The organism is Sphingomonas sp. 8AM (assembly GCF_902506455.1).
Classification (GTDB): domain Bacteria; phylum Pseudomonadota; class Alphaproteobacteria; order Sphingomonadales; family Sphingomonadaceae; genus Sphingomonas.
The window spans coordinates 125,133-179,117 of the sequence record NZ_LR733844.1; the positions used below are offsets into that span (position 1 = coordinate 125,133).

Here is a 53,985-nt window from a genome sequence, read left to right on the forward strand (position 1 = left end):
GGACGGGGTCAACCGGGCGCGTCATCGATAACGCCCGCACGCGCGGCCTCAAGCATCCGGCGCCGCGAGGATCAGCGCGAGGGCGAGGCACAGGATGGCTAACCCCCCTGCGCCGATCATCCTGAGGTCGACTACAGCGCGCGTGCCTCACCATCGGCGAGGAAGTGCGTGCAGACCTGCGCCTCGGGCGTGTCGCCCGCAGCGAGCGCCGCCACCGTGACCCAGCCCGCCGCGCGCATCCGCGCTGCTTCCGCTGGAGGCGTGTCGATCGGGAGGAACAGGCGGCGGCGGTCATGCACCGGCGGATCGCCGAGCAACCGGTCGGCGTAGAGCGAGAAGCCGGTCGCCGCTTCCTCCGCGCCGCCTTCATGGACCACCGCATAGGTGCCGCCGCGCCCGATCTCGGTCCCCGAGCCGCCGCCGAACAGCGAGAAGCCGAGCCACGTCTGATATTCGAAGCCGTGCCGCTCGGTGGGGTCTAGCGTCATCGCTACACGGTCGCCGACCGCCGCCGCGATCGCCGCCAGCCCGTCCAGCCGCGTCGCGAGCACGCCGGTGCGATCGAACGCGCGCAGCCGTGCCAGCGCCTGCTCGAAGGGGCCGGCCGCCTCGATCAGCGGCAGATAGTCGGGCGCGACCGCCGCGACGCCGCCAGCATCCTTCGCGTCGAGCCGCTGGCGGAGCGTGTCGAGCACGTCGGGCGCGATCGGTAGCGGCCCGGCGGCGAGCGTGTCGACGAGGTCGGGGAGCGTGAAGTCGATCGAGGCGCGCGTCACCCCGGCCGCCTCCAGCGCGTCGATCGCGACGGTGACCACCTCCTGCGCGGCGGCGAGCGAGTCGAGCCCGAACAATTCCGCGCCGATCTGCCGCGTCTCGCGCGCCGGCGACAATTGGCTCGCGCGCAGCTTGAGCACCGCGCCGGCATAGCTGAGCCGCACCGGGCGCGGGTGGTGCCCCATCCGCGTCGCCGCGATCCGCGCGATCTGCGCGGTCAGGTCGGGGCGGATCGCCAGCGTCCGCTGCGACACCGGATCGACGAAGCGCACCGCATCGTGCAGCGCGCCGGCCTTCAGCCGCGTGCCGAGCCCGTCGGCGAATTCGGCGAGCGGCGGATCGACCCGCTCATAGCCGTGCGCGCCGATTGCGGCGAGCACCCGCGCCTCGATCGCGGCGGCGGCATCGGCGAAGGGCGGCAGGCGGTCGCGAAGACCTTCGGGCAGGAGCGCGGTCATGCCAGCCCTCTGCCGCGCGGACAGAGGGCTGGCAACTGTTTCAGAACGACAGCCCCATTGCGGTCTTCACGCCCGGCAGCGCCTTGACCTGTGCGAGCAGCTCCGCATCGACCCGCTGGTCGACCGACAGCAGCAGCACCGCCTCGCCGCCCGCTTCCCGGCGACCGAGGTGGAAGGTGCCGATGTTGACCCCCGCCTCACCGAGCAGCGTGCCGATGCGACCGATGAAGCCCGGCGCGTCCTCGTTGACGACGTACAGCATCGCGCCGGTCAGATCGGCCTCGACCTTGATCCCGAACAGCTCGACCAGCCGCGGCGCGCTGTCGCCGAACAGCGTCCCCGCCACCGAGCGCTCGCCATCGGCGGTGCGCACCGCGACGCGCAGCAGCGTGTGGTAATCGCCCTCGCGCTCGGTGCGGATCTCGCGCACCTCCATGCCGCGGTCGCGCGCCAGAACGGGCGCGTTGACCATGTTCACCGTGTCGGTCTGCTGGCGCAGGAAGCCGGTCAGCACCGCGCTGGTCAGCGGCTTGGGATTGAGGTCCGCCGCCGCGCCCTCGCGGTGGATCGAGATGCGGTCGATCGCACCGGTCGCCAGCTGCCCGACCAGCGAGCCGAGCTTTTCGGCGAGGCCCATGTACGGGCGCAGCTTCGGCGCTTCCTCGGCAGACAGGCTGGGGACGTTGAGCGCGTTGGTAACGCCGCCCGAGACCAGATAATCGGCCATCTGCTCGGCGACCTGGATCGCGACATTGACCTGCGCCTCGGTGGTCGACGCGCCGAGGTGCGGGGTCGAGACGAAGTTCGGGGTGCCGAACAGCGGGCTTTCCTTGGCCGGCTCCTGCACGAACACGTCGAGCGCCGCGCCCGCGATATGGCCCGAATCAAGCCCTTCCTTGAGCGCCGCCTCGTCGATCAGCCCGCCGCGTGCGCAATTGACGATCCGCACGCCCTTCTTCGTCCTGGCCAGGTTCTCCGCCGACAGGATGTTGCGGGTCTGGTCGGTCAGCGGCGTGTGGAGCGTGATGAAGTCGGCACGCGCCAGCAGTTCGTCGAGCGTCACCTTGGTCACGCCCAGCTCGATCGCGCGTTCTTCGGTGAGGAACGGGTCGAAAGCGACGACCTTCATCTTCAGCCCCAGCGCGCGGTCGGCAACGATCGAGCCGATATTGCCCGCGCCGATCAGGCCGAGCGTCTTGCCGGTGACCTCGACGCCCATGAAGCGGTTCTTCTCCCACTTGCCGGCCTGCGTCGAGGCGTCGGCCTCGGGCAGCTGGCGCGCGAGCGCGAACATCAGCGCGATGGCGTGTTCGGCGGTGGTGATCGAATTGCCGAACGGCGTGTTCATCACGACCACGCCCTTGGCGGAGGCGGCGGGGATGTCGACATTGTCGACGCCGATCCCGGCGCGGCCGACCACCTTCAGGTTGGTGGCGTGTTCGAGGATCTCCCTGGTGACCTTGGTCGAGCTGCGGATTGCGAGCCCGTCATAGTCGCCGATGATCGCCTTCAGCTCATCGGGGGTCTTGCCGGTGATCACGTCGACCTCGACTCCGCGCTCGCGGAAGATCTCGGCAGCGCGCGGGTCCATCTTGTCGGAAATCAGTACCTTGGGCATGTTCATTCCCTTTCGGAAACGGCCGTCATCCCCGCGAAGGCGGGGATCCAGAACCTCTGACGTTGCGGCTCTAACGACGACCTGCGTGTCTGGATTCCCGCCTTCGCGGGAATGACGAAGTTAAGGATCAGGCCGCCTTGGCGGTCGCGTAGGCCCAGTCGAGCCACGGTCCGAGCGCCTCGATATCGGCGGTGTCGACCGTGGCGCCGCACCAGATGCGCAGCCCCGCCGGCGCATCGCGGTAACCCGCGACGTCATAAGCGGCGTCTTCCTTTTCGAGCAGCGCGGCGAACTTCTTGATGAAGTCGGCGTCGGCGCCCTCGACTGTCAGGCACACGCTGGTCTTCGAGCGCGAGGCTTCGTCTTCGGCGAGATGCCCGAGCCAGTCGCGCTCGGCGACGATCCTGTCGAGCGCGGCGGCGTTCGCGTCGGAGCGCGCGATCAGCCCGCGCTCGCCGAGCCCTTTGGCCCATTCCAGCGCCCAGATCGCATCCTCGACCGCGAGCATCGACGGGGTGTTGATCGTCTCACCCTTGAACACGCCCTCGGTGAGCTTGCCCTTGGAAACGAGGCGGAACACCTTCGGCAACGGCCACGCCGGCGTGTAGCTTTCCAGCCGCTCGACCGCGCGCGGCCCGAGGATCAGCACGCCGTGCCCGCCCTCGCCGCCCAGCACCTTCTGCCAGCTGAACGTCGCGACGTCGATCTTGTCCCACGGCAGGTCGTAGGCGAACACGCCGCTGGTCGCGTCGGCGAAGCTCAGCCCGGCGCGATCGTCGGGGATCCAGTCGCCGTTCGGCACGCGCACGCCGCTGGTGGTGCCGTTCCAGGTGAACAGCACGTCGTTCGACCAGTCGATCTGCTGCAGGTCGGGGAGTTGGCCATAATCGGCGCGGATGACGGTCGGATCGATCTTCAGCTGCTTGACCGCGTCGGTCACCCAGCCTTCGCCGAAGCTTTCCCATGCCAGCGCGGTGACGGGGCGTGCGCCGAGCATCGTCCACATCGCCATCTCGAACGCGCCGGTGTCCGAACCGGGGGCGATGCCGATGCGGTGCGTGTCGGGCAGGTTCAGCAATTCGCGCATCAGGTCGATGCAATATTGCAGGCGCTGCTTGCCGAGCTTCGAGCGGTGCGAACGCCCGAGAACATCGGTCGCGAGCCTGGCGGGATCGTAGCCGGGGGGCTTGGCGCACGGGCCGGACGAGAAATGCGGACGCGCCGGTTTGGTGGCGGGCTTCGTCGGCGCAAGAATGGCGTCGGCGGCAGTCGAATCAGTCATGTCTGTCTCTCCTTACAGAGAGCACGCGCGGCGTTGGGACCGCGTGGCCCGTCGATCGCGCTACAGACGCGCAGCCCCGCTGGCAAGCCGCGCGATCGTCTAAAATGGATCAAGGCATGAGTGAGCGGGGGTGACATGACGAACGACGACGCCTTGCGGCGGGACCCGACCCGCACCGGGAAGATCGCGATCGCCGCGATCTGGCTGTGGTTTGCCGCGGCGGCGGCCGAAGGGCTTGGCCGGCTTGGCGAAATCGGCGTGCTGGGCGGTTTCGGCGGAGTGATCGCGAGCCATGACGCCCTGGTCCGGTCCGACAATGCCACCGCGGCTTTGTCGGCGCTGAGCATCATCGGTCTGGCGATCGCTGCGGCGGCGGTGTTGCGCTGGGTCTACATGACGAACCGCAACGCCCATGCGCTGAGCGATCGGATCGTGTGGGGACCGCGCACCTCCCCCTTCTGGTCAGTGGCGTGGTTCTTCGTTCCCGTCGCGGGGCTGATCCGCCCGTTCAGCGTGTTCAGCGCGACGTGGCGGATCTCGGCCAGCCCGGACGCGTACGAGATGGTCGGCGTTCCGGCCCTGCTCCGCTGGTGGTGGGGATTGTGGCTGGCCAACGCCGCGGTGGGCAAGGTCGCGTCGACTCTCCACGACAGCGGCAAGGTGCCCGGCGACATGATCGGCGCCGATTACGTCCTGTTCGCCAAGGTGCTGATCGACCTGCCGCTCACGATCGTGCTGACCGTCATCATCCTCCGCCTGTCGCAGTGGCAACGCGCGGCTTTAGCCCGGGGCGAAGCGCCGCTACATCAGGACGATGAGGTCATGGCGTAACCGTCCGTCCCGCGCGCTGCTGCCCGCGCTGCTGCTCGTCGGCTGCGGGCGCGCCGAACGTCCGGCAGCCCCGACCCAGCGTGCGCGGGTCGACCTGCCGTCGGCGCGCGAGACCCGGCAATGTTTCGCCGACCTGCGCGCGCTCGGCGTCGATTTCCAGCCGTTGCCCGACAAGGACAATGGCGGCGGCTGCGCGCTGGTGGGGACGGTCAAGCTGCTCGACATCGGCGTGCCGACCGCCAATCTCGGCGCGGTGCGCTGCGGCGAGGCGCGCGCCTATGCCGCCTGGGCACGCAACGGCGTGGCGCCCGCGGCGTATCAGATCCTCGGCTCGGAACTGTCGCGCGTCGTCAGCATGGGCAGCTACGCCTGCCGCAACACCGTCGGCACCAGCGGCCCGGCGCGCCGCTCCGGCCACGCGACCGCCAATGCGATCGACATCGGCGCGTTCGAGTTGAAGGACGGCCGGCGCATCTCGATCCTGCGTGACTGGAACTCGTCCGATCCGGCGGTGCGCGACTTCCTCAAGGTCGTCCACGCCTCGGCGTGCCGGCGGTTCGGGACGGTGCTGTCGCCCGATTACAATGCGGTGCATCGCGACCACCTGCATCTGGAGGACGACGACGCGCGCTTCTGCCGCTAATCTTGCGGGTGTCACAGCGGCGCTCTATCTCACGATGAATGAGTGATACCCGAGTACCGAGCCGCGTCTTCCCACGTGCCAAGCAGGATGCCGAGGTCGCCAAGACCAACGTCTCCACCCCGCAGACCGAGAGCCCGGCCTACCGCCTTGCCTTTCAGGATATGGACTTCCTGCTGCGCGAGGATCTCCGCCCGGTCCGCTTCCAGCTCGAACTGCTCAAGACGCAGCTGATCTTCGAGGAAGCGCATATCGACTCGACGTTCGTCTTCTACGGCTCGGCGCGGATTCCCGAGCCCGCCAAGGCGCAGGCGCTGCTCGATCTCGCCACCGACGAGAAGAGCCGCAAGATCGCGCAGCGGCTGGTCGACAAGAGCAAATATTACGACATGGCGCGCGAACTGGCGCAGCTCTGCTCGAACTTCCCGCGCGACGAGGCGGGGAAGCGGCATTTCGTGGTCTGTTCGGGCGGCGGCCCGTCGATCATGGAGGCCGCCAATCGCGGCGCGGCGGACGTTCACGCCGAATCGATCGGGCTGAACATCGTGCTGCCGCACGAACAGGCGCCCAACCCGTACGTCACCCCGGCGCTGTCGACGCAATTCCACTATTTCGCGCTGCGCAAGATGCACTTCCTGCTCCACGCGCGCGCGCTGGCGGCGTTCCCGGGCGGGTTCGGGACATTCGACGAATTGTTCGAGCTGCTGACGCTGATCCAGACCGGCAAGGTCGAGCCGATCCCGGTGCTGCTGTTCGGGCGCGAATTCTGGCAACGCGTCATCAATTTCGAGGCGCTGGTCGAGGAAGGCGTGGTGTCGGAACGCGACCTCGGCATCTTCCGCTATGTCGAGAGTGCCGCGGAAGGCTGGGCGGTGGTGCAGCAATTCTATCGCGACCGGCAGGCGGCGCGCGAGGCGGCGGGAAAGTAAGCCCCTTCGTCATCCCGGACTTGATCCGGGATCCCGCTTCTCACCAACCTGGCGAAGAAGAAGCGGGCCCCGGATCACGTCCGGGGCGACGGACGCCGGGAGGGCGCGCCGCCTACGCCGCCGCCGGCTCGTACACAAGCTCGGCGGGCTCGCGCTTCGGCAACGGCGGCATGCCCAGGCGGCGCATGTCCACTGCGGTCAAACGGTTGAGCACCACCGCGCCGAGGCGGCGGTCGCGTGTCTCGATCAGCACGCCGCCGTCGATCAATCGTAGCATCGGCCATTGTACGCGTCGCGCGCGCACCCGCGACCCGCGCGCGACGACCAGCGCGAGCTGTCCTTTCCCGTCGATCGTCAGCGCGGCGCGACCGTCGTCACCGATCGCGGCATCGAAGGCTACAAAGCCGGGCAGCGCCTCCGCCACCGCTTCGATGGCCTCGTCGACAGTGTGAATCAGCCGCTCTTCCCGACCAAAGCCGAGCAGCCGCCCCAATCGCACCGAGGTCAGCCCGCGTGCGCCACCGCGTCCAGCGCGGGGCGCAACCCGCGCAGGTCGTAGCCGGCCTCCGCTGCCTTGGCCGTAAGCGCGTCGGCATCGTCGCCCTGCGCGGCGCGCGCGAGCGCCCAGAGATTGCACGAGCGCGTGCCCGAGCGGCAATAGGCCAGCACCGGCCCGTTCGCCGCCGCCAGCGCTGCGCGCATCGCATCGACCTGCGGCCGGGAGAAGCCGGCGTGGGTGATCGGGATCGCGGTATAGGCGAGCCCCGCCGCCTCCGCCGCGATACGGATCGCGTCGCCCGCGGGCTGGCCGGGCTCTTCATCGTCGGGACGGTTGTTGACGATCGCGACATAGCCGGCGGCGGCGAGCGCGGGGACATCATCGGGGCTGATCTGCGGGGCGACCGCGATCGTCGGATCGAGAGGACGAAGCATCGCGCTTCCGTAGCGAAACACGCGCCGGTCGTCAGCCGGAAACATCATCCATGGGCGCGGATCGCATCGAGAAATGCTTGCCCATAGGCGTCGAGCTTGCGCTGTCCGATCCCCGCGATCCGCCCCAGCGCGGCAAGCGAGGTCGGGCGCAGCGCCACCATCTCGCGCAACGCCGAATCGTGGAAGATCACGTACGGCGGCACGCCGGCCTCCTTCGCCAGTTCCCGGCGGGTGGCGCGCAGCGCCTCGAACAGCGGATCGTCGACCGGATTGTCCGACGCGCCCGCACCGCGCCGCCGCCGCTCGCGCTTCGGCGGCTCGACCAGCGGCAGGGTCGCCTCGCCCTTGAGCAGCGCGCGCGCCGCGGGGCCAAACTCCAGCCCGCCGTGCGGATTGGTGCGCAACGCATCCTTGAGCAGCAGCGCGCGCCCGACCGGCTTGAGCATCGCCGTCTCGGTGCCGTCGACGATATTCCACACCGACAGCGCCTCGTGCCCGTTCATCAGGCTGCGCTCGCTCGACTTTCCGGTGAGCACTTCCTCGATATAGGTCGCGCCGAACATCTGTCCGGTGCGGAACACCGCCGACAGATATTTGCGCGCCGTCTCGGTCGCGTCGATCGCGGCGGGCGGTGACAGGCAATTGTCGCAATTGCCGCAGGTTTCGGGCGGATGCTCGCCGAAATGGCGCAGCAGGATCGCGCGGCGGCACCCCGCGGTCTCGACCAGCGCGCCGAGCGCCGCCAGCCGCTGCCGCTCGCCGGGCTGGCGATGTTCCTCGACCTCGCCGATCCGCTGCCGGGCGCGCGCGAAATCCTCCGCGCCCCAGAACAGATGCGCGACCGCCGGATCACCGTCGCGCCCGGCGCGGCCGGTTTCCTGATAATAGGCCTCGATCGACTTGGGCAGCCCGGCATGCGCGACGAAGCGGACGTCGGGCTTGTCGATCCCCATCCCGAACGCGACCGTCGCGCACATCACCATATCCTCGGACGCGACGAAATCGGCCTGGTTCCGCGCGCGCACCGCCGGATCAAGCCCGGCGTGATAGGCGCGCACCGGGCGTCCGGTGATCTGCGTCAGTTGCGCCGCCATCTTCTCGGTCGCGGCGCGGGTCTGGACATAGACGATCCCGGGGCCGGGCGTGTCGCGCACCACGTCGGCGATCTGCCGCGTGCTGTTGTCCTTGGGGCGGATCGTATAGCGGATGTTCGGGCGGTCGAACCCGGCGACGATCATCCCCTCGTGCGGGATGCCGAGCTGTTCGAGGATGTCGGCGCGGGTATGCGCGTCGGCGGTCGCGGTCAGCGCGAGCCGCGGCACGTCCGCAAACGTGTCGAGCAGCGGGCGCAGCAGCCGGTAATCGGGGCGGAAGTCGTGCCCCCATTCGCTGACGCAATGCGCCTCGTCGATCGCGAAGAGCGCCGGGCGGCCGCGCGTCAGCAGGTCGCGGAAGTCGGCGGTCGAGGCGCGCTCGGGCGCGACGTACAGCAGGTCCAGTTCGCCATCGAGATAGCGCCCGCGCGTCTCGGCCTTGTTCTCGTCCACGCTGGTCAGCGTCGCGGCGCGCAAGCCCACCGCGGTCGCGGCGCGCAACTGGTCGTGCATCAGCGCGATCAGCGGGCTGACGATGACGCACGTCCCCTCCAGCATCGCCGAGGGTAATTGATAGCACAGCGACTTGCCCGCACCGGTCGGCATCACCGCCAGCGTCCGCTCGCCCGCCAGCACGCGCGTCACCACCTGCTCCTGCACGCCGCGGAACGCAGGAAAGCCGAAGATGCGGTGAAGGTCGGGAAGCGGATCGCGCGCCATGTGCACAGGCGCACCTAGGCGCGCGGCTCCGCTTCCGCAACCGCGGCGGGAACGGCGGGCGACGGTGGCGCGTAGTGCGCGGGTCACAGACCTGCGAAAGACCGCGATGCGCGTGCGCCCCAATCTTGCCCTGTTCACTTTCGCGGCAGCGACCGCGCTCTCGGCGTGCGAACGTCAGGCGCCGGAGGCTGCCGGTCAGGCCGACAAGCCGCGCCCGATCGCCCCGGTCGCCAAGGGCGTGGACGCGCCGCCCGAAGCGCCGGCGGCGGCGCGATGACCGTCGAGCGCGTCGTCGACCATCGCTCCGAGCAGGAGTTCACGCTGGCGGTCGGCGACCGCCGCGCGGTGGCCGCCTACCAGCTGGAAGGCAACACGATCGTCTTCACGCACACCGTCGTGCCGCCCGAGATCGAGGGGCGCGGCGTCGGAACGAAGCTGATCCGCGGTGCGCTCGATATCGTGCGCGACCGCGGGTGGAAGGTGGTCCCGCAATGCCCGTTCGTGCGGGCTTATATCGAGAAACATCCCGAGATGCGGGATTTGCTGGCCTGACCCGCCGTCATCCCGGACTTGATCCGGAATCCCGCTTCTTCCTCGCTCACCAGAAAGAAGCGGGGCCCCGGATCAAGTCCGGGGCGACGGACACAGAGGTGTTACTCCGCCGCCACGCGGCTGCCGTCGGCGTTCAGCCCCAGATCGTGGAGCAGCGGCCCGACTTCCGGGTCCTTGCCGTTGAAGGCGCGGAACATCGGCGCGTAATCCTCGGTGTGGCCTTTCGACAGGATCATGTCGCGGAAGCGCTGACCGTTGGCGCGCGTCAGCCCGCCGTGATTCTCGAACCACGCATAAGCGTTCGCATCGAGCATCTTGGTCCACTGATACGCGTAATAGCCGGCCGAATAGCCGTTCCCCCAGATGTGCAGGAAATAGCTTGAACGATAACGCGGCGGCACGTCGTCGGTGTCGAGCCCGGTCGCGGCGAGCGCTTTCGGCTCGAACACATTGACGTCCTGCCGCCCGGCGGTCGCGGACAGCGAATGCCAGCTCATGTCGAGTTCGGCCGCCGCCAGCGCCTGACCGAAGCTGCTCCCGGTGTTGAAGGTCGCGGCACGCTTGATCTTGGCGACGAGTTCGGGCGGGATCACCTGACCCTGCCGGTTGACCGCGTAATGCGGCAACACCTTGGGATCGAGCGCCCAATGTTCGTTGAACTGCGACGGGAATTCCACGAAATCACGCGCGGTGTTGGTGCCCGAAACCGACGGATAGGTCTGGTTCGCGAACAGCCCGTGCAGCGCGTGGCCGAACTCGTGGAACATCGTCGTCACGTCGTCGAAGGTGATCAGCGCGGGCTGGCCCGCCGCCGGCTTGGTGAAGTTGCCGACGTTATAGATCACCGGCTTGGTGCCGAGCAGCTTCGACTGGTTGACGAAGTTCGACATCCACGCGCCACCGTTCTTGTTGTCGCGCTTCCAATAGTCGAAATACATCAGCCCGATCGGCGTGCCGTTCTCCTCCGACACCTCATAGACCATCACGTCGGGCTGATAGACGGGCAGGTCGGTGCGGCGCTTGAAGGTGATGCCGTACAGCTGGTTGGCGGCGTAGAACACGCCGTCGGTCAGCACCTTGTTGATCTCGAAATACGGCTTCAGCTCGTCCTGGTTCAGATCGTACTTCGCCTTGCGCAGCTTCTCCGAATACAGATCCCAGTCCCACGGCTTGAGCTGGAAATTGCCGCCTTCGGCCTTGATCTGCTGCTGCAATTCGGCGGCCTCGCGGCGCTGCTCGGCGCCGACCGGCTTGCCGAGCTGCTGCATGAAGCCGAGCGCGGTGGTCGGGTTCTTCGCCATCTGGTCGGACAGCACATAATCGGCCCAGGTCGCGAAGCCGAGCAGCTTCGCCTTCTGCGCGCGCAGCTCGGCGAGTTGGCCGATCGTCGCGCGCGTGTCGTTGGCGTCGCCCTTTTCGGCGCGCGTCCAGCTGGCGTTGAACAGCGCCTCGCGCGTCGAGCGGTCGGTGAGCGCGGCGAGCGCCGGCTGCTGTGTCGTGTTCTGGAGTGTCAGGACATATTTGCCCGTCAGCCCGCGCTCCTTGGCGGCATCGGCGGCGGCGGCGATCTCCGCCTCCGAGAGCCCGGCCAGCTTGGCGCGATCGTCGACGACCAGCGCGCCGGCCTTGGCGGCGGCGAGCAGCTTCTGCTGGAACGCCGTCTCCAACGTCGAGAGCTGCGCGTTGAGCGCGCTCAGCTTGGTCTTGTCCGCGGGCGACAGCTTGGCACCGGCGCGGACCATGTTCTCATAGGTAAGCGTCAGCACCTGCAACTGCTCGGGCGCCAGCTTCAGCGTCTGGCGCGCGTCGTACAGCGTGCGGACACGCGCGAAGAGCTGCGGGTTGAGCTGGATCGCATCCTGATGCGCGGCGAACTTGGGCGCGAGCACTTCCTGCGTCTTCTGGAGCACGTCATTGGTGTTCGCGCCGTTGACGCCATAAAAGGCGAGCGCGGCGCGCTCCAGCAGGCGGCCCGACCGCTCAAGCGCGGCAATCGTGTTGTCGAACGTCGGCATCGAGCGGACGCGGACGATGTTGTTCACCTCGGCCAGCTGCGCGGCCATCCCGGCCTCGAGCGCCGGCTGATAATCGGCGTCCTTGATGCGGTCGAACGGCGGCGCCTCGAACGGCAGCGTGCTCGGTTTGGCGAAGGGATTGCTCGCGGGCAGCGGCGCGGCGGTTTGCGCGGCGGCGGCGAACGGCACGGCGGCAGCGGTCGTCATCGCCGTCAACAGGACGGCAGCGAAAGACAGACGCATCGGAACTCCTCGGGAACGTAACCTGCGCGCGGTGATGCACCCGCACGCAGGTTGGGGCAAGGTGGCTGCCCTTTTTCCCGGACTATCAGACCGAGTCCTTCACCTTCTTGCCAGCGACGACTCCGAGCACGAGGAAGATCAGGAACAGCGCGAGCGCGATGAAGAACAGGATCTTGGCGATGCCGACGAACGCGCCGCCGATCCCGCCGAAGCCGAGGGCGCCGAGCACCAGCCCGGCGATGAGGAAAATGACGGCAAGTTTCAGCATGACTGGTCTCCGCTTCGATCGTGGACGGGTGTCAGCCCTTGCGGCTGGCTTCGAACAGGAACCAGGCGCGCTCCTCGGCCTGATCAGTCCAGTCGTCGACGATCCCGCTGGTGGCGTTGTCGCCGGCATCCTCCGACGCCTGCTTCACGTCGCGGAAGCGCTCGACCAGCGTCAGGTTGTCGTCGCGCAGTTCGGCGAGCATCTCGCCCGCGGGGACGAAGTCGCGGTCATTGTCCTTGATCGACTGCCGGCGTGAGATGTCGCCGATCGAACGCAGGGTGGTGCCGCCGGTCTTGCGGACGCGCTCGGCGATCGCGTCGGTCACACCCAGGATTTGCGCGGCCTGATCGTCGAGCAACAGGTGATAGTCGCGGAAGTGCGGCCCGCTGACGTGCCAGTGAAAGTTCTTGGTCTTCAGATACAGCGCATAGCTGTCTGCCAGTGCCGCGTTGAGCGCGTCGGCGACGGTACGCGTGTCGTTACGCGCCAGATCGGTCGGCGTGTCGAGAGCAGGGTTGGTGTCGGTCACGATTCGCTCCGTACGGATCAGGTGTCGGAGGCGAAACGATCGATGCAGGCTTTTGCTCCCTGCCGTGCGCCTGCGCTCAGGCGGCGCGGCGCGGCGCCTCCGCGCGGTCGGTGACGACCGCCTGCCCCAGCAATTGCAGCAGGCGATGCACCGGAACGCCGCGCTCGCCACGCGCCAGCGCGAGCCGGAGCTGATTCGCGGCATCGACTGCGGCGGGCAGATGATGGTGGCGTGCCAGTTCGCGGATGCGCTCGATGTCGGGCGTGAGTTGGGTCGGCCCGGCGCGCCATTCGATCGCGGCGATTCGGCGGGTCAGTTCGGCACGGGCGGTGATGATATCGTCGTTGCTCATGACGGCTATCTCCTCTTGCGCGCCTTGTAGCGGCACGCGCGTTACCGAGGGCTTAACCGCGCCGATGCTTGACTCCGTGCGCCACATGGGCCAAGCGCCCCAGCCTGACGCGGCGGAGGAGCCTTCGCCGCATTTTTCGTTTTTCATTCGCTAGGAACTGGTCATGGCAAAGCCGACCACCGTCAAGATCAAGCTCGTCAGCTCGGCCGACACCGGCTTCTTCTACGTCACCAAGAAGAACCCGCGCACCAAGACCGAGAAGCTCAGCTTCAACAAGTACGATCCCGTCGTGCGCAAGCACGTCGAGTTCAAGGAAGCCAAGATCAAGTGATCGAACGAATCGCGTAGCGATCGTCCGATCATCCCGGCGTCGGCCGGGATCGCGGGCCGTACGCGATTCGCCTCTTGCTTGCTTCTCGGAAGCCGCCCGCGCCCCGCGCTGGCGGCTTTTCCGCGTAGCGCGTCAGGCCTGGTCCACAGCTACCGAGCCCCCCTTTACCGACATCCCGGACTTGATCCGGGATCCCGCTTTTACTTCGGCTGCCGAAGAAGCGGAGCCCCGGATCAAGTCCGGGGCGACGAACCGGGGGCTGCCGATCAAGCAAATGGCCGATCGACCGTAAAAAACGGAATGTCGGTCGGCTCTAGGTCAGCTCGGTCACGGCGGCCATGAAGCGCGCCAGCGTGATCGGCTTCGACACATAAGCGTCCGCGCCCGCAGCGCGCAGCCGTTCCTCATCCTCGCGCCCGGCATAAGCGGTCACCGCCATCACCGGAATGTGGCGCAGCGCCGCATCGGCCTTCAGCTGCAACAGCAGCTCGTACCCGGTGACATGCGGCATCTGGATGTCCATGACGACCAGATCGGGCGCAAAGGCGCGCGCGCGCTCCACCGCCTCGCGCCCGTCGCGCACCGGCTCCACGACGAAGCCATGCGCCCGCAACAGGTCGCTGAACAGCTTCAGATTGAGTTCGTTGTCCTCGACAACGAGCACCCTTTTTGCCACGCGACGACCACTCCCAACAGGGCGACGATAGATAATGGTGCGCAACGACACAAATCCGGACGATGCCGTGGCACGCGCGCTCGATGCCTTGACCTTTGTCCTTAACGATCCGTTACGCGCCGGTCGATTTCTCGACACAACGGGGCTTACACCCGACAACCTGCGGGAATGCCTTACAGATCCATCCGTGCTCGCCGCGGCGCTCACGTTTCTTGAAGCCCATGAGCCCGACCTGATCGCCTGCGCCGAATCGACGGGGCACCGCCCCGAATCGCTCGTCGCGGCGCGCCACGCGCTGGAGCAGGCGCGATGACCCGGCCGCTGCTGATCTCCGATTGCGACGAGGTGCTGCTGCACATGGTCCGGCATTTCGCCGACTGGCTGGGCGATGTGCACGAGGTCGATTTCACGATCGGCACGTGGGAGCTCGCCAAGAGCATGAAGCGCCGCGGCAGCGACGAACCGATGACGCGCGAGGAGATGTTCGGCTATCTCGGCGGCTTCTTCCCCGACGAAATGCACCGCCAGACGCTGGTGCCCGGCGCCAGCGAGGCGCTGGCGATGCTCGCGGAGCGTGCCGACATCGTGATCCTCACCAATCTCGAGGATCATTGCCGCACGCACCGCATCGAGCAGCTCGCCGGGCACGGCATCGCGCATCGCGTCGAATGCAATCAGGGCGGCAAGGGCGCACCGGTCGCGCGGCTGGTCGCCGAATATGGCGACCCGGTCACGGTGTTCGTCGACGACCTGCCGCATCATCACGAATCGGTCGCGGAACACGCGCCCGGCGTGTGGCGGCTGCACATGGTGTCGGAGCCGCAGCTCGCCCCCGGGGTCCCGCCCTCGCCGCATGCCCACGCGCGTATCGACGACTGGGCGACCGCGCAGGACTGGATCGCGGCGCGCTTCGACGAAGGCGTACCGGCGGAGGCTTGACCGCGGCGGGGCGCAGGCGGCAAGCAGCGCGCATGACCGACCGCATCGATCGCGCTCTCGAAGAGCTGGGCCTCACGCTGCCGCAGGCGGCCGCTCCCGTCGCCGCCTATGTCCCCGTCGTCGAGGCGGGCGGGTTGCTCTACATCTCGGGCCAGTTGCCGTTCATGGACGGCGTGGTGGTGACCGGACGGCTCGGCGACGGCGTGTCGCTGGAGGACGGGCAGGACGCGGCGCAGCGCTGCGCGCTGATGCTCGTCGCGCAGATCAAGGCGCATTGCGGCAACCTCAGCCGCGTGACCCGCATCGTGAAGCTGGGCGTGTTCGTCAACTCGACCGCCGACTTCACCGACCAGCCGAAGGTCGCGAACGGCGCGTCGGAACTGATGGCCAAGCTGTTCGGCGACGCGGGCAAGCACGCACGCTCGGCAGTCGGCGTCGCGGCGCTGCCGCTCGGCGCCGCGGTCGAGATCGACGCGATCGTGGAAGTCGCCTCCGCCCTTTGATCGCGGCGTCCGCGATCCTATCTCGCGCGCGATGACCTCGCTTACCGCGCGCCTGGTGCCCGGCGTATCCGCCATCCCCGCCGAGCAATGGGATGCGTGCGCCGGCACCGCTAATCCGTTCGTCGGGCACGCCTTTCTGGCGGCGCTTGAGGCATCGGGCAGCGTGGGCGGGCGCAGCGGCTGGCAACCGGTGCCGATCGTCGTCGAGGGCGACGACGGCGCACCAATCGCGATCGCGCCGGCCTATGCCAAGGGGCACAGCCAGGGCGAATATGTCTTCGACCACGGCTGGGCGGATGCGTGGGAGCGCGCCGGAGGCCGCTATTACCCGAAGCTGCAGGTCGCCGCGCCCTTCACTCCCGTGCCCGGACCTCGCCTCCTGCTGCGCGACCCCGATGCCGCGGCGGCGCTGATCGGCGCGATCGAGGCGGTGGTGGCACAGCACGAATTGTCCTCGGCGCATGCAACCTTCGTTACCCCCGAGCAACTGCCGCTCTTCGCCGCGGCGGGCTGGCTGGTGCGCGAGGGAACGCAGTTCCACTGGCAGAACCATGGCTATGCGACGTTCGACGACTTCCTCGCCGCGCTCGCCAGCCGCAAGCGCAAGGCGATCCGCAAGGAGCGCGCCGCCGCGGTCGAGGGGCTGACGATCCGCCACCTGACCGGGGCGGCGATCGGCGAACGCGAGTGGGACGCGTTCTGGCGTTTCTATCAGGACACCGGCAGCCGGAAATGGGGGCAACCGTATCTGACGCGCGGCTTCTTCCCGTTGCTTGGCGAAGCGCTGGGCGAGCGCGTGCTGCTGATCCTTGCCGAGCGCGATGGGGTGCCGATCGCGGGCGCGCTCAACCTGATCGGCGACGATGCGCTGTACGGCCGTTACTGGGGCGCGACCGAGGAGGTCCCGTTCCTCCACTTCGAGCTGTGCTATTATCAGGCGATCGACGCCGCGATCGAACGCGGGCTGGCGCGGGTCGAGGCCGGCGCGCAGGGCGAGCACAAACTGGCGCGCGGCTACGTGCCGGTATCGACCTGGTCGGCGCACTATATTCCCGACCCGAACTTCCGCCGCGCGGTCAGCGATTTTCTCGAACAGGAGCGGGTCGCGGTAGAAGGGGAACAGGCGTTTCTGGGTGAGTTGACGCCGTTCAGGCGCGGCTAGCGCGCCTGCTCGACCCGCAATCGCTCCAGCCGCTCTTCCTCGCGCTCGCGCCGTTCGCGCAGCGCTTCCAGCCGCTCACGCCGTCGCTTGATCCGCTCGATCAGCCAGCGCGGCACGCCCAGTTCCTCGTCGCTCGCCTCGGGCACGACCGCGTCATGGTCGATGCGGAACAGCACCGAATTGCTGGTCGGCGAGCGCCAGATCGGTACCAGCCCGACCGTAAACCGCGGATTGTAGACCGGCGGACGAATCAGCCACACATAATCGAACGCCTCGCGCGGGAAGCGGGCGAGCGCGTAATTGGCCGGCCGCCACCATTCCGCCGGGCATTTCACCGAGGTCACGATCTGCGTCGGATCGTGCGCATAGGGACCGGCGGCGGTGTAGCGCGAGGTCAGCAGCTGCGCCCCCGCCATCGACCATTGGTCATCGGTGTACGCCAGCCGCCGCACCAGCGCGATCGCGGGCAGATGCTCCAGCCGCGACATCCGCCACGCATTGTGGCAATTGTGCCCGACGAAGCTGATCAGCCGCGCGCCGACCGGGACGTGCGGCAGCGCCGCCAGCTCCTCGTCGTAATCGCGGTCGAACTCGAGATAGCTGATCGTCGTCCCCACCAGCCGCACGACGAAGAAGGCCAGCCCCAACGCCGCCAGCACCGCGGCATGGCGGAAGGTGGTACCGGGCTTGGGCCGGATCGCGATCACCGCCACCGCGATCATGTACGGCGCCATCCGCATGTCGGCATAGGCCGAGCCGAACACGATCCGCGGCAGCACGATATAGACCGCCAGCATGAAGAGCGCCGACAGCCCCAGATGCCGCGAATAGCCGATCCGCGGATCACGCAGCGCCTTGAACAGCACGAGGTAGATCACGGCCATGCTGCCGATATCGAACCACAGCCAGCGGTCGCGCAGCGCCATCACGATCCACGCGATCTTGGTGCGCCAGTAGAAGAAGTCGGCGGTCTGCCCGGTGACGTCAGCGCCCGATCGCCACGCGATCATCAGCAGCATTGGCAGCGCGAGCGGCGCGCAGCCGAGCCCGGCGCGGATCAGGCTTTCGAGCCAATGCCCGCTGCCCGCGTCCTTACGCTGGTCATGCTGGCGGATCAGCTCGCTGGAAAAGGCCAGCACGCCCAGCACGCCCCAGCCGAACGTGTGCACCACCCACAACACGCACGACAGCGGCACGAACAGCGCGACGCGCAGCCAGATCCGCCCAAGCCGCGCCAGCCGCAGCCACAAGGCGAACAGGCACAGCGCCAGCCCCATCGACAGCGCGAAGTTCACGAACCCGAACTGCACCGGATAGCCGTAGGCGAGCGGCAGCGCGAACAGCGCGGTCGCGGGGATGCGCCCATGCACTTCGCGCGCGATCCACAGCAACCCGGCGACGGTGAGCACCGGGATCGCGATCACGATCAGCTTGACCGCCGTCTCCAGCCCGACCAGCGGCGCCAGCGGCTCGATCAGCAAATCGACACCGAGATTGCCGATCAGCGCCCATTTAAAGGAATACCAGTCCGCCAGCCACGGATGCGCCCCGCGGTCGAGCTGGACGCGGTAGCGCCCCATGTGACCGGGCAGGTCGACGATCGGGGGGATGTCGGGCCAGAGCAGCGGGATCGCCGCCGCCAGCACCGCCGCGATCACGAACCATCGCGTCTGCCACCAGTGAAGCCGGTCGTCCTGCATCGACGCGCGTTAGCGGGCGGAGCGGCCTTCCCGCAAGGGGTGGATGACGCGCCAGACCAGCGCGGGGCCGCGCACGGGTACCGGACGCAGCCACTGGAAGCGCTCTCCACGTTCGAGCCGCGCCCACAGTCCGTCGGGCGCGCGATCGCGATAAGCGACCATCTCCTGCATCCCCGGACAGACCGCGAGATAATCGGCGTGTGCGGCATGGATCGCGATGCGCGCGGCCGCCGGCGCGGCGCTGAAGCCGGTGATGACGCGCGCGATCGCCGGGGCGGCACGATGATAGCCACCCGCCACCGCGCGATGCGGTGTGTCGAGCAGCAGCGCCGGGGTCAGGTCGATTGGCGCGAACACGACGCCGGGCGGAAGCGTGGCGAGCACGCGCATGTCGCGATTGTCGCTACACGGCGGGCGATGGCTGAGCTGGGTCGTCGCCGCACCGTGAAGCGGTACGGCGTTGAGCGCGGTGGCGGCTAGCGTGCCCGGCGCCGCGAGCGTCAGCGTGGCGAGCGTCGCAGCAACCCGCGGCACTTGCTTGCGGATCGCACGGGCGCGGGTCAGCAGCTGGGTCAGCCACACCGCCGCGGCAGGCGCGGCAAGCGCATTGGCGGTCGCGCCGGCCCGGCTGACCGCAAGCGCGGTCAACGTCGTGGCGAGCAGCAGCAGCGCGACCATCGCCCAGCGCGCACGCGCCTCACCCGAAGCGTCATGCCACGCGATCGCCGCCCCGATCAGCCCGGCAAGCGGCAACGCCATCGTCGCCGCGGCCCAGACCGGCTGTTGCTCCCAGACCGGGCGGCCTTCCAGCACGCCGAGATACCAGACCTGGTAGACGAGCGGCGGCAACGTCCCGAACGGCCCGGCCAGACACGCCGGGGCGAGCAGCACCAACGTCCCCGCCGCCGCCGCCGCGGTCACACCGAGCGCCGACAGCCGGGTGACCGGGCCATGTCGCTCGACCGCCGCTGCCACCGCCACGCCGGTCGCCGCGATCGCGAGCACTGCCAGCCATGCCGGGGCCATCGCATCGCAGGCGGGAAGCCAGAACCCCGGCCCGCGGGTCAGGGCATGGAAAAGGATCGCCGCACCGGCGAGCGTCAGCATTGCCGTCCGCAGCATCGCACCGCGCCGCGGCTGGACGATCCATGCCAGCGCGGCGACGCCGGTGATCGCGGCGGCGACCGGCAGCCCTTCGAGCGAGATCGTCAGCAAGGTCGCGAGCGACAGGCCGGTCAGCAGGCCACTGCGCACGCGCGCCCGCGCGATCAGCCCGCGCGTCGCGGCGAGCGCCAGCACGCTCTGCCAGCCATGATGATCGATGCGCAGCGGCGACATCTGGAAGGTGAGCGGGATCGCCAGCCCGGCCATCAGCATCGCCGGGATCACCAGCGCGTCGCCGCCCAGCCGTCGCGCGATCGACGCGACCAGCGCCAGCGCTGCGAGCAACGTCAGCAGCGGCACCGCTACCACCGCAACATGCTCCGCAACCGCCCCGCCGAGCAGCGGGCGCAGCAGCACGATCACCGCCGCGAGCGGCAGGTCGACCAGCCGCGACCAGTGCATCGGGAAATCGCCGCCGTTCAGCCGATGCTGCGCGACATCGAACCAGCTTTGCCCCGCCAGCCAGTCACGCACCTCGAGCAAGCGCATCGAGTCGTCGGCGTCGGGCAGCACCCGCGCGACGATCGTGCTCCAGCCCGCGACCAGCAGCACCAGCGCCGCCAGCGCCCAGCCGCCGAGCACGACCGCGGCATGACGGCGGTCGGGGGACAGCTTACGCCGCCTTCAGCGCGGTCGGTACCTGCCGCAGGCTGGCGAGCGCCGCTGCTTCGCCCTCGTTGCCGCTCTCGTGATATTCGGCGTCCTCGTTGACCGCCCACACGTCATAGACGCGTGCACCGGCCTGGATGTTGCGGACCGTCAGCATCGCGGTCATCATCGCATGATCCTGATTGTTGTAGCGATGCATCCCGTTGCGTCCGACGCAGTGCAGCGTCGCATAGCGGCCCTCGATCTCGCGGCGGAGCATGTCGACGTTCTGCGCATAATCCTCGTCATAGACGGGATAGGCTTTTTCCTGCCGCACCACGACGCCGCCGGTCACCTGCGCCGCATCACAAAGCCCCAGCGTCGCCATCTCGGCGGTCGCCAGCGCGATCAGCTGCTGGTCACTCGACGTCCACAGCCCGTCGCCCTCGAAGCAGAAATATTCGAGCCCGACGCAGGCGATCGCAGGATCGGGGACCATCTCGGGCGACCACGAACGGAAGTTCTGGATACGGCCGACCTTCACCTTCGGATCGTGGATGTAGATCCAGTTGTCCGGGAACAGCTCGGGCGAACGGATCATCAGCGCGACGGTCAGGAAGTCGCGATATTTGAGGTTCGACGCCTCGGGCAACGAGGCCGGAAGCGGATGGATGCGGCTGGCGAGTTCGCGCATCGGCGCGGAAGAAATGACGTGCGCGGCGTTAAGCGCGACGAGGCCGTCGGCACCGTTGGCAGTGACGGTCCAGCGCCCGGTCGTCTCGCTGAGCCGCAACTGGTGAAGCGCATGGCCCATCAGCACCTGCCCGCCACGCTCGACGATCCGGTCGCGCGCCGCATCCCACATCATCCCCGGCCCGAGCCGCGGATAACGGAAACTCTCCAGCAGCGTCTTGGCTTGCCCGACGCCGTCGTTGGGACGGCGATTGAGCCCCAGCGACCGCTTCACGCCGTCGACCACCGCGCCCCATAGCGACAGCCCCTTGATCCGCTGCGCCGCCCAGTCCGCACTCATCCGGTCGCACGGCATTCCCCACACCTTCTCGGTATAGGTCTTGAAGAAGATCGAATAGAGCTTCCGTCCGAAGGCGTTGACGGTCCAGTCCTCGAAGCTTTTCACCTCGCGCTTCGGCCACAGCCTCGCCTTTGCGAAGCTCGCCATGCACAAGGCCGATCGAACCAGCCCAAGGTTGCCCAGTGCCTCGAACGCGCGCAGCGGATAGCTGTAGAACTTGCCCTCGTAATAGATGCGGCTCATCCGCGGGCGCTCGATGAGATCGTCGGGCAGCAGCTCGTTCCAGAGGTCGACGACCTCCTTCGAGCGCGAGAAGAAGCGGTGACCACCAATGTCGAAGCGGAACCCTTGATGCTCGACGGTGCGGCTGATCCCGCCGACGTAGCGCGCGTCCTTCTCAAGGATCGCGACCGAATAGCCAACCTTGGTCAGCAGATAGCCCGCGGTCAGCCCGGCAGGTCCCGCGCCGATGATCGCTACGTCGACCGTAGTGCCTGACTTCGCCATCCCGCCCGTTCCGCTTTCAGTGGATGAGGACGCAATGAAGGAAAGTGGTTGAGGCGGGGTTAACGCCGGATGGTGGCACAGCCCGGCGCTCCTGTTCTATAGCCCGCCGGATGCGTGCTTTTCTTTCCCCCGTGCTGGCCCTTGCGGCCGCGGTCCCGCTGACGCTCCCCACGGCGGCGGTGGCGCAGAGCACCACTTTCGATCTGGCCGGCCCGACGCTCACGATGCGCGTGACGCGCGGCGACGTGACGCTGCCCGCCGGGCAGGTGCCGGGCATCCGCGCCGGCGACAGACTGGAGGTGCGCGCCGACCTGCCCGCCGATCAATCGGCGCGTTATGTGCTGGTCGTCGCCTTCCTGCGCGGCGCGACCAACCCGCCGCCCAAGGACTGGTTCTTCAAGGCCGAGACCTGGGACAAGAACCCGAAGAAATCGGGACTGAGCATCACCGTGCCCGAGGGCGCCGGGCAGGCGATCGCTTTCATGGCCCCCGAAACCGGCGGCGGCTACAATGCGCTGGTCAAGGCGGTGCGCGGGCGGCCGGGCGTGTTCGTCCGCGCTGCGCAGGACCTGTTCCAGGCGTCGCTCGATCGCGCCCGGCTCGAGACGTTCGTCAACGGTGTCGCACGAATCGAGGAGACCGCGCCCGAGCGGCTGGTGCCGGTGTCGACCGCACTGGCGGGCACGCTGGCGATCAAGCTCAACGGCGATTGCCTGACCCGCGCGCGCTCCTTGCAGGCGTCATGCCTGACGCAGAATCGCGATGGCATGGTGCTACAGACCGGCGGCGGGACGACGCTGGCCGAAGTGCTGGGCGGCACCACCACGCAATTCGCCTACAGCCTTGCCGCCACCAAGGAGGGCGGCGCGGGGATCTATAGCCCGTACATCTCGCTGGCGCGCGACTTCGCGCGGCTGTTCGGCGTGTTCCGCAGCGCGAGCTATCAATATGCCCCCGCGCTGGCGGTCGGGTCGGGCGAGCGGCTGCGGTTGCAGCTCAACAGCCCGCCGTCGTTCCAGAACCCGCAGACCGTACTGGTCGCGCCGCTCCCCCCGATCGGCAGCAGCGCGCCGCCCCCGCTGCGCGCCGCCGCCAGGGATTTGGTATGCCTCGCGCAACCCGGGCTGGTGCTCAAGCTGGACGACGCACCGCTGCTGTTCGCGACCGATTATGCGCGCGACCTGCGGCTGAAGCTGGGGTTGCAGGACGGGCGCAGCGTCGAACTGCCCTTGTCGGCCGATGCCGAGCGCGGCGGGCTCGTCGTCGCCGATGCGCAGAAGGTCGGGCAGACCGGCATCAGCGACGCGGCGCTGGTCGGGCGCTGGGGCTTCGACACCTTCACCGGCCCGCGCTACCCGGTCCAAAATGGCGCGCCGGGCGCGTGGCAGCCCAGGCCCGACGACGCGGTGGTGGTCGGCCGCGACGCCCCGCTGACGCTGCAAGGCGGCGCATCGTCGTGCGTCGAGCAGGTGGCGTTGCGCGACCGCGGCGGCGCGACCAAGCCGGTCGAGTGGAAGGCGAGTGCGGGGGACGAGATCACCGCGACGCTGCCGCTCGCGCGCACCCGCCCCGGCGAGCTGACCTTGCTGGTCGCGCAATACGGTGGCGCGCAGCCGGCGCAGCTCACGCTCAAGGGACAGACCGAGGCGAGCCGACTGGAGGGCTTCACGCTCTACACCGGCGACAAGGAAGGCCGGCTGGTCGGCGCACGGCTCGATCAGGTTGCGAAACTGGAGGTCGCCGGCGTGACCTTCGCCGCCAGCGCGCTGACCCGCGATCCGGGCGGCGGCGACCGGCTCGCGTTGACCACCGACGCGAACACCGAGACGCTGGCGCAGGGTGCGAGCGACGCGAAGGTGACGCTGAAGGACGGGCGCACCACGACGGTGCGGGCGACGATCACCCCGCCGCGCCCGCGGCTGGAGCTGGTCGGTGCCCATGTCGACGCGCCCGCCGTGGCGGCGAAGGTGCCGCTGACGTTACCCGCCGGGCTGCTCGCGCCCGATGCGACGCTGACATTCTCGGTGCGCGCGGTCGGCACGCGGCTGACCAACGACGACGCGGTCGAGGTCGCGACCGCCGACGACGAGGCGACGACCAGGCTGACCGTTGCCTCGGGCAAGCTGCAATCACTGGGCGGCGACGTGGCGGTCGGCACGTTCGCGCCGCGGCAGGCGTTGGGCGCGGCGGCAGTCGGCGCGCTCAGGATGCGGCTGGTACAGGGCGAGACGCTCGGCGAATGGCAGCCGCTGGCGCGCGTTGTCCGCCTGCCCGCGCTGACGAAGGTCGCGTGCACCGACAAGGCGTGCACGATCGAGGGCGACGACCTGTTCCTGATCGCCGGCGTCGCCGCGACACCGGACGGCGCCAATGCGCAGCCGGTGCCGGTCGGCTTCGTCGCCACGTCGCTGTCGGTGCCGCGCCCCGCTGGCGACGCGCTGTACCTGAAACTGCACGACGCACCCGACGATCTGGTGAAGGTCGCGATTGCGCCGGGGCGGAAGGAATAGCGCCCGCCACCCCTTCCGCGGTCCGCCTTAGAAGGTGACGCCGATCCCGCCGCTGACGGTTTCGCCGCTGTCCTTGCCGGTGAAGGCGCCGGCGCGATTCTCGGTGTTCCAGTGGATCAGGTTGAACTGCATCCGGATGACGCTGTCGAGGTACCAGTTCACGCCCGCAGTCACCGCCGAGCCCTTGCCCGCGGTCGGCACGCCCGAGAAATCGAGATTCTCGTAGCGGGTGAGCAGTTCGATCGCGCCCGGCCCGCCATCGAAAACGGGACGCAGCACGCGCGGCTGCGCGAAGGTGCCAAGCCGCGGATTGTACGGCGGCAGATCGCCGGTCAGGAACCAGCCACCCGACACACTCCACGCCTTGGTTAGCAGATCGTCGCGCCCGCCGCTCAGCCGCGCATGACGCTCACCCGCCTCGCCCATCACCCACAGCGGGCCGGCATAGCCGCCGACTTCGGCGCCATAGCCGGTCGTCCCAGTGCCGCCGGTCAGCGTGCCGGTCGATACGCGCAACAGGCTGTTGAAGCGCCCGCCGATCACGGTGTTGCGGGTCAGTGCGCCCGGCCCGTTCGCCAGCTTCTCGTCGAAGCCCCACAGGCCGAGGTGGACCATCGAGCGATCGGTCTTCAGTGGATTCCAGTGCGCGCGCGCCAGCACCGTGCGGCTGTCCGACACCGCCTGGCTTGCATCGACATTGTCGCCGCTCAGCGTGATCGAGGCGTGGCCGCTCTTCCAGAAGATCCGCGGCATCAGCGCGATGCCGTAGAAGCCGCGCTGCGGGATGATCGAGGTCGCGACGACGTTACGCTCAAGGAACGGCGGCGCATCCGACCCGCTCGACCCTTCGAAGCTGCGGTCGTTGAACATGTTGCCGAAGCGGACGTCGTAGGAAATCTGCCCGACGTCGTTACGCCAGCCGACGAACATCGTGCCGACATCAGAGACGTTGTCGGCGAAGTCGTTCTCGAACTGGTAGAAGAAGTGCGTACCAATCGCGCCCTCGATCCCGATGCGCAGCGCACGCGCGCCGGTGGTCGTGATGTTGCGCGCGTCATACTTCGAGCCGAACGTCGAGCTGACATGGTTGATGATGCGGCCGCGCATCTTGAACGTGTACTTGCCGTCGGCCGAATGGAAGATCGGCAGGCCGCCGCGCCACTCCGTGGTGACGCCCGACGGGTTCATCGCTGCGGCCCGCGCCTGCGCGACCGTCTGCTCGGCGGGGCTCGGCGGGATGATCTGCGGCGCGAACGAGACGGTTTCGCTGTCGTGACCGACGGTCGAGGCCGGCGCGACCCGCTGCGGCGCGGCCGACGGCGTCGAGGCGGCCATCACCGGCGCAGCGGCGGGCGCCTTGTTCTCGACTGCCTCGAGCCGCGCACGCAACGCGGCGATCTCACTGGCCTGCGCGCGGAGCAGCGCAAGGATCTCGGCCTGATCGCCCTGCTGGTTCTTGGCGAGCGCCGGCGTGGCAAGCAGGAGGGCGGAAACAGAGGCGCCCGCGCAGAGAAGACGTTTCATAGACCAGGCCTGTTGGGGTGAGGCACCGGAAGACATCGCGGCGTCGATCGGCGCGCGGCATCGATCCGGGAAGCGGTCACCACCGCCCTGCCCGTCCCTGCAACGACCGATCCTGACCGGCGACCCCCAAGGCCCCACCGAATTTCGGGACCCCCTGTATAGGAAAGCGAGGTTAATTAGTGGCTAAGCGGAAACTTACAGCAACGATACAGCATCGTCGGGGGCGCGGTGACGTCGCCTGCCATCAACGATGCAGACCATTGGCCCGGTAGAAATCCGACACAGCAGTTCTTGGCGCCAGCCGCACCTTCGGCAGCTGAATGCTCGCGAACATGCCACGGTAGCGACGGCGATTTGATCGTGTGGCGACCATGATGTGGCGAATCATGTCCCACTTCACACTGTCCCGCCCACCTTCGAGCGCGCCATGCCGCTCATGGTCGAACCAGCAGCGTCGAACATATCGGTACAGGCCGACCGACGTCGCGACATCGAGCAGGATGAACCCTGTCGCGCGATCGAGGCGCCGGGGAAGCAGCAAGCTGTAATTGCCCTCGATGACCCATTCCGCCGCCGTGATCGCCGCATCGTGAAGGGCGGCGAACTCGCGCTGCGGTCGCGGCTGCCAGTCGGTGTCGGGCAGATGATGGAGTTGATCGAGATGCACGACGGGCAGGCCCCGCGCGCGGGCGATCGCCTGCGCCAGCGTCGACTTCCCGCTGTTCGACGGGCCCATGATGCAGATGCGTTCGCCCAGCGCGTCCAGCCGCATCGACAGCGTCCCTGAAAGCGACAGTGCCGGGCTGCGACGCCCGGCACCTCCCTTGCCTTACCGATCCCGCCGTCCCAGCAACCGCAGCCGCAGCGCGTTAAGCTTGATGAAGCCCGCCGCGTCGCGCTGGTCGTACGCGCCCTGATCGTCCTCGAAGGTGACAACCTTCTCCGAATAGAGCGAGTTCGGCGACTTGCGCCCCGTCACGTGGCACGCGCCCTTGTAGAGCTTGAGCCGGACGGTTCCGGCGACCTTCTCCTGCGAATGGTCGACCGCGGCCTGCAACATCTCGCGCTCGGGCGAAAACCAGAAGCCGTTGTAGACCAGCTCGGCATAGCGCGGCGCGAGTTCGTCCTTGAGGTGCGCGGCACCGCGGTCGAGCGTCAGCTGCTCGATCGCACGGTGCGCCAGCGCGTAGATCGTCCCGCCCGGCGTCTCGTACATGCCGCGGCTCTTCATGCCGACGAAGCGGTTCTCGACCAGATCGAGCCGCCCGATCCCATGCTTGCGCCCCAGCTCGTTGAGCCTGGCGAGCAGCGACGCGGGGCTCAGCGCCTCGCCGTTGACCGCCACGCCGTCGCCACGCTCGAAATCGATCGTGATCGTCTCCGCCTGATCGGGGGCGTCCTCCGGGCTGACGGTGCGCGAGAAGACATATTCCGGGACCTCGTCCCACGGATCCTCGAGCACCTTGCCCTCCGACGAGGTGTGGAGCAGGTTCGCGTCGGTCGAGAACGGCGCTTCGCCGCGCTTGTCCTTGCTGACCGGGATCTGGTGCGATTCGGCGAATTCGATCAGCCGGGTGCGGCTGGTCAGGTCCCACTCACGCCACGGCGCGATCACCTTGATGTCCGGGTTGAGCGCATAATAGCCCAGCTCGAAGCGGACCTGATCGTTGCCCTTGCCGGTCGCGCCGTGGCTGACCGCATCGGCGTTGACCAGCTTGGCGATCTCGATCTGGCGCTTGGCGATCAGCGGGCGCGCGATCGAGGTGCCGAGCAGATACAGCCCCTCGTACAGCGCGTTGGCGCGCATCATCGGAAAGACGTAGTCCCTGACGAACTCTTCGCGCAGGTCGTCGATGAAGATATGCTCGGGCTTGATGCCCATCAGCTCGGCCTTGGCGCGCGCCGGCTCCAGTTCCTCGCCCTGCCCCAGATCGGCGGTAAAGGTGACGACCTCGCAGCCATATTCGGTCTGGAGCCATTTCAGGATCACGCTGGTGTCCAGCCCTCCCGAATAGGCAAGTACGACGCGCTTGATCTGATCGGTCATGGGCAAGGCTCCTTCTTGCGCGGGCCGCTACGCGCTCGCGCGTGCGAGGGCAACCGTCTTGCCGCAGTCCGCCGACCCGTTCAGCGCGGGTAAAAGCGCGCCGCGGCAGGCGGGCGGAATGAAGCATCATGTCACCCTTGCCGCCGCGCTCGTCGCCCTGCTGTCGCTCCCGGCGCTGACCGTCACCGCGTTGGCGCAGGAGACGCGTGCCTCCGCCACCGCCAAGCTCGACAAGGAGTTCGCCGCGTCGGACGCCAACAAGGACGGCTTCCTCTCGCCCGCCGAGAACGAGGCCCGGATGGGCAAGATGAAGGTCGGGCCGGGCAAGACGCTCGACCCCACCCACACCAAGCGCATCGCGGCGCTGTTCCTCGCGCGCGCCGACACCAACAAGGACGGCAAGGTCAGCAAGGCCGAGTCGGCGGCGCTGATGGGCGCGGTGTTCAACGCCTATGACAAGAACGGCGACGGCAAGGTCGACGGCACCGAAGCCGCCCGTGCCCGCGCCGCGGCGAAGGGGGCAGCGCAGGGCAAGGCGACACCGAAGCGGTAGGTCCGTCCCTTCCGCCATTGCTTCGCTCCGCTCGCAATGACGGCCGAACTCACCCCTCCCGCAATCGCCGCTCTTCCTCGTACATGTAATCGCGCGTCAGCGGCAGCGCGAGGCGGTCGCGGCTGAACTGGATCTGGTAGTTGACCAGCGGACCGTTGGTGAACGACACGATCGCGCCGGCCAGATAATAGGTCCACATCCGGAAAAAGCGTTCGTCATATAGCGCGACGATCTGGTCGTGCGCCGCCACCGTCCGCACATACCAGTCGCGCAGCGTCATCGCATAGTGCATCCGCAGCACCTCGATATCGGTGACGAACCAGCGGATATATTCGTTGGCTTTCAGCACTTCCGACAGCGCCGGGATATAGCCGCCGGGGAAGATGTACTTGTCGGTGAACTTGTCGGTGAAGTTCGGTCCGTCGCCGCGCCCGATCGTGTGGAGCAGCATCACCCCCTCGGGCGTCAGCAGGTCACGGCATTTGTTCAGGTACGTGCGGAAGTTGCGCAGTCCGACATGCTCGAACATGCCGACCGAGACGATCCGGTCGAACGGCCCCTCCAGCGCGCGATAGTCGATCAGCTCGAACCGCACCTTGTCGGCGACCCCGGCCTCCTCGGCACGGCGCTGCGCGACCTTGAGCTGCTCCTCCGACAGCGTGATCCCCAGGACCTCGGCACCGGTCTTGGCATGGATATACAGCGCCATCCCGCCCCAGCCGCAGCCGATGTCGAGCACGCGCATCCCCGGCTTGATCGCCAGCTTGGCGACGATATGCGCCTTCTTGTCGGCCTGCGCCTGCTCCAGCGGATTGGCCGGATCGGTGTAATAGGCGCAGCTGTACTGTTTATCGACATCGAGGAAGAGGTCGTACAGCCGGTCAGACAGGTCGTAATGATGCGCGACGTTGCGCTTGGATTGCAGCGCCTTGTTCGCGGTCAGGAAGCGGTGACGGATCTGCCCGCCGAGTCGCCGCAGCGGGCTCGCGGCGAGCTTGTTGCTGCCATTCTCCCAACGGCTGTTGCTGGTGGCGAGCATCAGCAGGTCGAGGATGTCACCTTCCTCGACGATCAGCCGCCCGTCCATGAACGCCTCGGCGACGCCCAGAGCGGGATCGGCTGCGATCTCGCGATAGACCTTCGTATCGGTGATGCGGAACGACACCGGCTTCAGCGCGGGATCGTCCTGCCCGAACGTCGAGACCGATCCGTCGGGCTTGGTGAGGGTGAGGCGGCCGCGGTGAATGGCGCGGCGGAGGAAAACGTCGATCAATGCCATGACCGCCTGCTAAACCCAGCATATGGCGATACGCAACCGGCGAGGCATTGCGCGCGGGTAGCGCGGCATCTAGGCAGCCCCGATGCGCTACGTCAGCACCCGCGGGAACGCGCCCGCGCTCGACTTCGCGGGCGTCACGCTCGCCGGCCTCGCCTCGGATGGCGGGCTGTACGTGCCTGAAAGCTGGCCGAGCTTGTCGCCGGACGAGATCGGCGCGCTCAAGGGCCTATCCTATGTCGACACCGCAGTGGTGGTGATGGCGCCGTTCGTCGCGGGCACGCTGACCCGCGAGGAACTGCGCGGACTGTGCGAAGCGGCCTATGGCGCGTTCAGCCACGACGCGGTGACGCCGCTGGTGCAGCTCGAGCATGACCAATGGCTGCTCGAGCTGTTCCACGGCCCGACGCTGGCGTTCAAGGACGTCGCGCTGCAATTGCTCGGACATCTCTTCGAGCGGTTCCTGAAGGGTACCGATCAGCATCTGACGATCGTCGGCGCAACCAGCGGCGACACCGGTTCGGCGGCGATCGACGCGGTGGCGGGGCGCGAAGGCGTCGACATCTTCATGCTTCACCCCGAAGGACGGGTAAGCGAGGTGCAGCGCCGCCAGATGACCACGGTCGGCGCCCCCAACGTCCATAACATCGCGATCCGCGGCGACTTCGACACCGCGCAGGCGCTGGTGAAGGCGATGTTCAACGACACCGGCTTCTCGACGCGCTTCCGCTTGTCGGCAGTCAATTCGATCAACTGGGCGCGGTTGATGGCGCAGGTCGTCTATTATTTCTACGCCGCGGTCCGGCTCGGCGCGCCCGCGAAGCCGGTCGCGTTCAGCGTCCCGACCGGCAATTTCGGCGATGTCTTCGCGGGCTATGTCGCAGCGAAGATGGGGCTGCCGATCGCGAAGCTGGTGGTGGCGACCAACGTCAACGACATCCTCGCACGTGCGCTGGCCAACGGCGATTATTCGAGCCGCACGGTCGTGCCGACCCCGACACCGTCGATGGACATTCAGGTGTCGAGCAATTTCGAGCGCTTGCTGTTCGATCTCGGCGGGCGCGATGGCGCCGCACTGGCCGAACAGATGCGCAGCTTCGAGGATGCCCGCAGCATCCGCCTGACCAATGCGCAGACGCAGGGCGCGAGCCCGCTGTTCGTCGGCGAGCGCGTCGATACCGATGAAATGACGCTGGCAATGCGTCACGCGCACGAACGCGCCGGCCAGATCGTCGACCCGCATACCGCGATCGCCCTGGCGGCGGCGCAGCGCCATGCCACCGAGGGCGTGCCGATGGTGACGCTGGCGACCGCGCATCCCGCGAAGTTCGGCGATGCGGTAGAGCGCGCCACCGGGGTCCGCCCCCCGCTGCCGCCGCGTGTCGGCGACCTGTTCGAGCGCGAGGAGCGCTTCGTGACGCTCGATGCCACCTACGAGGCGGTCAGCGGCTATGTCGCCGAGCATGCGGTTCCGCGCGACTGATGCACCTGTCGACTCTCATCGGCGAGCCATGGGCGGATTACGGGCTGGTCGACTCGGGGCACGGCCGCAAGCTCGAACGCTACGGCCGCTTCCGCTTCATCCGCCCCGAGCCGCAGGCGCTATGGGCCCCCGCCCACGCTGAGTGGCGCGCGCAGGGCGAGTTCGTGCCCGGCAGCGACGAGGACGGTGGCGGCCAATGGCATTTCGCCGAGCCGGTCCCGCGTGACGGCTGGCCGCTCGCGTGGAGCGAGGGCGATGCCCGCGTTCGCTTCACCGCGCAGACCACGCCGTTCCGCCACCTCGGCTTCTTTCCCGATATGGCGCCGGTCTGGTCGTGGATGCGCGGGCGGATCGCCGGCATGGCGGAGCCGGAGTGCCTGAACCTGTTCGGCTATACCGGGGTCGGTACGCTGGCGCTGTCGGCGGTCGGCGCGAAGATGGTGCATGTCGACGCCTCGAAAAAGTCGGTCGAGGCGGCGCGCGGCAACGCTTCGCTCTCCGGGCTGGCGGACGCGCCGGTGCGCTGGATCATCGACGACGCCGCCAAGTTCGTCGCGCGCGAGGTGCGGCGCGGACGGCGCTATGACGGCATCCTGCTCGATCCGCCCAAATACGGGCGCGGGCCGGACGGCGAGGTGTGGCGACTGGAAGAGCATTTGCCGGCGCTGATCGCCGATTGCCGGCGCTTGCTCGACGCCGAGTCGCGCTACCTGTTCCTGACCGTCTATGCGGTGCGGATGTCGGCGCTGGCGATCGGCGAGATGCTGCGGCAGGCGTTCGCGGACCTGCCCGGCACCGTCGAGGCGGGCGAACTGGCGGTACGCGAGGAAGCGCGCGGATTGGCGCTGCCGACCGCGATTTGGGCACGCTGGTCGCGGTAACGTCGTCATTGCGAGCGTAGCAAAGCAATGACGAAAAACTACTCTACCCGGGACCGCGCCGGTGTCGGAAGCCCCTTTCCTCTCCGTTCGTGCTGAGCCTGTCGAAGCACGTGCCGCGAACGCGCGCCCGTCGGCTGGCCGCTTAGCACAGGCGCCAAGCTCAGGGCGGAGGGGGAGACGGAGAACAAGGCTCGTCGTTTGTTTACTCCACCCCCGCCCGCATCGCGGCGCCTGCGACGATCGGCGCGCCCGCGACCAGCACCAGACTCACCGCCGCCAGCAGCTTCAACCCGCTCGCCCCGCCCTCGATTGCCCCGGCACCGAAGATCAGCAGCGGCACTGCGAGCGGCAGCATCACCAACCCCGCGACGGCGCCGGCTCCGCGCAACCCCGCGACCAGCGCTCCGGTTGCGACCGCCAGCGCGGCGAGCCCCGGCGTACCGAGCAGCAGCCCCACCTCGACCAGCAACAACCGCTCTGCCGACAGATCGAGCAACCCCGCCGCAATTACCGCCGCCAACATCAGCGGCGGCGCAAACGCGCACCAATGCGCCACGATCTTCACCGCCGCGACCATCGCCGGCGACACGCCGCGCACCATGAGCTGATCGAGAACCCCCGCCTCCAGATCGGGCTGCACCAGCCGCTCGACCGGCAGCAGCGCAGCGAGCAACGCCGCCGCCCAGATCACCCCGCCGCCGACCCGCGCCAGCAACGTCGCGTCCGGACCGATCGCGAACGGGAACAGCACTGCCACCAGCAGGAAGAACGCGATCACCAGCGTCGCGCCGCCGCCGGAATACCCCCGCCGCACATCGCGCCAGAACAGCGCGATCACAGCGTCACCGTCACGGCATCGGGCACTGCCAGCGGCTGGTGCGTGGTGACCACCACCGCACCGCCCCCGCCGCGATGCCCCTCGATCAATCCTTCCAGCCGCATCACCGCCGCCGCATCGAGCCCGCTCGCTGGTTCGTCCAGCAACCACAGGTCGGCGCCACTTGCCACCACCCGCGCCAGCGCGGCGCGGCGACGCTGCCCGGTCGAGAGCATCCGCACCGGCACGTCGGCGATCTCGCTCAATCCGACCGCCGCCAGTGCCGCCGCGACGCGCATGTCGGCCGCGTCGCGCCCGTCGAGGGTCGCCCAGAAACGCAACGCGTCGGTCAGCCGCCGCTCGGGATCGAGCGCCGCCGCTTCCCCCAGCCAGGCGACGCTGCCCTCCCGCGTCACGGTGCCGGTGAACGGGGCGAGCAGCCCGGCGAGGACGCGCAACAGGCTCGATTTGCCCGCGCCATTGGGCCCGTGGACCAGCAATGCCCCGCCCCGGCCCACGGCGATGTCGAGGTCCTCGATCAGCACGCGTCCGCCGCGCGCAACGGTGAGCGCCTCCGCGACGAGCAGGCTCAATCCGCCACCGCATCTTCCAGCGCGTGCATGTCGTCGTCGGACAGGCCGAAATGGTGACCGATTTCGTGGATCGTGACATGCGCGACCAGATCGTCCAGGCGCACCCCCGTCTCGCACCATTCGGCGAGGATCGCCTGCCGATACAGATGGATGCGATCAGGCAGCGCCGCGCTGTCGAACGCGCTTTTCTCGCCGACCGGCTGCCCGTGATAGAGGCCGATCAGCTCGAGCGAATGCTCCAGATCGAGCGCGGCAAGCGTTTCCGCATTCGCCTCTTCCTCGACCAGCAGTACCACGTCACCCAGATGTGCACGGAATTCCGGCGGCAGCCGCGCGATCACTCTCCGCGCGTGCGCCTCGATCGCGTCTGCGGAGGGCGCGATGCCCATTGCCTCTTGCCCGTCCATCCCGCCCGCCATACCGCTCCCGGCGAAGCAGCGGAAGGGAGCGGGCGCATGGCCGAAACGATCGAACCACTGAGCGAGGCCGAGCGGGTCGACGCGCTCGATGCGCTGCCCGACTGGGATTATGACGAGGGGCGCGACGCGATCGCGCGCTCGATCGTGTTCACCGACTTTGCCGAAGCATTCGGATTCATGACGCAAGTCGCGCTGCTCGCCGAACGCGCCGATCACCATCCCGAATGGACCAACGTCTGGAATCGGGTCGAAATCCTGCTGACGACGCATGATGCCGGAGGACTTTCCGGGCGCGACATCGAGCTGGCAACCGCGATCGACGCCATCCTTGGCGGATAAAGCCGTTTCGGTACTGATCGTTGTCAATATGATTCATCGGAACGTAAGGCGGCGTCTGTCCGTCTAACCTGCCCTATGCCGGCACCCGACACACCGATGTTCCGCTGGACGCATCATGCGCAGGCGGAACTCGAATCGCTTCTCCACGATCATATCGCCGACCGCGCCTTTCCGTGCGTCGGCGCCAAGGCGGCCATGGCGCGCGGCACGCTCAACGTGCTGGCGTGCACCAGCATCGACAGCGCGTGGGACGATCTGCGCATCCACGACGGGTTGGTGAAATTCGCCGCAGCCTATCGCGAGGACCCCGCGCTGTTCCGCAGCTTCGCGGTCGTGTTCGACGGCCCGGACGGTCTCGATGAGCCAGCGTTCGAAAAGGCACTCTGGCGACGCATCCAGTCGCTGTCCGACAAGGACGTCTGGCGCGGCCAGCCGTATGACACGCGCGTCAGCCACGATCCGGCCGATTCGCACTTCTCGCTGAGCTTCGGCGGCGAGGCGTTCTTCGTCGTCGGGCTCCACCCGAATGCATCGCGCCCGGCACGCCGCTTCGCGCGCCCGACCCTGGTGTTCAACCTCCACGACCAGTTCGAGACGCTGCGCGCCGATGGCCGTTACGAGACGATGCGCGAGGCGATCATGGTGCGCGACGAGGCGATCGCCGGCTCGCGCAATCCGATGCTCGCGCGCCACGGCGAGACCAGCGAGGCGCGGCAATATAGCGGACGCGTCGTCGACTCGGCGTGGCGTTGCCCGTTTCATTACGCGGGCGAGAAGCATCCGTGACCGGCGTCGTTCACGAGATTCCGCCACGTAGCGGCGCCGGCTTCACGCTGGCGGCCGGGCAGACGCTCACCGTCATCGACCCGCGCGGCGTGCAGGTCGCCGATCTGCTCGCCTACAAGGCCGCCGACGTGCGCGAGGTGCTCTCGTCAGGCCGGACGCTCGACTATGCCGAGACGATACGGCTGACGACCGGGCACAAGCTCTATTCCAATCGCTCGAACGTGATGCTGGAGATCGTCGAGGACACTGTCGGGCGACACGACTTCCTGCTGACGCCGTGCTCCTACGCCACCTTCGACTATTTCTACCCCGATCTGCCGCGGCATCGCGGCTGCTTCGGCAATCTTGCCGAGGCGCTCGCGCCGTGGGGGATCACCGAGGACATGATCCCGGTCGCGTTCAACTGCTTCATGAACGTTCCGGTCGATGGCCCTACCGGACGGCTGGAAGTACTGCCGCCGGTCAGCAAGGCCGGCGACCGCATCGTGCTACGCGCCGCGATGGATCTGGTAATTGGGCTCACCGCCTGCTCCGCGCCGGCGTCGAACGGCGGCAGCTTCAAGCCGATCCATTATTGCGTCGAATAGGTTAGCGCGCGTTGCTCTGCCTCTGCGGCGCGCTCGGCGTAGCGGGCGGCGAGATCGAGGTGGAGACGGCGGATTGCCTCCTCGCACGCGGCCCGCGCGCGATACTTCTCTTCGATGACGCGTCGACGGAAATAGGCGATATCGCCAGTGGCAGACATGACCGATGCTCCTGACCCGAGGAATGACGGTACGCGCTCAACTGCATCGATTGTGCGCGCGGGCCGGCGTCTCGGCTTTCATCTCGATCAAGTCAGCGCTGGCGGAATCGTACAAAGCCGATGATGTGGGTGAATGACGATCACGCATTTCTTTGACCGCGTCACGCCCGACTCGCCCGTCGCGCCCCACGCGCGCGCGGTGATCGGGGAATCGCCGATCGCGATCGAGGTGAACGGCATCGGCTATGCGGTAATGATGGCGACTCCGCAGGATATCGCCGACTTCGCGAGCGGCTTCGCACTCTCGGAACGGATTGTGACGCGGGCCGCCGAGATCGAGTCGCTGGACATACATCGGACGCCGCAAGGAACGATCGTGCGCCTCACGGTGCCGCCCGCCCGCGCTGCCGCGGTGCTCGACCGGGTACGGCGGCGGACGAGCGACAGTTCGTGCGGGCTGTGCGGGATGGACAATCTCGACGCGGTCCACCGCGACCTGCCGCCGGTGCCGACAGCGACCGCCGCACCCGCCGCGATCTTCGCCGCACTGGCCGCGATGCGCGCGCATCAACCGCTCAACCGTGCCACCGGCGCCGCGCACGCTGCGCTGCTGTGCGCGCACGACGGCACGATCCGCGTCGCGCGCGAGGATGTCGGGCGGCACAATGCGTTCGACAAACTGATCGGCGCAATGGCGCTTCAGGGCCTCGGCTGGGACGGCGGCTTCGCGCTGCTGTCATCGCGCTGCTCTTACGAGCTGGTCGAGAAGGCCGCATTGGCCGGGTGCCCGATGCTGGTGACGGTGTCGGCGGCGACCAGCCTCGCGCTGGAGCGCGCCCGCGCCGCCGGGCTGACGCTCGTGTCGCTCGCGCGCGACGACGCGGTGCTTTTCTCGAGGTCCGTGCGTTAGCGCGTGCATGACCGAGCAGCACGACGATCGCCCCGATTTCACCCCTTACGACGGCCCTTCGGGAGGCTGGGGGTCGGTCCGCTCGCTGACCGATATCATCCCGCGCGAGAAGAACATTGCGCAGACCTCTGCCGAGCTGCTGCGCCAGAACAAGCACGACGGCTTCGCCTGCGTCAGCTGCGCCTGGTCGAAGCCCTATCCCCCGCACCCCGCCGAATTCTGCGAGAACGGCGCGAAGGCGACCGCGTGGGAGATCACCAGCCAGCGCGTCACGCCGGACTTCTTCCGCCAGCACACGCTGACTGAGCTGCGCGGCTGGACCGACTACCGACTGGAGGAAGCGGGGCGGCTGACCCACCCGATGAAGTACGACGCGGCGAGCGACAAATATGTCGTCGCGCCGTGGGAGGAAGCGTTCAAGGCGATCGGCGCGCGACTGAAGGCGCTGCCGCCCAAATCGGTGGTCTTCTACGCCTCCGGCCGCGCCAGCCTCGAGACCTCGTACATGTGGCAGCTGATGGCGCGCCTCTACGGCAGCCAGAACCTGCCCGACAGTTCGAACATGTGCCACGAATCGACCTCCGTCGGGCTCAAGACCTCGATCGGCGTGCCCGTAGGCACCACCAAGCTGGAGGATTTCGACACCACCGACTGCATCCTGCATTTCGGGCAGAATGTCGCGACCAACAGCCCGCGGATGCTCCACAACCTGCGTGACGTCCACAAGCGCGGCGCGGACATCATCGTCTTCAACCCGCTCAAGGAACGCGGGCTGGAGCGCTTCACCGATCCGCAGAACCCGATCGAGATGGCGACCGGCAAGGAGACGCCGATCGCCACCCAATATCATCAGGTGAAGGCCGGTGGCGACATTGCGGTGATGATGGGCATCGCCAAATGGCTGCTCGCGCATGACGCGATCGACCATGATTTCATTGCCGAGCACACCCATGACTTCGCGCCCTTCGCCGCCAAGGTGCAGGCGACCGACTGGAGCGAGATCGAACGCGAATCGGGGCTGACCCGCGCCGCGATCGAGCGCGCCGCCGCCGCCTATGGCCGCGCAAAGACCGCGATGGCGATCTACGGCATGGGGCTGACCCAGCATGTAAAGGGCGTCGACAACGTCCGCATGCTCGTCAACCTGATGCTGATGCGGGGCAACATCGGCAAACCCGGCGCGGGCCTCTGCCCGGTGCGCGGCCACAGCAACGTCCAGGGGCAGCGCACCGTCGGCATCACCGAAAAGACCGAACTCGCCCCGGTGGAGAAGCTCAAGGAGCGCTACGGCTTCTCGCCCCCGACAGAAAAGGGGCTGGATACGGTTGAGGCGTGCCGGGGGATCATCGACGGGACGGTGAAGGCGTTCCTGTCGCTCGGCGGCAATTTCGCGCGCGCGGTGCCCGAAACCGAACTGGTCGAGGACGGCTGGGCGCGGATGGAGCTGTCGGTGCAGATCGCGACCAAGCTCAACCGCAGCCATTTGATCCCCGCGACCGGCGACACCTGGCTGCTGCCGTGCCTCGGTCGAATCGAGCGCGACCTGCAGGCGACCGGACCACAACGCGTGACGGTCGAGGATTCGACCAGCGTCATCCACCCGTCGCTCGGCAAGGTCGAGCCGGCCAGCCCGCATCTGCTCTCCGAGCCGGCGATCGTCGCCGGGATCGCGCAATCGTTCCTGCCGGCCAATCCCGCGATCGACTGGGATCGGTGGGTGGGCGACTACAGCCTGATCCGCGACGAGATCGCCGCAGTGTTCCCCCACTTCTTCGCGCGCTTCAACGAGCGTTTGCAGGAGAAAGGCGGCTTCTGGAAGGGCAACAAGGCGTCCGGGCGCGAATGGGATACCGAAAGCGGCAAGGCCGAGTTCCTCGTCCCCGACGTGCTCAACGCCACCGGTTTCACCGAGGCGGAGGGGCGCTTCCGCCTGCTGACCCTGCGCTCGAACGACCAGTTCAACACCACGATCTACGGCTATTCGGACCGTTTCCGGGGGATCAACGGCACGCGGCAGGTGGTGCTGATGAATCGCGCCGATATCGCGCGCGCCGGGCTGACCGCCGGTCAGAAGGTGACGCTCGCCACCGATGCGGAGGATAATCACGACCGGCGCGTCGGCGACCTGATCGTCGTCGAATATGACGTACCCGACGGCTGCATCGCGGCCTATTATCCGGAGTGCAACCCGCTGATCCCGCTGTCGCACCACGCCGAGGAAAGCCACGTCCCGGCGGCGAAGTCAGTCCCGGTCAGGATTCTCGCTTAGCCGTGTCCCCGCCGCGGAGAGGGAGCCCCTCTCCGGCATAATTATGCGACAAACCGGCGATAGCGCCATGATTGCCGCCGAACCCGACGCGCGGCTGGGGTAACACATGCGTCTCTCGTTCCTTCTGCTGGCTTCCACCGCGGCACTGCCCGCCTACGCCCAACAGGCCGCATCGCCGCCACCGCCCGCGCAGGCCGGCGTGCAGGCCCCGGCAACGCCCCCCGCCAAAGCCGAGACCGAGGAGGAAAGCAGCGAGGACATCGTCGTCACCGGATCGCGCGCGCAGCGCGGCGCGGTGATCGGCGACGTCACCCCCGAAGAGCAATTGTCTCCCGCCGACATCCGCAGCTACGGCGTCAGCTCGGTCACCGAATTGCTCAACGAATTGTCGCCTCAGACCCGCTCCGGGCGTGGCGCGGGCGGCGCACCGGTGGTGCTGCTCAACGGGCGGCGCATCTCGGGCTTTCAGGAAATCCGCGACCTGCCGACCGAGGCGATCCAGCGCGTCGACATCCTGCCCGAGGAAGTCGCGCTCAAATACGGCTATCGCGCCGACCAGCGCGTCGTGAACTTCGTGCTGCGCCGCCGCTTCAAGGCCGTGACCGCCGAAGTCGAGGACCGTTTCGCGACCGAGGGCGGTCGCAACACGCCGGGCGCCGAACTCGACCTGCTGCGCATCCGCAGCGACAAGCGCGTCAACCTGCATCTCGAATACAGCCGCCCCGGCGCGCTGACCGAATCCGAACGCGACATCATCCAGGCCCCGAACGCGGCGGCGGTCGGCGGCAACGTGTCGTCGCTCAACCGCGGCGCGATCGACCCGTTCTTCGGCAACGCCGCTTCGCTGGGCATCCCTGCACTCGCCGCGACGCAGGCGCCGCGGCTCGGCGACTTCACCACCACCCGCAACGTCACCGATCAGGGCGCATACCGCACGCTCCTGCCGCAGCAGCGCACGTTCAGCGCAAACGGCACCTATGCGACGACGATCTTCGGCAACGTCTCGGCGTCGCTGAACGCGACCGTCGACCACAACGTCACACGCGCGTTGCGCGGTCTGGCCGAGGTCGATCTCGATCTGCCGGTCGGCAGCCCGTACTCACCGTTCGCGGTGCCGGTGCGCGTGACGCGCGCCTTCGACGACGTGCCCGCACTGACGCAGCGCGCCGAGACCACCGACCTCCACCTTGGCGGCACGCTCAACGGCGATCGCGGGCAATGGCGCTGGTCGCTGACCGGCAATGTCGATCGCGACGAGAGCAATACGGTGACCACCACCGGGCTCGACGCCAGCGCGTTGCAGGCCGGGATCGACGCCTTCGATCCGCTCGCCAACCCCTATGCGCCGCTGGCGCTGGGCGCGCTGCCTGCTGATCGCGGCCGCTCGGTCGCGACCAGCGCCGGGCTCGACGCTTTGGTCGCCGGGCCGTTGTTCCTGCTCCCGGCCGGCTACGCCAACACCAGCATCCGCGTCGGCGCCTCGACCAGCGACTTCACCAGCGACTCGTTCCGCCGCGGCGTGGCGAGCAGCGCCGACATCGGGCGCGATCTCGCCAACGCGCAGATCAACCTCGATTTGCCGATCGCGAACAAGGCGCAGGGCGTGCTCAGCGCGCTCGGGCGGCTGTCGATCAACGGCAATCTCGCGGTCGACCAGCTTTCCGACTTCGGGACGCTGTGGACGCTCGGCTACGGCGCGAACTGGACGCCGATCGAGGGGATACGCCTGCTCGTCTCGGTCACCGATCAGGACGAGGCGCCGTCGGCGCAACAGCTCGGCAACCCGACCGTGACGACGCCGGGCGTGCGCGTGTTCGACTATGTCCGCGGCACCACCGCGACCGTCACCACCGTCACCGGCGGCAATCCGAACCTGATCGCCGACAATCGCCACGCGCTGAAGGCCGGGCTCGACATCAAGCCGTGGAGCAATCAGCAGATCAATTTCCGCGCCGATTACACGCGCCAGACCACCGACGATCCGATTGCCGCCTTCCCCAGCGCCACCGCCGCGATCGAATCCGCCTTTCCGGATCGCTTCACCCGTGATGCCGGTGGCAATCTGCTGCGGATCGACTCGCGCCCCATCAACTTCGCGCGCAGCGAGACGTCGCAGCTCCGCTACGGCGTCAACCTGTCGTTCCGGATCAAGTCCGAGCTCCAGAAGAAGATCGAGGCGTTCCGCGCCGGAACCGGTCCGAACCCGTTCGAGGGGCTGCGCCCGCCGGGTGGCGAACGACGCCCCGACCGCCCGCCGCAGGATCGCGCCCGACCGGACGGCAGCGCGCTGAACGGCGGGCGCCCCGACGCGGGTGCCGGCGCGCCGGGCGGCCCGCCCGGTGGTGGTGGCTTCCGTGGTCGGGGTGGTGGTGGCGGCGGTCAGGCCGGCGGGCGCGTCCAGTTCGCGCTCTATCATACCTGGCACCTTACCGAGCGGGTGACGATCGCCGACGGCGGGCGCGTGCTCGACCTGCTCAACGGCGACGCGATCGGTGCGGCCGGCGGACAGGCGCGGCACGAGCTGGAGGGTCAGGCCGGCTATACCAACAACGGCCTCGGCGCGCGACTGTCGGTCAATTACCAAAGCGGCACGCGCGTCAACGGCGGCACCGCCGCCACGCCGGAGACGCTGGAGTTCGGCGGGATCGCCACCGCCAACCTCCGGCTGTTCGCCGACCTCGGCGGCAACATCGACTGGGTGCGCGCGCATCCGTGGATGCGTGGCGCACGCGTCAGCGTCCAGTTCGACAATCTGCTCAACACCCGCCGCGACGTCCGCGACCAGAACGGCACCGTCCCGATCGGCTTCCAGCCCGATTATCTCGACCCGGTCGGCCGCACGATCCGCGTGTCGTTCCGCAAGCTGTTTTTCTGAGGAACCGTCGCCCCTGCGCAGGCAGGGGCTCATGTCTTCGAGTGTCACGGTAGGCCGACACAAAAACCGACGCCACTGTGTCACTCACAACCCGACGCGCGCCGCCAGCCACCGTGCCGCCGCCTCCGGGCTCTGTTTGTCGTGATCCCGATCCACGCGATAATTCGCCTCGCGCATCGCCGCGACCGGGATCCGCCCGATCAATGGCCGCAGCGTCTCAAAGAACCGCGCATCCTCCCGATGCCCCGGCGCGACCAGCACGATCGCGTCATACCCCGGGATCGCATGCCGCGGATCGGCGAGCACCGTCAGACGGTCGGCGGCGATCCGCCCGTCCGAGGAAAAGGCGCTGATGACATCGGCGCGCCCGCTCTCCAGCGCGCGATACATGAAGGTCGGGCTGTACGGCGTCGCGCTGGCAAAGCGCAGCGGATAGGCGCGACGGATCGCTTGCCATTCCGGTCGATCGAGGAACTCGAGATCGGCCCCGAACCGCAGCTGCGGCGCGACCCGCACCAGATCGTCGAGCGTTGCAACGCCGCGCCGCTGGGCATCGTCCCCGCGCATCGCAACGGCATAGGCATTCTCGAATCCGAGCGCGCCGAGCAAAGTGACGCCGCGCGACTTTTGCACCCAGTCCGCGGTCCCGCGCAGCTGTTCGGCGCGCGGCGGCGTATCGGTGCGGTGCATTTCGGCGGTCCAGAGCGTCCCGGCATAATCGACATAGACGTCCACCTCGCCTCCCGCGACCGCCCCGAACGCCACCGCGGAGCCGAGCCCGTCGCGATAGCTGACCTGATAGCCCGCGCGCGTCAGCCGATCGCCGATCAGCCGCGCGAGAATATATTGCTCGGAAAAGTTCTTCGCGCCGACCACGATGCGCCGCTCGCCCCCGCCGTGCCACAAGGGCGTCGCAGCCGCTACCGTGGCCACCACGAGCAACAGCAACGCGCCACCGGCCCGTCGCCAGCGCCGCTGCCCCGCCGCACGCTCGGCGACCCCGAGCAGCAGATCGACCCCCAGTGCCAGCCCCGCCGCGCCGACGCACCCCGCGATCACCAGCGTCCACGCCTGCGTCTGGAGCCCCGCGAAGATCAGATCACCCAGACTCGGCTGCCCGACGGTGGTCGACAGCGTCGCCGCGCCGATCGTCCACACCGCCGCCGTGCGTACCCCGGCCATCGCGATCGGCAGCACCAGCGGCAGCTCGACCAGCCGCAGCTTCTGCGCGCGCGTCATCCCGATCCCGTCCGCCGCCTCCAGCACCGCTGGATCGAGCCCACGCAGCCCGGTAATAATATTCCGCACGATCGGCAGCAGCGCGTAGAGCGTCAGCGCGAGCAGCCCGGGCAGGAAGCCGAGCGCCGGCACGCCATGCCCGATCCACAGCAACGCCGGATAGAAGAGCGCGAGCAGCGCAAGGCTCGGAACCGTCTGCACCAGACTCGCGAACCCGAGCACCACCCCCGCCAGCCGCGGCGCACGCGCGGCACGGATCGCGATCGGCACGCCGATCGCCAGCGCCAGCGCGAGCGCCGCCATCGCGAGCAGCAGATGCTGCCCGGCGAGCGCCGGCACGCGGGCGAAGGCGTCGTTCACGTCGACAGCGCCGCCAGCCGCGCCGCCTGCGCGCGCGGCACCGCCACCAGCGCCTGCGCCGCATCACCGCCCTGCCCGCGCAGCAAGGCCGCGGGCGCTTCGTCGGCGACTACCTGCCCAGCCGCCATGACGATCACGCGGTCCGCGAGCAGCAGCGCCTCGGCCATGTCATGCGTCACCATGATCGTGGTCAGCGCGAGCTCGTCGTGGAGCCGCCGTACCGCCCCCGCCAGCGCTTCGCGCGTCACAGGATCGAGCGCGCCGAACGGCTCGTCCATCAGCAACAGCCCCGGCCGCGTCACGAGCGCGCGCGCGACACCGACGCGCTGGCGCTGCCCTCCCGATAGTTCGGCGGGCATCCGCGTCGCGATCACGCGCGACAGTTCGACGAGGTCGAGCATCGCCGTCGCCCGTGCGGCGTCGGGCATGCCCGCCAGCCGCAGCGGCAGCGCGATATTCTCTGCGACGCTCAGATGGGGAAACAGGCCGACGTCCTGAAACACATAGCCGATCCGCCGCCGCAGCGCGGGCGCGGGCTCGTCGGCGACATCGCGCTCGTCGAGCAGCACGCGCCCGTGGTCAGGCACCACCAGGCGGTTGACCGTCTTGAGCAATGTCGACTTGCCCGACCCCGACGCGCCGACCAGCGCCACGAACGTCCCCGCTGCGATCGTCAACGACACGCCATCGATCGCGGCCGCAGCGCCGTAGCGCTTGCCGACCTGCTCGAAGGCGACCGCCGGTCCGGACGAAAGTGCTGGCATCGCCGCCGGTGATGCGGGAAGCGTGCGCATGTAACAAGCATTAAGGCGGGAGAGCGGGATGAAGGCGATGCTGGTCACGGGCGGCGGCTCGGGCATCGGGCGCGCGGTAGCGCAAGTGTTCAGTGCGCGCGGCTGGCGCGTCGGTCTCGCGGATATCGATGCGCAAGGCTTGGGCGACACGGCGGCGCTGCTCCCGGAAGACCGCACCAGCACGCATGTCATGGACGTGCGCGACCCGTCGGAGTGGGAGGAGGTGCTCGCCGATTTCGCACGCGTCAGCGACGGCCGGCTCGACGTGCTGTTCAACAATGCCGGCATCGCGGCCGGCGGGCCGTTCGCCGATATAGGGCTCGACGCGATCGACCGCGTGATCGACGTCAATTTCCGCGGGATGACCTATGGCGCGCGCATGGCCTACCCGTATTTGAAGGCGACGCCGGGTGCGTGCCTGCTCAACACCGCCTCGGCCTCGGCAATCTACGGATCGGCCGGGCTGGCGATCTATTCGGCGACGAAATTCGCGGTGCGCGGACTGACCGAAGCGCTCGACGGCGAATGGGCGCCAGAGGGCATCCGTGTCCGCTCGCTGATGCCGAGCTTCATCGACACCAACCTGCTATCCGCGCCGATCCCCGGCACGAAATACACCGCGCGCGATCTGGTCGTGCGACGCAAGATGGAGTTCACGCCGCTCGAGACGGTCGCGGAAAAGGCGTGGGCGGCGGTGCATGGCGACCGCGTGCATACGGTGGTCGGCAAGACCGCCGAGCGGATGGCGTTCGCGGCGCGCTGGATGCCCGGCCGGCTACGCGCGATGATGCGGGCGCGGTAAGCCGCCCCGTCATTCCCGCGGAGGCGGGGATCCAGACGAGCAGGTTTTCGCGAGAGCCACCAACGTCAGAGTTCTGGATTCCCGCCGCCGCGGGAATGACAGACGAGTTTTCAGGCTCACACAATAGATGGATCAAACCCGCATCGGCATCAGCACGTACAGCGCCGGGCTCTTGTCGTTCTCTCGGATCAGCGTCGGCGCGGCGGCATCGGCGAGATGGACCTCGACCAGATCGGTGCCGATCTGTCCGAGAATGTCCATCAGATACCGGCTGTTGAAGCCGATCTCGAACGGCGTCGCCGCATATTCGCCGGGCACTTCCTCGGCAGCGGTGCCGTTCTCGGGGCTGGTGACCGACAGCGTGATCTTGTCGCGATCCAGCGCCATCTTCACCGCGCGGGTCTTCTCGGTCGCGATCGTCGAGACGCGGTCGACGCCCTGCATGAAGCTCTTCGGATCGAGCTTCAGGATCTTGTCGTTGCCGGTCGGGATCACGCGGCTGTAATCGGGGAAGGTGCCGTCGATCAGCTTGGAGGTCAGGATCGCCTGCCCCAGATCGAAGCGGATCTTGGTGCCCGACAGCGACACGCCGACCGAGCCGTCGACCTCGTCGAGCAGCTTGCGCAGCTCGGCGATGCACTTCCGGGGCACGATCACGTCGGGCATCCCGGCCGCGCCCTCGGGCTGATCGACCGTCACGCGGGCGAGGCGATGGCCGTCGGTCGCGGCGGCTTTCAGCACGCCCTCGGCGACATGCAGGAAGATGCCGTTGAGGTAATAACGCGTCTCTTCGGTCGAGATCGCGAAGCGCGTCTTGTCGATGATCTGCTTCAGCGTCTCGGCAGGCAACTCGAATTGCGTCGGCAGCTCACCCTCGGCGATCACCGGGAAATCGTCGCGCGGCAGCGTGCCGAGCGAGAAGCGCGCGCGCCCCGCCACGATCGTCATCCGGCCCTCGGCGGCGGTCAGCGAGACCTGCGCGCCCTCGGGCAGCTTGCGCGCGATGTCGAACAGCGTGTGCGCGGACACCGTCGTCGCGCCCGGCTGGTCGACCGCCGCGGCGACGCTTTCGTTGATCTGCAGGTCGAGGTCGGTCGCCATCAGCCGCAACTGCCCCTCGGCGGTCGCCTCCAGCAGCACGTTCGACAGGATCGGGATGGTGTTGCGCCGCTCCACCACCGACTGGACGTGGCTCAGCCCCTTCAGCAGCGTCGCGCGTTCGATCGTCGCCTTCATCGTCACTTCCCCCGGCCCGCAGGTCACTCACCAGGGGCAATTGGCCAAGTCTCCCTAGCCAAAAAGAAAGGGCTGGAGCAAGCGCCCCAGCCCTTTCCTGTACGACGGTGGTCGAGAAATCAGAAGCGGATGCCCAGGCCCGCCATCAACTGGTGACGATCGAGATCGATGTCGTAGCCGTCGATGTCGCCGTAATGCGAATAGCGATACTCGGCGGTGACGAACGACGTCGGGGTCAGCTTGTACTCAAGCCCGGCGCCGAGGCGGAACCCGCCGAGGTTGGTCTTGTCGATCAGCTCGTTATCCGAGGTGGTGGTCGCCTGATAGCGATTCTCTATCCGGGCGTTGGTATAGCCACCCTTGCCGTAGATCATTGCCTGCGGCGAGATGACGTAGCCGAGCCGCCCGCCCACGTAGAGATCGCGTCCGGCTTCGACCGTGAAACGATCGCCCGCGGTCAGCGCATTGTAGCTGCGCGTCTTGGTCGTGGCGTCGGTATATTCGCCGTCGATGCCGTAGACGATGTTACCGCGCTGGAAGTCGTAGCCGATCCGCCCCCCATAGCCGAACCCCTGCTGCCCTTCCGAGTCGCCGTCACCGCCGTCCTGCACATTGTCGTAGCCGGCGAGCACCTCGACGCGGCCGCCCGCGAAGGGGCCGTCCTGCGCGGTCGCCGGGGCCGCTACCGCGATCGCCATCACCGCTGCCGGGATCGCCATTGCAAGCTTACGCATGTCTCACTCCATCTCACCGGCCTCCGAAACGCGGAGGCTCCGTGAGACAAATACGCGTCCGCGCCATTGTTGCATGAACCTCACCTAAACGACCGCAGATGTTGTATTTGCGCCACAGCGGGAAAGGTCGGATGATTGAGGCACGGGACCGACGCACAGGCGCCGGCCCGATGCGTTACATGCCCGGATCGATCAGAAGCGTACCCCGAACCCGACCAGCGCCTGCTCACGCCAGAGACCGCCGCCGAGAGTGCGGTCGTCGCCATAATGTGAGGCGCGGACTTCGCCCTTGAGGTAGGCGGCGCGGGACAGCTTGTACTCAATACCGGCACCAAGCCGGAAACCTTTCGCCACGACGTGGAGATAGCCGCTGCTGTTCGCGTCGCGGTAATCGTCACGGAAGCGGCCGATCGTGTAGCCGGCCTTGCCGTAGACCAATGCGCTGGAGGATAGCGCATAACCAACGCGCCCGCCGACATAGCCTTCGGTATTCGCCTTGCTCGTGAGGCGCTCTCCGTCGTTGATCGAGGTCTTCCTGGTCGTGTTGCCGTCCACTTCGGCCTCGAAGCCGTAGACAGCATTGCCGTTTTGCCAGTCATACCCGACCAGACCGCCGAGGCTGAGCCCCTCCAGCTTGATCTCCCTGGTGCCGACATGGTCATAGCCGACAAGCGCCTCCACGCGGGCGCCCTCGAACGGCGCGACCTGCGCCGCGGCCGGCATCGCCGCCGCAAGATTGAACGCAAGAGCCGGAACGACAAAGGACAATTTCAACACCACTCACTCCCTTTCACCCGCCTTTCAAGTTCAGGCGGAGAGCAACTCGAAAAAGCGCCTCGCCTCAATTGTAGGAGGTCTTTGCCGGGCGCTGCGTTTGCTTCCCGATTGGAACATCGATAGCGTCGACGTCCCTCTTGCAGGCGCAGCCGGATGTTCTTGCCGTTCGCATTGCTGATGATGGCCGGCGAGCAGGACCCGCTCGGCGTATGGCAGCATTGGGCAGCGCTGCGCGAGACGCCGGGTCCACGCTGTCTGGCGATCGCGCAACCGCTTCGCCGCGACGGCACCACCGACCGGCGCGGCGGCTTCGCGCTGGTCGCGGCCCGGCAGGGGCCGACGCGCGCGCCAGCGATCCACTTCCATCTGACGCGCCCACGCGGTGAGGGCGCGCCGCTGACGCTGGTGATCGGCGATCGCCGCTTCGCGCTTGCGGGAAACCGCGAGTCAGCGCACGCTGCCGATGCGCAAACCGACCGGGCGATCGTCGGCGCGATGCGCGGCGCAGCGGCGATGACGTTGACCACCCTCGACACAAACGGCCGCACACTCAGCGAGACCTATCCATTATCCGGGGCGGCGACCGCGATCGACGCCGCGCAACTGGGATGCGCGCGGCGGTAACGCTGGAAAAATGCGCGGACTTGGCCTATTTGCGCGCGATGCTCACAGCCTCGGCCGCCCCCATGCCCATCCCCGGGCACATCGACCCCGTGACCGTGCCGCGCGCCAGCGCGCCGCGCACCGATGGCCGCATCGACCTGATCGGGCTGCCGCGCGACGAACTGCGCCGCGTGCTCGAGGAGTCAGGGCTCGATCCACGCCAGGCCAAGCTGCGCGCCAAGCAGATCTGGCACTGGATCTACAATCGCGGTGCGACCGAGTTCACGGTGATGACCGACATCGCCAAGGCGCAGCATCCGTGGCTGACCGAGCGGTTCGTGATCGGGCGTCCGCAGGTGGTCGAGGCGCAGGTGTCGACCGACGGCACGCGCAAATGGCTGCTCCGCTCCGAGGACGGGCAGGATTACGAGGCGGTGTTCATCCCCGACGCCGATCGCGGGACTTTGTGCGTGTCGAGCCAGGTCGGCTGCACGCTCAACTGCCGCTTCTGCCACACCGGCACGATGCGGCTGGTCCGCAATTTGACCGCGGGCGAGATCGTCGGGCAGGTGATGCTGGCGCGCGACGCGCTCGGCGAATGGCCGAGCCAGCCCGAGGGGCGGATGCTCACCAACATCGTGATGATGGGCATGGGCGAGCCGCTCTACAATTTCGACGCGGTGCGCGACGCGCTGAAGCTGGTCATGGACGGCGACGGGCTCGCGCTCAGCAAGCGCCGCATCACCCTGTCGACCAGCGGGGTGGTGCCGATGATGGCGCGCGCCGGGGAGGAGATCGGCGTCAATCTCGCGGTGTCGCTCCATGCCGTGACCAAGGACGTCCGCGACGAGATCGTCCCGCTCAACCGCAAATACGGCATCGAGGAATTGCTGCAGGCGTGCGCCGATTACCCCGGCGCGAACAACGCCCGTCGTATCACGTTCGAATATGTGATGCTCAAGGACAAGAACGATTCGGATGCCGAGGCGCACGAGCTGGTCCGGCTGCTCAAGCACTACAAGCTGCCCGCCAAGGTCAATCTGATCCCGTTCAACCCGTGGCCGGGCGCGGATTACGAGACCTCGACGCCGGAGCGCGTGCGCCGGTTCAGCGAGATCGTGTTCGAGGGCGGCATCTCCGCTCCGGTCCGCACCCCGCGCGGGCGCGACATCGACGCGGCGTGCGGCCAGCTCAAGACCGCGGCCGAGAAGAAGAGCCGCGCCGAACTCGACCGGCTGGCGGCGGAGAAGCAGGCCGCGCTTGGTTGATGCCGCCGGACTGGCGCTCGCCGGCGGCGCGGGCGTCCTTGGCGGGATGATGAACGCGCTGGCGGGCGGCGGCACCTTCGCCACCATGCCGGCGCTGCTCGGGCTCGGCACCCCCGCCAACATCGCCAATGCGACCTCGAACCTCGGACTGATGCCGGGCGCGGCGGCGAGCGCGTGGAGCTTCCGCCACGAATTGCAGCCGGTCGGCGGCGTGTCGGTGCGTGTGTTGGCGGCGATCACCTTCGTCGGCGGGCTGCTCGGCAGCATCCTGCTGGTGGTGACGCCCGGCGCGGCGTTCGACCTGATCGTGCCGTGGCTGCTGCTCCTCGCGTTCGTCGCGATCGTGTTCGGCGCGCGGGCGGCGGACTGGCTGGCGACGCGGGTGACGATTAGGCCGCGCACGCTGATGGCGGTGCAGGCGGTGCTCGGCACCTATGGTGGCTATTTCGGCGGCGGGGTCGGGATCATGACCACCGCCACCTACGGTCTGCTCGCGGGCGCGACGCCGCGCGCGATGTTCGCGCCGCGCACGTTGATGCTGACCGTCGCCAATTTCGCCGCCGCGATCGTGTTCGTCGCGTGCGGGATGATCCGCTGGGACGCGTGTCTGCCGATGCTCGCCGGCGGCGTGCTCGGCGGCTGGCTGGGCGCGGTGGTCGGCAAGCGATTGCCCGCGCTCGTGGTGCGATGGTGGACGATCCTCGTGACCGGGGCGACGACGGCGGTGTTCTTCGCCCACGCTTATGGCTGATCCGCCCCGATTGTAAAAACGGCGCAGCGGGCGAGGACACAAGCGACATCAAGTTCATAACCGCCCGATCTGCCGCGCGACCCACCCATTATGGCCCAGACCCGACGATCGCCGCCGCGTGCTCCATGCAATCACCTCGCGGGCCGGCGCTTTGGTAGGCGGAACCAGGGGCTTCATCATGGTGGACTTCACGCAGGACGAACGGCTGCAGATCACGCAGGCGCTGGCCGATGGGTTGAGCGATCAGGCCGGTGCCGACGCGCCCGCGCTGGTCGGCGATGCGCGCCAGATCTTCTGCCAGAACTGGGATGTTGTGAAACAGGTGCTGAGCTTCCTGAAGCCATATTTGCCGGCACCGATCGGCTGGGTCATCGCCGGGCTCATCGCCGCCGGCGACATCCTGCACGGCAAGATTTGCTGACAGGCGTCACGTCGGTCGGTGCATCGCGAACTGCTCACCGACCTCGAAATAGTCGGCCGGTCCGCCACCGCGCAGGATCGGCCGCGCGCGTTCGGTGCGGTACACGCCGTCGTCCAGCATCGCGCGGTCGATGTGGATCGCCACGGCTTCGCCCAGCACCAGCCAGCCGGGCAAGTCCGCGCCGTGACGATCCTGCAATTGCACGATCTGCGTCACCTGGCACTCGAACTGCACCGGACTCAACGCGACGCGCGGCGCGGCGACGCGCGCGGAGGGCAGCGTCTCCAGACCGGCGCGCACGAACTCATCCTCGTCGGTCGCCGCCGACGTCTCGTTCATCGCCGCGGCGAGATCGCGTGTCGCAAGGTTCCAGACGAACTCGCCGCGCGCGCGCACGTTCGCCAGCGAATCCTTCTCGCCCAGCGAGCAGAAGCCGATGATCGGCGGACGGTAGGAAAACAGGTTGAAGAAGCTGTACGGCGCGAGGTTACGACGCCCTTCGCGCGAGACGGTCGAGATCCAGCCGATCGGGCGCGGCGCGACGATCGCGTTCAGCGGATCGTGCGCGAGGCCATGGCCCTGTTCGGGTTCGTAGAAATGCCATTCGGTCATGACCCGGCTTCTGCTAGGAAGCAACGATGGCTGCAACCGTGATCCACCGCCACCGGCTTGCCACGCGCGTGTGGCATTGGGTGAACGCGGTCGCGATCTTCGTCCTGATCGGCTCGGGGCTCGGCATCTCGAACGCGCATCCGCGGCTGTACTGGGGGCGGTACGGCGCCAATTTCGATCACGCCTGGGCGCAACTCCCGCGCTTTCCTTCGTGGCTGACGATCCCGGCGAGCTACAATCTCGCGATCTCGCGGCGCTGGCATCTGTTCTTTGCGCTGGTGCTCGGCTTTTCGCTGCTCGCCTATATGATCGTCAGCCTGCTCAACCGTCATTTCCAGCGCGACCTGCGCGTGCGGCGTCGCGATATGAGTGCCGCGCATCTCGCGGAGGACGTGCGCGCGCATCTTGCGTTCCGCTTCCACGATCCCGAGGCGCCCGGCGAGTATAACGCCTTCCAAAAGCTCAGCTATGTCGCGGTGATCTTCCTCGCATTGCCGCTGATCATCCTGACCGGGCTGGCGCTGTCGCCAGGGATGAATGCGGCGGGGCCGTGGCTGCTCGACCTGTTCGGCGGGCGACAATCGGCGCGATCGCTCCACTTCATCGCGATGGCGGTGATCGCAGTCTTTACCGTCGTCCATCTCGCGCTGGTCATCCTCGCCGGCTGGCGCAACGAACTGCGCTCGATGATCACCGGCGGCTGGCGGGTGCCCGAATGATCCGGCGGCGAACACTGCTCGGCGGTGGCGCGGGACTGATGCTCGCGGGCTGCGACCGCGTCATCCAGCAGCCGACGGTGCGCTCGATCGTCTTCAAGGGCGAGGACATGCACCGCGCCCTGCAGCGCGCGCTGTCGAACCGCGACGCGCTCGCGCCCGAGTTCACCCCCGACCAGATGTCGCCGCGCTTCCGTACCAACGGCACGCGCGACCCCGGCACGCCCGCTTACGCCGCGCTGCGCTCCGGCCGCTTCGCCGATTGGCGGTTGACCATCGACGGGCTGGTCGAGCGACCGCTGTCGCTGTCGCTCACCGACCTCGGCCGTTTCCCGCAGCGCGCGCAGATCACCCGCCACGATTGCGTCGAAGGGTGGAGCGCGATCGGCAAATGGCAGGGGCCGCGGCTCGGCGACGTGCTCAAGGCCGCGGGACTGCGCGACGCGGCGCGCTATATCGTGTTCCGCTGCGCCGATCTGTACGGCGGCGCGCCTTATTACGAGTCGATCGACCTGATCGACGCCTTTCACCCGCAGACGATCCTCGCCTGGGCGATGAACGACCGCTTCCTCGATGTCGGGCACGGCGCGCCGTTGCGGCTGCGAGTCGAGCGCCAGCTCGGCTACAAGCACGCCAAATATCTGATGCAGGTCATCGCAGTCGCCAGCCTCGACGGGATCGGCAAAGGGCGCGGCGGCTATTGGGAAGACAATGTCGATTACGACTGGTGGGCGGGGATCTGAACGCGGATCGCCCATCGCGGCGCAGCCGCCCAACCCCAGCACCGCTCCCCACTATTCACCACGAGGGTCCCGCACGCACCCTCTCTGCGCCTCTGCGCCTCCGCGTGAACATCACCCTTTCGCGCTACCGCCACCCGCACCGGTCTTGCCGCGCCGCCTTAGTGCGATGACGTAGATCACCCCGGCGACGCCCGCGAACAGGAACCATTGCACCGCATAGGCGAGATGGTTGTTCGGGATCGAGTCGATCGACGGCGGCGCGTTCGGGGACAGTCCCGCGGCCGGCGTGGCGGCGACCAGCATCAGTTCGCGCGCCACATGCGGCTGCGTCACCTCCGCGATCAACGGTCGCGCATCAGGCGCGTGCGCAATCCACCCGCTCACCTTGCCCCCGCCCCACGCCACATTGCCGACCGGATCGCGCGTCGTGCCGATCTGCACACGCAGCCCCGGTCCTTCCGCGCCCGTCCGGCACAAGGCGATCACGCGATACCCCGCCGCCCCCGCCCCGGCCCGGGTGATCGACACCGGCTCAAGGCAGAAGGCGCTGCTGCGGCGGAACAGCAACGTCTCGTCGGCAACCCGCGGGAAGGCGATCGCCGGCCGCGTCGGATTCGCGGCAAGCTGCGCGAGGAACGCCTCCTTCTGCGGCCGGCGATCGAGCAACTGCCACAGCCCCAGCGCGATCATCGCCGCAATCGCGATGCCGACGACGGTCGTCGGGATAACCGGAACGCGCTTCATGGTGCCAGCCGCCCCTCACCCGCTTCGTGGCGATATTCGGCGGCGAGCAGCCAGCCCTTGGCGACACGCAGCGACCAGACGATCGCAGCGGTGCTCAGCGGCACCCACAACAGCACGTGGAGCCACCACGGCGGGGAGAAGGAGAGTTCGACGACGATCGCCAGCGCCACGACAATCGCGCCCCATGCCAGCACCAGCAGCGCCGCCGGGCCGTCACCGACGTTGAACCCGGCGATCGACAGCCCGCACGCCGGGCAACGTTCGGCGAAACGAAGGACGCCCGCAAACAAGGTGCGGGCGCCACATTGGGGACATAA

At 68.1% G+C, this 53,985-nt stretch carries 57 protein-coding genes; 27 read left to right on the plus strand and 30 right to left on the minus strand.

Going from position 1 to position 53,985, the window contains the following annotated elements:
* Window positions 1–131: 131 nt before the first annotated feature.
* From BACI71_RS00650 to BACI71_RS00660, 3 genes are all read right to left on the minus strand, one after another.
* Window positions 132–1,232, minus strand: coding sequence for an ATP phosphoribosyltransferase regulatory subunit (locus BACI71_RS00650; protein WP_159753656.1), 1,101 nt, complete (start codon window positions 1,230–1,232; stop codon window positions 132–134).
* A 40-nt stretch (window positions 1,233–1,272) separates the two neighbouring features.
* Window positions 1,273–2,850, minus strand: a complete 1,578-nt coding sequence (gene serA, locus BACI71_RS00655; RefSeq protein WP_159753659.1) for a phosphoglycerate dehydrogenase — start codon at window positions 2,848–2,850, stop codon at window positions 1,273–1,275.
* Window positions 2,851–2,977: 127 nt separating this feature from the next.
* Window positions 2,978–4,132, minus strand: coding sequence for a phosphoserine transaminase (locus tag BACI71_RS00660; RefSeq protein WP_159753662.1), 1,155 nt, complete (start codon window positions 4,130–4,132; stop codon window positions 2,978–2,980).
* A 135-nt stretch (window positions 4,133–4,267) separates the two neighbouring features.
* Between BACI71_RS00660 and BACI71_RS00665 the strand changes: the two genes are divergently transcribed.
* Genes BACI71_RS00665 through BACI71_RS00675 form a run of 3 tightly spaced genes read left to right on the plus strand, consistent with a single transcriptional unit; the run spans window position 4,268 to window position 6,532 of the window.
* Window positions 4,268–4,963: a DUF4328 domain-containing protein gene (locus tag BACI71_RS00665; RefSeq protein ID WP_159753665.1), complete on the plus strand. Its 696-nt coding sequence runs from the start codon at window positions 4,268–4,270 to the stop codon at window positions 4,961–4,963.
* Entirely contained in the window at window positions 4,947–5,606 is a 660-nt protein-coding gene (locus BACI71_RS00670; RefSeq protein WP_159753668.1) for an extensin family protein, read from the plus strand. The genes BACI71_RS00665 and BACI71_RS00670 overlap by 17 nt, the downstream gene beginning before the upstream one ends.
* 38 nt (window positions 5,607–5,644) lie before the next feature.
* Entirely contained in the window at window positions 5,645–6,532 is an 888-nt protein-coding gene (locus BACI71_RS00675) for an LOG family protein (RefSeq protein ID WP_159753671.1), read from the plus strand.
* 112 nt (window positions 6,533–6,644) lie between these two features.
* Here the strand turns inward: BACI71_RS00675 and BACI71_RS00680 are convergent, their stop codons facing one another.
* Genes BACI71_RS00680 through recQ form a run of 3 tightly spaced genes read right to left on the minus strand, consistent with a single transcriptional unit; the run spans window position 6,645 to window position 9,279 of the window.
* On the minus strand, window positions 6,645–7,031 hold the full coding sequence (locus BACI71_RS00680) for a hypothetical protein (RefSeq protein ID WP_159753674.1): 387 nt from the start codon (window positions 7,029–7,031) through the stop codon (window positions 6,645–6,647).
* Window positions 7,032–7,036: 5 nt separating this feature from the next.
* Window positions 7,037–7,465, minus strand: coding sequence for a TIGR01244 family sulfur transferase (locus tag BACI71_RS00685; RefSeq protein ID WP_159753677.1), 429 nt, complete (start codon window positions 7,463–7,465; stop codon window positions 7,037–7,039).
* Window positions 7,466–7,509: 44 nt separating this feature from the next.
* Window positions 7,510–9,279 carry a DNA helicase RecQ gene (gene recQ, locus BACI71_RS00690; RefSeq protein WP_159753680.1) on the minus strand — a complete coding sequence of 590 codons (1,770 nt, stop codon included), beginning with the start codon at window positions 9,277–9,279 and terminating at the stop codon, window positions 7,510–7,512.
* Window positions 9,280–9,343: 64 nt separating this feature from the next.
* Here recQ and BACI71_RS00695 point away from each other — a divergent pair, with 64 nt between their 5' ends.
* Together BACI71_RS00695 and BACI71_RS00700 are read left to right on the plus strand one after the other, a co-directional pair.
* A complete protein-coding gene (locus BACI71_RS00695; RefSeq protein WP_159753683.1) occupies window positions 9,344–9,556 on the plus strand; it encodes a hypothetical protein in 213 nt (70 codons plus the stop codon).
* Complete coding sequence (locus BACI71_RS00700; RefSeq protein ID WP_159753686.1) at window positions 9,553–9,831, plus strand: GNAT family N-acetyltransferase; 279 nt, start codon at window positions 9,553–9,555, stop codon at window positions 9,829–9,831. Before BACI71_RS00695 ends, BACI71_RS00700 begins: the two co-directional genes overlap by 4 nt.
* A 101-nt stretch (window positions 9,832–9,932) precedes the next feature.
* On the opposite strand, the gene BACI71_RS00705 is transcribed toward BACI71_RS00700, so the two are convergent.
* The 4 genes from BACI71_RS00705 to BACI71_RS00720 form a co-directional block, all read right to left on the minus strand.
* Window positions 9,933–12,089 carry a M3 family metallopeptidase gene (locus BACI71_RS00705; RefSeq protein ID WP_236552751.1) on the minus strand — a complete coding sequence of 719 codons (2,157 nt, stop codon included), beginning with the start codon at window positions 12,087–12,089 and terminating at the stop codon, window positions 9,933–9,935.
* An 85-nt stretch (window positions 12,090–12,174) separates the two neighbouring features.
* Window positions 12,175–12,357 (minus strand): DUF1328 family protein, encoded by a 183-nt coding sequence (locus tag BACI71_RS00710; protein ID WP_159753689.1) that lies wholly within the window; start codon window positions 12,355–12,357, stop codon window positions 12,175–12,177.
* A gap of 31 nt (window positions 12,358–12,388) precedes the next feature.
* Window positions 12,389–12,886: a Dps family protein gene (locus BACI71_RS00715; RefSeq protein WP_159753692.1), complete on the minus strand. Its 498-nt coding sequence runs from the start codon at window positions 12,884–12,886 to the stop codon at window positions 12,389–12,391.
* A 76-nt stretch (window positions 12,887–12,962) separates the two neighbouring features.
* Window positions 12,963–13,238 carry a hypothetical protein gene (locus tag BACI71_RS00720; protein ID WP_159753695.1) on the minus strand — a complete coding sequence of 92 codons (276 nt, stop codon included), beginning with the start codon at window positions 13,236–13,238 and terminating at the stop codon, window positions 12,963–12,965.
* A gap of 163 nt (window positions 13,239–13,401) precedes the next feature.
* Here BACI71_RS00720 and rpmG point away from each other — a divergent pair, with 163 nt between their 5' ends.
* Window positions 13,402–13,569: a 50S ribosomal protein L33 gene (gene rpmG / locus BACI71_RS00725; protein WP_007407030.1), complete on the plus strand. Its 168-nt coding sequence runs from the start codon at window positions 13,402–13,404 to the stop codon at window positions 13,567–13,569.
* Between the two features lie 313 nt (window positions 13,570–13,882).
* Here rpmG and BACI71_RS00730 read toward each other — a convergent pair whose 3' ends face one another.
* Entirely contained in the window at window positions 13,883–14,245 is a 363-nt protein-coding gene (locus BACI71_RS00730) for a response regulator (RefSeq protein WP_159753698.1), read from the minus strand.
* Between the two features lie 34 nt (window positions 14,246–14,279).
* On the opposite strand from BACI71_RS00730, the gene BACI71_RS00735 reads away from it, so the two are divergent.
* Genes BACI71_RS00735 through BACI71_RS00750 form a run of 4 tightly spaced genes read left to right on the plus strand, consistent with a single transcriptional unit; the run spans window position 14,280 to window position 16,849 of the window.
* Window positions 14,280–14,558 carry a DUF3572 domain-containing protein gene (locus BACI71_RS00735; RefSeq protein WP_159753701.1) on the plus strand — a complete coding sequence of 93 codons (279 nt, stop codon included), beginning with the start codon at window positions 14,280–14,282 and terminating at the stop codon, window positions 14,556–14,558.
* Entirely contained in the window at window positions 14,555–15,184 is a 630-nt protein-coding gene (locus tag BACI71_RS00740; protein WP_159753704.1) for an HAD family hydrolase, read from the plus strand. The genes BACI71_RS00735 and BACI71_RS00740 overlap by 4 nt, the downstream gene beginning before the upstream one ends.
* Window positions 15,185–15,216: 32 nt before the next feature.
* Window positions 15,217–15,687: a RidA family protein gene (locus BACI71_RS00745; protein WP_159753707.1), complete on the plus strand. Its 471-nt coding sequence runs from the start codon at window positions 15,217–15,219 to the stop codon at window positions 15,685–15,687.
* Between the two features lie 31 nt (window positions 15,688–15,718).
* Window positions 15,719–16,849, plus strand: a complete 1,131-nt coding sequence (locus tag BACI71_RS00750) for a GNAT family N-acetyltransferase (RefSeq protein WP_159753710.1) — start codon at window positions 15,719–15,721, stop codon at window positions 16,847–16,849.
* On the opposite strand, the gene BACI71_RS00755 is transcribed toward BACI71_RS00750, so the two are convergent.
* The 3 genes from BACI71_RS00755 to BACI71_RS00765 are packed head-to-tail and all read right to left on the minus strand — an operon-like array spanning window position 16,846 to window position 21,841.
* On the minus strand, window positions 16,846–18,549 hold the full coding sequence (locus tag BACI71_RS00755) for a hypothetical protein (RefSeq protein WP_236552752.1): 1,704 nt from the start codon (window positions 18,547–18,549) through the stop codon (window positions 16,846–16,848). The two genes, BACI71_RS00750 and BACI71_RS00755, sit on opposite strands and share 4 nt — an antisense overlap.
* A gap of 9 nt (window positions 18,550–18,558) precedes the next feature.
* On the minus strand, window positions 18,559–20,295 hold the full coding sequence (locus BACI71_RS00760) for a hypothetical protein (protein ID WP_159753713.1): 1,737 nt from the start codon (window positions 20,293–20,295) through the stop codon (window positions 18,559–18,561).
* A 31-nt stretch (window positions 20,296–20,326) separates the two neighbouring features.
* Complete coding sequence (locus BACI71_RS00765) at window positions 20,327–21,841, minus strand: NAD(P)/FAD-dependent oxidoreductase (protein WP_159753716.1); 1,515 nt, start codon at window positions 21,839–21,841, stop codon at window positions 20,327–20,329.
* Between the two features lie 110 nt (window positions 21,842–21,951).
* Between BACI71_RS00765 and BACI71_RS00770 the strand changes: the two genes are divergently transcribed.
* On the plus strand, window positions 21,952–24,351 hold the full coding sequence (locus tag BACI71_RS00770; protein WP_159753719.1) for a hypothetical protein: 2,400 nt from the start codon (window positions 21,952–21,954) through the stop codon (window positions 24,349–24,351).
* A gap of 27 nt (window positions 24,352–24,378) precedes the next feature.
* Here BACI71_RS00770 and BACI71_RS00775 read toward each other — a convergent pair whose 3' ends face one another.
* The 3 genes from BACI71_RS00775 to BACI71_RS00785 form a co-directional block, all read right to left on the minus strand.
* Window positions 24,379–25,875 (minus strand): OprO/OprP family phosphate-selective porin, encoded by a 1,497-nt coding sequence (locus tag BACI71_RS00775; protein ID WP_159753722.1) that lies wholly within the window; start codon window positions 25,873–25,875, stop codon window positions 24,379–24,381.
* Window positions 25,876–26,119: 244 nt separating this feature from the next.
* Window positions 26,120–26,647 carry an AAA family ATPase gene (locus tag BACI71_RS00780; protein WP_159753725.1) on the minus strand — a complete coding sequence of 176 codons (528 nt, stop codon included), beginning with the start codon at window positions 26,645–26,647 and terminating at the stop codon, window positions 26,120–26,122.
* A 57-nt stretch (window positions 26,648–26,704) separates the two neighbouring features.
* Window positions 26,705–27,922 (minus strand): argininosuccinate synthase, encoded by a 1,218-nt coding sequence (locus BACI71_RS00785; RefSeq protein WP_159753728.1) that lies wholly within the window; start codon window positions 27,920–27,922, stop codon window positions 26,705–26,707.
* A 118-nt stretch (window positions 27,923–28,040) separates the two neighbouring features.
* On the opposite strand from BACI71_RS00785, the gene BACI71_RS00790 reads away from it, so the two are divergent.
* A complete protein-coding gene (locus BACI71_RS00790; RefSeq protein WP_159753731.1) occupies window positions 28,041–28,475 on the plus strand; it encodes an EF-hand domain-containing protein in 435 nt (144 codons plus the stop codon).
* 49 nt (window positions 28,476–28,524) lie between these two features.
* Here the strand turns inward: BACI71_RS00790 and BACI71_RS00795 are convergent, their stop codons facing one another.
* Window positions 28,525–29,754, minus strand: a complete 1,230-nt coding sequence (locus BACI71_RS00795) for an SAM-dependent methyltransferase (RefSeq protein WP_159753734.1) — start codon at window positions 29,752–29,754, stop codon at window positions 28,525–28,527.
* 82 nt (window positions 29,755–29,836) lie between these two features.
* Between BACI71_RS00795 and thrC the strand changes: the two genes are divergently transcribed.
* Both thrC and BACI71_RS00805 read left to right on the plus strand, forming a co-directional pair.
* Window positions 29,837–31,234, plus strand: a complete 1,398-nt coding sequence (thrC, locus tag BACI71_RS00800) for a threonine synthase (RefSeq protein ID WP_159753737.1) — start codon at window positions 29,837–29,839, stop codon at window positions 31,232–31,234.
* Complete coding sequence (locus tag BACI71_RS00805) at window positions 31,234–32,115, plus strand: class I SAM-dependent methyltransferase (RefSeq protein WP_159753740.1); 882 nt, start codon at window positions 31,234–31,236, stop codon at window positions 32,113–32,115. The genes thrC and BACI71_RS00805 overlap by 1 nt, the downstream gene beginning before the upstream one ends.
* 202 nt (window positions 32,116–32,317) lie before the next feature.
* Here the strand turns inward: BACI71_RS00805 and BACI71_RS00810 are convergent, their stop codons facing one another.
* Genes BACI71_RS00810 through BACI71_RS00820 form a run of 3 tightly spaced genes read right to left on the minus strand, consistent with a single transcriptional unit; the run spans window position 32,318 to window position 33,932 of the window.
* Window positions 32,318–32,953 carry a heme exporter protein CcmB gene (locus BACI71_RS00810; RefSeq protein ID WP_159753743.1) on the minus strand — a complete coding sequence of 212 codons (636 nt, stop codon included), beginning with the start codon at window positions 32,951–32,953 and terminating at the stop codon, window positions 32,318–32,320.
* Window positions 32,950–33,525: a heme ABC exporter ATP-binding protein CcmA gene (gene ccmA, locus BACI71_RS00815; protein ID WP_159753746.1), complete on the minus strand. Its 576-nt coding sequence runs from the start codon at window positions 33,523–33,525 to the stop codon at window positions 32,950–32,952. Before ccmA ends, BACI71_RS00810 begins: the two co-directional genes overlap by 4 nt.
* Window positions 33,522–33,932, minus strand: a complete 411-nt coding sequence (locus BACI71_RS00820; RefSeq protein WP_236552753.1) for a metallopeptidase family protein — start codon at window positions 33,930–33,932, stop codon at window positions 33,522–33,524. Before BACI71_RS00820 ends, ccmA begins: the two co-directional genes overlap by 4 nt.
* A 48-nt stretch (window positions 33,933–33,980) precedes the next feature.
* Between BACI71_RS00820 and BACI71_RS00825 the strand changes: the two genes are divergently transcribed.
* The 3 genes from BACI71_RS00825 to BACI71_RS00835 all read left to right on the plus strand — a co-directional run bounded on the left by BACI71_RS00825 (window position 33,981) and on the right by BACI71_RS00835 (window position 35,656).
* Complete coding sequence (locus tag BACI71_RS00825) at window positions 33,981–34,283, plus strand: 4a-hydroxytetrahydrobiopterin dehydratase (protein ID WP_159753752.1); 303 nt, start codon at window positions 33,981–33,983, stop codon at window positions 34,281–34,283.
* 75 nt (window positions 34,284–34,358) lie between these two features.
* Window positions 34,359–35,069, plus strand: coding sequence for a guanitoxin biosynthesis heme-dependent pre-guanitoxin N-hydroxylase GntA (gene gntA / locus BACI71_RS00830; protein ID WP_159753755.1), 711 nt, complete (start codon window positions 34,359–34,361; stop codon window positions 35,067–35,069).
* Entirely contained in the window at window positions 35,066–35,656 is a 591-nt protein-coding gene (locus BACI71_RS00835; protein ID WP_159753758.1) for a DUF1989 domain-containing protein, read from the plus strand. The genes gntA and BACI71_RS00835 overlap by 4 nt, the downstream gene beginning before the upstream one ends.
* On the opposite strand, the gene BACI71_RS00840 is transcribed toward BACI71_RS00835, so the two are convergent.
* Window positions 35,641–35,814, minus strand: a complete 174-nt coding sequence (locus BACI71_RS00840) for a hypothetical protein (RefSeq protein ID WP_159753761.1) — start codon at window positions 35,812–35,814, stop codon at window positions 35,641–35,643. The genes BACI71_RS00835 and BACI71_RS00840 overlap by 16 nt on opposite strands.
* A 133-nt stretch (window positions 35,815–35,947) precedes the next feature.
* Between BACI71_RS00840 and fdhD the strand changes: the two genes are divergently transcribed.
* The 3 genes from fdhD (at window position 35,948) to BACI71_RS00855 (ending at window position 41,868) form a co-directional block, all read left to right on the plus strand.
* Window positions 35,948–36,724 carry a formate dehydrogenase accessory sulfurtransferase FdhD gene (fdhD, locus tag BACI71_RS00845; RefSeq protein ID WP_159753764.1) on the plus strand — a complete coding sequence of 259 codons (777 nt, stop codon included), beginning with the start codon at window positions 35,948–35,950 and terminating at the stop codon, window positions 36,722–36,724.
* A gap of 7 nt (window positions 36,725–36,731) precedes the next feature.
* Window positions 36,732–38,993, plus strand: a complete 2,262-nt coding sequence (locus BACI71_RS00850; protein WP_159753767.1) for an FdhF/YdeP family oxidoreductase — start codon at window positions 36,732–36,734, stop codon at window positions 38,991–38,993.
* Between the two features lie 106 nt (window positions 38,994–39,099).
* Complete coding sequence (locus tag BACI71_RS00855) at window positions 39,100–41,868, plus strand: TonB-dependent receptor (RefSeq protein WP_159753770.1); 2,769 nt, start codon at window positions 39,100–39,102, stop codon at window positions 41,866–41,868.
* An 84-nt stretch (window positions 41,869–41,952) separates the two neighbouring features.
* On the opposite strand, the gene BACI71_RS00860 is transcribed toward BACI71_RS00855, so the two are convergent.
* Both BACI71_RS00860 and BACI71_RS00865 read right to left on the minus strand, forming a co-directional pair.
* A complete protein-coding gene (locus BACI71_RS00860; RefSeq protein ID WP_159760706.1) occupies window positions 41,953–43,410 on the minus strand; it encodes an ABC transporter permease/substrate-binding protein in 1,458 nt (485 codons plus the stop codon).
* A gap of 53 nt (window positions 43,411–43,463) precedes the next feature.
* On the minus strand, window positions 43,464–44,261 hold the full coding sequence (locus BACI71_RS00865; RefSeq protein WP_443018443.1) for an ATP-binding cassette domain-containing protein: 798 nt from the start codon (window positions 44,259–44,261) through the stop codon (window positions 43,464–43,466).
* Window positions 44,262–44,289: 28 nt separating this feature from the next.
* On the opposite strand from BACI71_RS00865, the gene BACI71_RS00870 reads away from it, so the two are divergent.
* On the plus strand, window positions 44,290–45,063 hold the full coding sequence (locus BACI71_RS00870; RefSeq protein WP_159753773.1) for an SDR family oxidoreductase: 774 nt from the start codon (window positions 44,290–44,292) through the stop codon (window positions 45,061–45,063).
* 132 nt (window positions 45,064–45,195) lie between these two features.
* Here BACI71_RS00870 and dnaN read toward each other — a convergent pair whose 3' ends face one another.
* The 3 genes from dnaN to BACI71_RS00885 form a co-directional block, all read right to left on the minus strand.
* The gene (gene dnaN / locus BACI71_RS00875) at window positions 45,196–46,299 is read right to left on the minus strand and encodes a DNA polymerase III subunit beta (protein WP_028967287.1); all 1,104 of its coding nucleotides are present in this window, start codon (window positions 46,297–46,299) and stop codon (window positions 45,196–45,198) included.
* Between the two features lie 119 nt (window positions 46,300–46,418).
* Window positions 46,419–47,033, minus strand: a complete 615-nt coding sequence (locus BACI71_RS00880) for an outer membrane protein (RefSeq protein ID WP_159753776.1) — start codon at window positions 47,031–47,033, stop codon at window positions 46,419–46,421.
* Window positions 47,034–47,225: 192 nt separating this feature from the next.
* A complete protein-coding gene (locus BACI71_RS00885; protein ID WP_159753779.1) occupies window positions 47,226–47,807 on the minus strand; it encodes an outer membrane protein in 582 nt (193 codons plus the stop codon).
* A gap of 156 nt (window positions 47,808–47,963) precedes the next feature.
* On the opposite strand from BACI71_RS00885, the gene BACI71_RS00890 reads away from it, so the two are divergent.
* The 4 genes from BACI71_RS00890 to BACI71_RS00905 all read left to right on the plus strand — a co-directional run bounded on the left by BACI71_RS00890 (window position 47,964) and on the right by BACI71_RS00905 (window position 50,853).
* Window positions 47,964–48,434, plus strand: coding sequence for a hypothetical protein (locus BACI71_RS00890; protein WP_159753782.1), 471 nt, complete (start codon window positions 47,964–47,966; stop codon window positions 48,432–48,434).
* A gap of 62 nt (window positions 48,435–48,496) precedes the next feature.
* The gene (gene rlmN, locus BACI71_RS00895; RefSeq protein WP_236552754.1) at window positions 48,497–49,681 is read left to right on the plus strand and encodes a 23S rRNA (adenine(2503)-C(2))-methyltransferase RlmN; all 1,185 of its coding nucleotides are present in this window, start codon (window positions 48,497–48,499) and stop codon (window positions 49,679–49,681) included.
* Window positions 49,674–50,432 (plus strand): sulfite exporter TauE/SafE family protein, encoded by a 759-nt coding sequence (locus tag BACI71_RS00900; RefSeq protein ID WP_159753785.1) that lies wholly within the window; start codon window positions 49,674–49,676, stop codon window positions 50,430–50,432. The genes rlmN and BACI71_RS00900 overlap by 8 nt, the downstream gene beginning before the upstream one ends.
* A 178-nt stretch (window positions 50,433–50,610) precedes the next feature.
* Window positions 50,611–50,853, plus strand: coding sequence for a hypothetical protein (locus BACI71_RS00905; protein ID WP_159753788.1), 243 nt, complete (start codon window positions 50,611–50,613; stop codon window positions 50,851–50,853).
* A 6-nt stretch (window positions 50,854–50,859) separates the two neighbouring features.
* Here the strand turns inward: BACI71_RS00905 and BACI71_RS00910 are convergent, their stop codons facing one another.
* Window positions 50,860–51,465, minus strand: coding sequence for a flavin reductase family protein (locus BACI71_RS00910; protein ID WP_159753791.1), 606 nt, complete (start codon window positions 51,463–51,465; stop codon window positions 50,860–50,862).
* Between the two features lie 26 nt (window positions 51,466–51,491).
* Between BACI71_RS00910 and BACI71_RS00915 the strand changes: the two genes are divergently transcribed.
* Together BACI71_RS00915 and BACI71_RS00920 are read left to right on the plus strand one after the other, a co-directional pair.
* Complete coding sequence (locus BACI71_RS00915) at window positions 51,492–52,184, plus strand: cytochrome b/b6 domain-containing protein (RefSeq protein ID WP_159753794.1); 693 nt, start codon at window positions 51,492–51,494, stop codon at window positions 52,182–52,184.
* Window positions 52,181–52,924, plus strand: a complete 744-nt coding sequence (locus BACI71_RS00920; protein WP_159753797.1) for a molybdopterin-dependent oxidoreductase — start codon at window positions 52,181–52,183, stop codon at window positions 52,922–52,924. Before BACI71_RS00915 ends, BACI71_RS00920 begins: the two co-directional genes overlap by 4 nt.
* Before the next feature lie 111 nt (window positions 52,925–53,035).
* Here the strand turns inward: BACI71_RS00920 and BACI71_RS00925 are convergent, their stop codons facing one another.
* Both BACI71_RS00925 and BACI71_RS00930 read right to left on the minus strand, forming a co-directional pair.
* Window positions 53,036–53,668 (minus strand): SURF1 family protein, encoded by a 633-nt coding sequence (locus tag BACI71_RS00925; protein WP_159753800.1) that lies wholly within the window; start codon window positions 53,666–53,668, stop codon window positions 53,036–53,038.
* Window positions 53,665–53,958 carry a DUF983 domain-containing protein gene (locus BACI71_RS00930; RefSeq protein WP_328803968.1) on the minus strand — a complete coding sequence of 98 codons (294 nt, stop codon included), beginning with the start codon at window positions 53,956–53,958 and terminating at the stop codon, window positions 53,665–53,667. The genes BACI71_RS00925 and BACI71_RS00930 overlap by 4 nt, the downstream gene beginning before the upstream one ends.
* Window positions 53,959–53,985: the final 27 nt, after the last annotated feature.

What these genes read in the sequence shown, in the direction of transcription:
- BACI71_RS00755 (WP_236552752.1), bottom strand. Translation starts at nt 18,549, where the DNA reads ATGCAGGACGACCGGCTTCACTGGTGGCAGACGCGATGGTTCGTGATC.
- BACI71_RS00710 (WP_159753689.1), bottom strand. Translation starts at nt 12,357, where the DNA reads ATGCTGAAACTTGCCGTCATTTTCCTCATCGCCGGGCTGGTGCTCGGC.
- BACI71_RS00745 (WP_159753707.1), top strand. Translation starts at nt 15,217, where the DNA reads ATGACCGACCGCATCGATCGCGCTCTCGAAGAGCTGGGCCTCACGCTG.
- rlmN (WP_236552754.1), top strand. Translation starts at nt 48,497, where the DNA reads ATGCCCATCCCCGGGCACATCGACCCCGTGACCGTGCCGCGCGCCAGC.
- BACI71_RS00765 (WP_159753716.1), bottom strand. Translation starts at nt 21,841, where the DNA reads ATGGCGAAGTCAGGCACTACGGTCGACGTAGCGATCATCGGCGCGGGA.
- serA (WP_159753659.1), bottom strand. Translation starts at nt 2,850, where the DNA reads ATGCCCAAGGTACTGATTTCCGACAAGATGGACCCGCGCGCTGCCGAG.
- BACI71_RS00910 (WP_159753791.1), bottom strand. Translation starts at nt 51,465, where the DNA reads ATGACCGAATGGCATTTCTACGAACCCGAACAGGGCCATGGCCTCGCG.
- BACI71_RS00740 (WP_159753704.1), top strand. Translation starts at nt 14,555, where the DNA reads ATGACCCGGCCGCTGCTGATCTCCGATTGCGACGAGGTGCTGCTGCAC.
- BACI71_RS00805 (WP_159753740.1), top strand. Translation starts at nt 31,234, where the DNA reads ATGCACCTGTCGACTCTCATCGGCGAGCCATGGGCGGATTACGGGCTG.
- BACI71_RS00650 (WP_159753656.1), bottom strand. Translation starts at nt 1,232, where the DNA reads ATGACCGCGCTCCTGCCCGAAGGTCTTCGCGACCGCCTGCCGCCCTTC.
- BACI71_RS00850 (WP_159753767.1), top strand. Translation starts at nt 36,732, where the DNA reads ATGACCGAGCAGCACGACGATCGCCCCGATTTCACCCCTTACGACGGC.
- BACI71_RS00705 (WP_236552751.1), bottom strand. Translation starts at nt 12,089, where the DNA reads ATGCGTCTGTCTTTCGCTGCCGTCCTGTTGACGGCGATGACGACCGCT.
- BACI71_RS00675 (WP_159753671.1), top strand. Translation starts at nt 5,645, where the DNA reads ATGAGTGATACCCGAGTACCGAGCCGCGTCTTCCCACGTGCCAAGCAG.
- BACI71_RS00770 (WP_159753719.1), top strand. Translation starts at nt 21,952, where the DNA reads ATGCGTGCTTTTCTTTCCCCCGTGCTGGCCCTTGCGGCCGCGGTCCCG.
- thrC (WP_159753737.1), top strand. Translation starts at nt 29,837, where the DNA reads ATGCGCTACGTCAGCACCCGCGGGAACGCGCCCGCGCTCGACTTCGCG.
- BACI71_RS00890 (WP_159753782.1), top strand. Translation starts at nt 47,964, where the DNA reads ATGTTCTTGCCGTTCGCATTGCTGATGATGGCCGGCGAGCAGGACCCG.
- rpmG (WP_007407030.1), top strand. Translation starts at nt 13,402, where the DNA reads ATGGCAAAGCCGACCACCGTCAAGATCAAGCTCGTCAGCTCGGCCGAC.
- BACI71_RS00700 (WP_159753686.1), top strand. Translation starts at nt 9,553, where the DNA reads ATGACCGTCGAGCGCGTCGTCGACCATCGCTCCGAGCAGGAGTTCACG.
- BACI71_RS00855 (WP_159753770.1), top strand. Translation starts at nt 39,100, where the DNA reads ATGCGTCTCTCGTTCCTTCTGCTGGCTTCCACCGCGGCACTGCCCGCC.
- BACI71_RS00795 (WP_159753734.1), bottom strand. Translation starts at nt 29,754, where the DNA reads ATGGCATTGATCGACGTTTTCCTCCGCCGCGCCATTCACCGCGGCCGC.
- BACI71_RS00820 (WP_236552753.1), bottom strand. Translation starts at nt 33,932, where the DNA reads ATGGACGGGCAAGAGGCAATGGGCATCGCGCCCTCCGCAGACGCGATC.
- BACI71_RS00720 (WP_159753695.1), bottom strand. Translation starts at nt 13,238, where the DNA reads ATGAGCAACGACGATATCATCACCGCCCGTGCCGAACTGACCCGCCGA.
- BACI71_RS00785 (WP_159753728.1), bottom strand. Translation starts at nt 27,922, where the DNA reads ATGACCGATCAGATCAAGCGCGTCGTACTTGCCTATTCGGGAGGGCTG.
- BACI71_RS00665 (WP_159753665.1), top strand. Translation starts at nt 4,268, where the DNA reads ATGACGAACGACGACGCCTTGCGGCGGGACCCGACCCGCACCGGGAAG.
- BACI71_RS00920 (WP_159753797.1), top strand. Translation starts at nt 52,181, where the DNA reads ATGATCCGGCGGCGAACACTGCTCGGCGGTGGCGCGGGACTGATGCTC.
- recQ (WP_159753680.1), bottom strand. Translation starts at nt 9,279, where the DNA reads ATGGCGCGCGATCCGCTTCCCGACCTTCACCGCATCTTCGGCTTTCCT.
- BACI71_RS00750 (WP_159753710.1), top strand. Translation starts at nt 15,719, where the DNA reads ATGACCTCGCTTACCGCGCGCCTGGTGCCCGGCGTATCCGCCATCCCC.
- BACI71_RS00825 (WP_159753752.1), top strand. Translation starts at nt 33,981, where the DNA reads ATGGCCGAAACGATCGAACCACTGAGCGAGGCCGAGCGGGTCGACGCG.
- BACI71_RS00790 (WP_159753731.1), top strand. Translation starts at nt 28,041, where the DNA reads ATGAAGCATCATGTCACCCTTGCCGCCGCGCTCGTCGCCCTGCTGTCG.
- BACI71_RS00915 (WP_159753794.1), top strand. Translation starts at nt 51,492, where the DNA reads ATGGCTGCAACCGTGATCCACCGCCACCGGCTTGCCACGCGCGTGTGG.
- fdhD (WP_159753764.1), top strand. Translation starts at nt 35,948, where the DNA reads ATGACGATCACGCATTTCTTTGACCGCGTCACGCCCGACTCGCCCGTC.
- BACI71_RS00860 (WP_159760706.1), bottom strand. Translation starts at nt 43,410, where the DNA reads ATGGCGGCGCTCGCGCTGGCGCTGGCGATCGGCGTGCCGATCGCGATC.
- BACI71_RS00660 (WP_159753662.1), bottom strand. Translation starts at nt 4,132, where the DNA reads ATGACTGATTCGACTGCCGCCGACGCCATTCTTGCGCCGACGAAGCCC.
- dnaN (WP_028967287.1), bottom strand. Translation starts at nt 46,299, where the DNA reads ATGAAGGCGACGATCGAACGCGCGACGCTGCTGAAGGGGCTGAGCCAC.
- BACI71_RS00905 (WP_159753788.1), top strand. Translation starts at nt 50,611, where the DNA reads ATGGTGGACTTCACGCAGGACGAACGGCTGCAGATCACGCAGGCGCTG.
- BACI71_RS00735 (WP_159753701.1), top strand. Translation starts at nt 14,280, where the DNA reads ATGGTGCGCAACGACACAAATCCGGACGATGCCGTGGCACGCGCGCTC.
- BACI71_RS00775 (WP_159753722.1), bottom strand. Translation starts at nt 25,875, where the DNA reads ATGAAACGTCTTCTCTGCGCGGGCGCCTCTGTTTCCGCCCTCCTGCTT.
- BACI71_RS00865 (WP_443018443.1), bottom strand. Translation starts at nt 44,261, where the DNA reads ATGCGCACGCTTCCCGCATCACCGGCGGCGATGCCAGCACTTTCGTCC.
- BACI71_RS00870 (WP_159753773.1), top strand. Translation starts at nt 44,290, where the DNA reads ATGAAGGCGATGCTGGTCACGGGCGGCGGCTCGGGCATCGGGCGCGCG.
- BACI71_RS00840 (WP_159753761.1), bottom strand. Translation starts at nt 35,814, where the DNA reads ATGTCTGCCACTGGCGATATCGCCTATTTCCGTCGACGCGTCATCGAA.
- BACI71_RS00780 (WP_159753725.1), bottom strand. Translation starts at nt 26,647, where the DNA reads ATGCGGCTGGACGCGCTGGGCGAACGCATCTGCATCATGGGCCCGTCG.
- BACI71_RS00670 (WP_159753668.1), top strand. Translation starts at nt 4,947, where the DNA reads ATGAGGTCATGGCGTAACCGTCCGTCCCGCGCGCTGCTGCCCGCGCTG.
- BACI71_RS00880 (WP_159753776.1), bottom strand. Translation starts at nt 47,033, where the DNA reads ATGCGTAAGCTTGCAATGGCGATCCCGGCAGCGGTGATGGCGATCGCG.
- BACI71_RS00685 (WP_159753677.1), bottom strand. Translation starts at nt 7,465, where the DNA reads ATGCTTCGTCCTCTCGATCCGACGATCGCGGTCGCCCCGCAGATCAGC.
- BACI71_RS00925 (WP_159753800.1), bottom strand. Translation starts at nt 53,668, where the DNA reads ATGAAGCGCGTTCCGGTTATCCCGACGACCGTCGTCGGCATCGCGATT.
- gntA (WP_159753755.1), top strand. Translation starts at nt 34,359, where the DNA reads ATGCCGGCACCCGACACACCGATGTTCCGCTGGACGCATCATGCGCAG.